The following is a 56,240-nucleotide window of genomic DNA, read 5'->3' on the forward strand; positions in this document are numbered from 1 at the left end:
GCCGTCACCGAGTACGCGCCCGGCGACGAGGTGATCGGCTACGTCCGCAAGGACGTCATCGAACGCGGCACCTACGCCGAGCTGGTCGCCGCCCCCGTCCGCACCCTGGCCCGCAAACCCGCCGCGCTCAGCTGGGCCGAGGCCGGCGGACTGCCCACCGCCGGCCTCACCGCCCAACAGGGCCTGGTCACCGCGCTCGGGCTGCGCCGCGGCGAGACCGTGCTGATCCACGCCGCGGCCGGCGGCGTCGGCTCCGTCGCCGTCCAGGTCGCCACCGCCCTCGGCGCCCGCGTCATCGGCACCGCGGGCCCGCACAACCACACCTACCTGCGCGGCCTCGGCGTCGAACCCGTCGAGTACGGGCCCGGCCTCGCCGACCGGGTCCGCGACCTCGCCCCCGACGGGGTGGACGCCGTCCTCGACCTGGTCGGCGGCGACGCCGTCGAGGCCTCGCTCCCGCTGCTGCGCGACCCCGCCCGGATCGCCTCCGCCGTCGACTTCCGGGTCACCGCCCACGGTGGCCGCTACCTGTGGACCCACCCCGACCCCGAGGACCTCGCCGCCGTCGCCCGGCTCGCCGACGAGGGACTGCTCACCGTCCCGGTCGCCTCCACCTTCCCGCTCAGCCAGGCCGCCTCCGCCCAGGCCCTCAACGCCGAGGGCCGCACCCGCGGCAAGATCGTCCTGCTGGTGGACTGAACGGAGCCCGGCCGTCCGCGACAATGGGCCCCGCAGAGTCGTTTCTCCTCCGACTCGCCACCCTCACCCGCACCACCCCGTGGAGCCTTTGCCATGAGCGAGCGCAGCGAGCGAATCGTTGAGAGGTGCGCATGTGCGAAGCGCCTGCCGAGCGAAGCGAGGCGGGTCGCATGAGCACCCACCGGCCGCCGGACCTCGGCGGGACGGCGCTCGACGACACCGACCGGCTGCTGCTCGAACACCTCAGCCGCGACGGCCGCGCCTCGTACGCCGAGATCGGACTGCTCGCCAACCTCTCCGCCACCGCCGTCCGCCGCCGCATCGACCGGCTGCGGGCGCGCGGAGTGGTCCGCGGCTTCACCGTCGTCCTCGACCCCGCGCTGCTCGGTTGGCGCACCGAGGCCTTCGTCGAGGTCTACTGCCGCGCCCGCACCTCGCCCGAGGAACTCCTCGCCTCGCTGCGCCAGTTCCCCGAGGTCGCCGCCGCCTGGACGGTCACCGGCGACCCCGACGCCCTGGTCCACCTGCGGGCCTCCGACACCCGCCACCTGGAAGCCGTCATCGAGCGCATCCGCAAGGAACCCGGCGTCCAGCGCAGCCGGAGCTCCGTCGTCCTCTCCCAGCTCATCTGACGCAGGAAAGCTGCGCCGCACCCCCCGAACACGCATGAAAGGGGCCCCAACCGGCCGTGTTCCGACGCGCGGCCCACCGCCCCCGCTGCCTACGCTGATCATGACCCCACCCTCACCCCCACCGCAGCGAGGACCCCGTGTACGCAGCGCCCGACCGCATGCACCAGCCCGACAACCAGCTGGTCGACCTCGTCTTCGACTACATGCGCGAGCGCCTGCAGTACAACCCCGTCCCGCTCGACCACCCCGGCGACGGCGCGCACCTGCGCGAATCCCTGGCCGGGCTGCTGAACGAGCAGGGCAACAACCCCGCCGACGTGCTCAAGCTCTACGACCACGAGCTCTCCCGCGCCGTGATCTCCGCCGACAGCCCGCGCTACCTCTCCTTCATCCCCTGCGCGCCCACCAAGGCCGCCCTGCTCTTCGACATGGTGGTCTCCTGCGCCTCCCTGCAGGGCATCTCCTGGCTGGAGGCGGCCGGCGCCATCGCCGCCGAGAACCAGGTGCTGCGCCTGATAGCGGACCGGGCCGGCCTCCCCGCCAGCGCCGGCGGCACCTTCGTCTCCGGCGGCTCCGCGGGCAACCTCTCCGCGCTCGTCGTCGCCCGCGACACCGCCCGCCGCAAGCTCGGCGTCGGGCCCGAGGCCCGGCTGCGGATCGCCGTCGCCGACCAGGTGCACTCCTCGGTCAAGAACACCTTCAACATCATCGGCGTCGAGGCCTTCGTGGTCCCCACCGTCGACCGCCGCTTCACCGGCCAGGCCCTGCGCGCCGCCCTCGCCGCCGACCCGAACCCCGAGACCGTGATCGCGGTGGTCGGCACCGCCGGCACCACCAACGAGGGCATCATCGACGACCTGGCGGGCCTCTCCGAGGTCACCCGGGAACGCGGCCTGTGGTTCCACGTGGACGGCGCGTACGGCGGTGCCGGGCTCTTCGCCCCCTCGGTGCGCGAGCGCTACAACGGCATCGAGCACGCCGACTCCTTCGTCGTCGACCCGCACAAGTGGCTCTTCGCGCCGTTCGACTGCGCCGCGCTGCTCTACCGCAACCCGCAGCTCGCCCGCGCCGTGCACACCCAGGACGCCTCCTACCTGGACGTCCTGCACACCGAGGGCGACGAGTGGAACCCCACCGACTACGCCTACCACCTCACCCGCCGGGCCCGCGGCCTCCCGCTCTGGTTCTCCCTCGCGGTGCACGGCACCCAGGCCTACACCGACGCCATCGAGACCGGCCTCAAGCTCGCCCAGGACACCGCCCAGGTGATCCGCGACAGCGAGCACCTCGAACTGCTCCACGACCCGCAGCTCTCCGCCGTCTGCTTCCGCCGCAAGGGCTGGACCCACGAGGACTACTACCGCTGGTCCCAGCAGCTCCTCGCCGACCAGATCGGTTTCGTCACCCCCACCGGCTGGGACGGCGAGACGGTCGCCCGCTTCGCCTTCCTGCACCCGGGCACCACGATGGAGATGGTCGAGGAGATCCTGGCCACGATGCGCTAGTCAGAGGTACCCGCCGTCCGGAATGTACGGCGCCGGCGGGCGCATGCCCTTCACGGCCACGTAGCCGCGGGTGCGCAGCGTCAGACCCAGTTCCAGGCCGACGTCGACGGCCCACTCCTGTTCTGCGGTGAGGTTGTCGACGGCGGCCTCGGTGCCTTCCGGGACGCGGGCGAGGGCCTCGCGCAGGAGGCGGACGGCGAGGCGCTTGGAGGTGGCGGCGAGGAGCCGGACGGTGCCGCCGTCGCGGTAGCAGTAGCCGGTGCCGGCCAGGGTGTCCGCGATCAGGAGTTCCTCGTGGTGGGCGAGCATGAAGCCGTGGTCGGGGCCGTGGGCGGCCCCGCGCACCCGGCGGTCCACCGAGTCCAGCAGGTGGCGGTGGGTCGCGTTGCCCGCGTGCACCGGGATGTCGCCCGGGTCGAGCAGCCCGGCCCGGTCCACCGGACCGGTGAGCGTCATCGCGGGGTGCAGCGTGAACCCGGCCAGCCGGTAGCGGCGGGCCGCCGCGGGGGACGGCGAGGCGCACAGCATCCCGCGCAGGCAGCCCCGGCCGTACTCCATCGAGCGCTCCAGCAGGAGCCGTCCGACGCCCTTGCCCTGGGCGGAGGGCGCCACCACCAGCAGCGACAGCGCCCAGAGGCCCTCGCGGCGCAGCGCCAGCGCCGCGCCGACCGGTTCGCCGTCCTGCTCGGCGACCCAGCAGCCCTCGGGGTCGGTGCGGGCCAGGTGGCGGGCCTTGGCGATGCCGCGGACGGTGCGGCGCCGGTCGGCCTCGGTGACGGGCGCGTCGGCCGGGCGGCCGGCCAGGTCGCCGAAGGCGGCCCGGCTGATCCGCTCGACCGCCTCGGCGTCGGCGGGGGTGTCCTGGAGCCGGCGAATGAGCACGGTCACATCCTGCTGCGATCCGGGAGCGGGCGGTAGCGGTTTGCCGAACTGGGCGATGACCTGCTCCGCCCGGTGTGCGAGCATGGACGCGTGGGGGAGTGGGCGACGAAAACGTCCCCCGAACGCACCACCTACCGGAAATGAATCCGGGAGGCCGCTGGTTGGCACTGGCGGATCACAGTCGTCACAGACCGGGAGTAAGCATGACCGTCCAGGACGAGACCACCGTCGAGAGTGGCATTCTCCTCACCGATGCCGCCGCGGCCAAGGTCAAGGGCCTGCTGGAGCAGGAGGGCCGCGACGACCTGTCGCTGCGTGTCGCCGTGCAGCCCGGCGGCTGCTCGGGCCTGCGCTACCAGCTGTTCTTCGACGAGCGTTCGCTGGACGGCGACGTCGTGAAGGACTTCAACGGTGTGAAGGTCGTCACCGACCGGATGAGCGCCCCGTACCTGGGCGGCGCCACCGTCGACTTCGTCGACACCATCGAGAAGCAGGGCTTCACCATCGACAACCCGAACGCCACGGGCTCCTGCGCCTGCGGCGACTCGTTCAGCTAAGCCGGTCGCACCACCGGCACGCCGAGGGCGGCTCCCCCGTGGGGGAGCCGCCCTCGCGGCGTTCTCAGCGCGGGCCGCCCACCGCGTCGGTGGCCGGCGGCAGCTGCTCGCCGGTGGCCAGGTCGACCACCCCGCCGCTGGTGACCGGCTTGCTGAGCGTCGCGGTGACCTGCTGGCCCTTGATGATCTGCGGGCAGGCCTGGCCGCGCGGCGCGGTCTCGGTGATCACCACCCGGACCTTCAGCACCGGCGGAGTGTCCTCCTCCACCTTCAGCCCGTACTTGTCGCACACCCCGGCGAAGAAGAACACCGTCAGCCGGGTCGGGCTCTCCAGCCGGTACCCGGTCGCGGGGATCTTCACCGGCGTCGGCGTCGGCTCACCCACCGCGATCCCCGGGCTGGTCGGCTGCGCGGGCGAACCCGAGGGCTGCGGGGTCGGGCTCGCGGACGGGGTCGACGGGGCCGAGGAGGCGGGCGCGCTCGGCGACCCGGACGCGCTCGGCGAGGCCGCGGTACCCGAGGGCGCGCCGCTCGACGCGGCGCTCGGCCCGGAACCGCCGCACGCGGTCAGCAGCCCGGCGGCGAGGGCCGCTCCGGCGAGCGCGGCGGCCAGCCGGCGGGTGCGCGGGGCCTTGGTGGAGACGGCTGCGGTCCTGTCGTCCATGATCTGCGTTCCTCCCGAGGGTCACGCGGCTCCGCCGTGCCGGCGGTACCGCGCGGATTTGACGTGCCCCGGAGGAAACCGGTTCCGGTCTAACTGTCGTACTCCGACATCCCCGCCACCACGCGCCGGGCCGCCACCGGGACCCAGACGCTCGACGCGACCTTCGGCAGCGCGGCCTTCGGGCCGGGCGCGGCGGTCGGCCAGAACCGGACCAACCGGCGCGAGGAGCTGAGCAGCTCGGCCATCGACTCGGCACCGGAGTCGTCGGGGCTGCCCGGAATCCATCCGGGGGAGTGACTCGTCACCATCGGTACACCACTCCGATCGCCGTGCCGCGGCCACACTGCCGCGGACCTGGGCGGGGGTCGCGTCCGACCCCCGCGCTTGCGACCCTAGGACGGTCGGGGCCCGAGCGACAGGGCTACTCAGGGGTAGTACCTGTTCGGTCCGTACCGGCCGCGCACCCTCCGCGCTGTACCGTAGGTGAGTTGTTGTCCCCGCTCCGGCCACCGCCGGGCCGCCCGAGGAGACCCCCGTGCGCATCGCCGTCGCCGGCTCGATCGCCACCGACCACCTGGCCACCTTCCCCGGTCGCTTCTCCGACCAGTTGATGCCCGAGCAGCTGCACACCGTGTCGCTGTCGTTCCTGGTCGACACCCTGGACATCCGCCGCGGTGGAGTCGGCCCCAACATCGCCTTCGGCATGGGCCTCCTGGGCCTGCGCCCGGTCCTGGTCGGCGCGGCCGGCGGCGACTTCGCCGAGTACCGCAGCTGGCTCGACCGGCACGGCGTCGACACCCACTCGGTGCACATCTCCGAGACCCGCCACACCGCCCGCTTCATGTGCACCACGGACCAGGACCACAACCAGATCGCCTCCTTCTACACCGGGGCGATGGCCGAGGCCCGCAACATCGAGCTCAAGCCGATCGCCGACCGGGTCGGCGGGCTGGACCTGGTGCTGATCGGGGCCGACGACCCGGCCGCGATGGTCCGCCACACCCAGGAGTGCCGGACCCGCGGCTACGCCTTCGCGGCCGACCCCTCGCAGCAGCTCGCCCGCCTCGAGGGCGAGGAGATCCGGGAGATCGTCGACGGCGCCGCGTACCTCTTCACCAACGAGTACGAGGCCGCGCTGATCGAGTCCAAGACCGGCTGGTCCCCGGCGGAGATCCTGGACCGCGTCGGCACCCGGGTCACCACGCTCGGTGCGAAGGGTGTCCGCATCCAGCGCCGCGGCGAGCCCGACATCGTGGTCGGCTGCCCCGCGGAGGAGCGCAAGGCCGACCCCACCGGCGTCGGCGACGGCTTCCGCGCGGGCTTCCTGGCCGGCCTCTCCTGGAACCTCGGCCTGGAGCGCGCCGCGCAGATCGGCTGCATGCTCGCCACCCTGGTCATCGAGACCGTCGGCACCCAGGAGTACGAGCTCCGCGGCGGCCACTTCCTGGACCGCTTCGAGACCGCCTACGGCGTCGAGGCGGCGGACGAGATCCGCACCAAGCTCAGCCGCTGAGTATTCAGGGGCTCGGGGAACTGCGAGGCGAGTGACCCCCGCCGTTCCCCGGGCCCCTGCTTCGCTTTCACTTCTCCACGAGGTAGGAGACGCCGTTCGCGATCGGGGTCTCGCCGAGGTAGGTGTGGCCACACATCTCGCACCAGGCGGGGATGTCGAGGCGAGCGGCCTCGTCGTCGGAGAGGACGGCGATGCGGGCGCCCGGGGGGAGGTCCTTGATGTGCTTGGCGAGTTCGATGACGGGGATCGGGCAGCGCTTGCCGAGGGTGTCGAGGACCCGGGTGTCGGTGGGGGCGGGGAGGTCGAGGCCGAGGGGGGCGCGGACGGTGGCGACGATGTCGGGGAGGACGGCGAGGAAGCCGTCGACCTCGGCGGGGGTGGTGCCGGGCGGGAGCGAGACCCGGACGTTGCCCTCGGTGAGGACGCCCATCGCGGCCAGCACGTGACTGGGGGTCAGCGTGCTGGACGTGCAGGAGGAGCCGGAGTTGACGGCGAAGCCGGCCTTGTCGAGTTCGCCGAGCAGGACCTCGCCGTCGACGTAGAGGCAGGAGAAGGTGACCAGGTGGGGCAGCCGCTCCACCGGGTGGCCGAGCACCTCGGTCTCGGCGACGAGTCGCGGGACGCGCTCGCGGATCAGGTCCACCAGCGCGGTGAGCCTGGCGTTCTCGGCGTCGGCCTCGGCGCGGACGGCGCGCAGCGACGCGGCGGCGGCGATGATCGCGGGGAGGTTGGGGTAGCCGGGGACCCGGCCGCGCTCGCGGTCGTCGGCGGGGAGCGGGGAGGCGTACCGGACGCCCTTGCGGACGGCGAGGACGCCGACGCCGGCGGGGCCGCCCCACTTGTGGGCGCTGGCGGTGAGGACTGACCAGCCGTCGGGGACCGGGAGGCGGCCGGCGCTCTGGGCGGCGTCGACCAGGAGCGGCACCTCGCCGCAGAGCGCGGCGGTCTCGGTGACCGGTTGGAGGGTGCCGACCTCGTGGTTGGCGGACTGCAGCACGGCGAGGGCGGTGTCGGGGCGCAGCGCGGCGGCGAACTCTCCTGCGGTGACCCGGCCGTGGCGGTCGACGGGGACGGCGGTGGCGGTGTTGCCGTCGGCGGTCCAGTGCTCGGCGGTGTGCAGCACGCTGGAGTGTTCGACGGCGGAGTGGACGAGGTGGGCGCCGCGGCGGCGGTTGCCGCGCAGGGTGCCGAGGATGCCCAACTGGACGGCCTGGGTGCCGGATGCGGTGAAGACGATCTCGTCGGCGCGGGCGCCGAGGACCTCGGCGGTGGTCTCCCGGGCGGCGTCGAGCAGCATCCGGGCCTGCCGGCCGGAGCGGTAGAGCCGGGCCGGGTCGGCCCAGCCCTCGTCGAGGGCGGCGAGCATCGCCTGCCGGGCGACGGGGTGCAGCGGGGTGGTGGAGGCGGCGTCGAAGTAGGGCACGAAGCCACCGTAGACGACGCCCCTTACGGGGTGATTCCTCCCGGCCGGTGCGGCGTCCGACGGTCCGTCACCCGCGTGTCGCAGTGCGGTCGCCCGAGCGGCTGTGGGAGGCTCGGACGTCCGCCATGACCTGCGACTCCGTCCGCTCTCCGACCGCCCGGTGGAGGCGGTTCACCCCTCGGGGGCTGATCGGGTAGCCGGGCGGCGCGTTAGCGGGGGCTGCCCGTGAGTGCCGCATAAGGATGGAGTAGCGTTTGGCCCGCATAAGCATTCAAACCGTGCCCGTGGCCGGGCCGTCGGGGAAGACCGCAACGGACTCCCTCTGATGGTGCGTTCGCGGGCGAGACTTCGGGAAGGCGCTACGTGAGTCCCAACGGCTCCGACCGCTCGCCGCGGCGCACGATGCGGCGGAAGCTGCCTCAGGCGCTGGCACTGGGCCTCGTCATCGCGACCGCCACCGGCTGCTCGGCCAACGACCTGCCCAGGCTTGGCCTGCCCACACCCGTCACCAAGGAAGGCCCGCTGGTCCTTCACATGTGGCAGGGCTCGTGGATCGCCGCCCTGGTGGTCGGTGCATTGATGTGGGGTCTGATCCTCTGGAGCGTGATCTTCCACCGGCGCAGCCGCACCAAGGTGGAGATCCCCGCTCAGACCCGGTACAACGTGCCCATCGAGGCCCTGTACACCGCGGTCCCCCTCGTCATCGTCTCGGTGCTGTTCTACTTCGTCGCGCGCGACGAGGCCACCCTGACGAAGACCACTGCGCATCCCCAGCACACCATCAACGTGGTGGGTTTCCAGTGGAGTTGGGCGTTCAACTACGAGAACGGTGAGGTCCCGGACCCGGCGAGCACCACCGCCGCGTACGAGGTCGGAACTCCCGCGGAGCCGCCGACCCTGTACCTGCCGATCAACGAGTCGGTGCAGTTCCGGCTGACCTCCAAGGACGTCATCCACGACTTCTGGCCGATCAACTTCCTGATGAAGCAGGACGTCGTCCCGGGCGTGGTCAACAAGTTCCAGGTCACCCCGACGTCGTTCGGCACCTTCCGTGGCAAGTGCGCAGAGCTGTGCGGCACCGACCACTCGCGAATGCTGTTCAACGTGAAGGTCGTCACGCACGACGAGTACGAGCAGCACCTGAAGGAACTGCGGGCCAAGGGCCAGTCCGGAGCGGTGCCCTCCGGCATCATTCCCACGGGAAGTGAAGAGAAGTGACCATCCTCAACGAGCCCGCCGCGGCCGGTGGGGGAGCCGGGGCAGTCACCTCGGGGACCCAGCGGACCCGCAAGCCGGGCAACGCGATCATCAAGTGGCTCACCACCACGGACCACAAGACGATCGGCACGATGTACCTGGCGACCTCGTTCGCCTTCTTCCTGATCGGCGGCGTCCTCGCCCTGGTCATGCGTGCCGAGCTGGCCCGGCCGGGCACCCAGATCCTGTCGAACGAGCAGTTCAACCAGGCGTTCACCATGCATGGCACGATCATGCTGCTGATGTTCGCCACGCCGCTGTTCGCGGGCTTCGCCAACTGGATCATGCCGCTCCAGATCGGCGCCCCCGACGTCGCCTTCCCGCGACTGAACATGTTCGCCTACTGGCTCTACCTGTTCGGCTCGATCATCGCGGTGGCCGGCTTCCTCACCCCGCAGGGCGCCGCCGACTTCGGCTGGTTCGCCTACTCGCCGCTGTCGGACGCGGTCCGCTCGCCGGGCATCGGCGCCGACATGTGGATCATGGGTCTGGCCTTCTCCGGCTTCGGCACCATCCTCGGTGCGGTCAACTTCATCACCACGATCATCTGCATGCGCGCGCCCGGCATGACGATGTTCCGGATGTCGATCTTCGTCTGGAACGTCCTGCTGACCGCCGTGCTGGTCCTGCTGGCCTTCCCGGTGCTGGCCGCCGCGCTGTTCGCCCTGGAGGCGGACCGCAAGTTCGGGGCGCACGTCTTCGACCCGGCCAACGGTGGTGCCATGTTGTGGCAGCACCTGTTCTGGTTCTTCGGTCACCCCGAGGTCTACATCATCGCGCTGCCGTTCTTCGGCATCGTCTCGGAGATCATCCCGGTCTTCAGCCGCAAGCCGATGTTCGGCTACTCCGGCCTGATCGCCGCGACCATCGCGATCGCGGGCCTCTCGGTGACGGTGTGGGCGCACCACATGTACGTCACCGGACAGGTGCTGCTGCCGTTCTTCTCCTTCATGACCTTCCTGATCGCGGTCCCGACCGGTGTGAAGTTCTTCAACTGGGTCGGCACCATGTGGAAGGGCTCGCTGAGCTTCGAGACCCCGATGCTCTGGACGATCGGCTTCCTGGTCACCTTCCTCTTCGGTGGTCTGACGGGTGTTCTGCTCGCCTCCCCGCCGATCGACTTCCACGTCTCGGACTCGTACTTCGTCGTCGCCCACTTCCACTACGTGGTCTTCGGCACCGTCGTCTTCGCGATGTTCGCCGGCTTCCACTTCTGGTGGCCGAAGATGACCGGCAAGATGCTGGACGAGCGCCTCGGCAAGATCACCTTCTGGACGCTCTTCGTCGGCTTCCACGGCACCTTCCTGGTGCAGCACTGGCTGGGCGCCGAGGGCATGCCGCGTCGTTACGCGGACTACCTGGCCTCGGACGGCTTCACCACGCTGAACACCGTGTCGACGATCAGCTCGTTCCTGCTCGGCCTGTCGATCCTGCCGTTCCTCTACAACGTCTGGAAGACCGCCAAGTACGGCGAGAAGGTCGAGGTCGACGACCCGTGGGGTTACGGCCGCTCGCTGGAGTGGGCGACCTCCTGCCCGCCGCCGCGGCACAACTTCCTCACCCTGCCGCGGATCCGTTCGGAGTCCCCGGCGTTCGACCTGCACCACCCGGAGATCGCGGCGCTGGACTACCTGGAGAACCACGGTGAGCCGGCGAAGCACTTCGAAGGTGTGACTCCCGCGCAGTACGACCGTCCGTCGCTGGGCAACGGCAAGAAGGAGGGTGACGCCTGATGAAGGAACAGGGAAAGATCTTCGCCGGTCTGGCCGTGTTCGTGCTGGCGATCGCCATCACCTACTTCGTCTGGACCACCAAGTCGGACCACGGCCTGGAGGCCGCGGGCACCACCGCGCTGTTCCTGGCCTTCGCGCTGTGCGCCTTCATCGGCTTCTACCTGGCGTTCACCGCCAAGCGGGTCGACACCGGCGCCGGTGACAACCCCGAGGCCGAGGTCTCGGACGACGCCGGCGAGGTGGGCTTCTTCGCCCCGACCAGCTGGCAGCCGCTCTCCCTGGCGATCGGTGGCGCGCTGGCCTTCCTGGGCGTCATCTTCGGCTGGTGGCTGCTGTTCTGGTCGATCCCGATCATCCTGGTCGGCCTCTTCGGCTGGGTCTTCGAGTTCTACCGCGGCGAGAACCAGAACCAGTAGTTCCGCTCCGCGCAATCCGAGCGACGGGCCGGGCACCCCTCCGGGGGGTGTCCGGCCCTCGTCGTTCCCCCGCGCGGGGTAGCACGGAGTGCCGCCCGGGTGACCCCTTCCTACGCTCTGAGGCAGGTTCAAACCCCTGGGAGGTTCCGTTGAAGGGCTCTCGGATAGTTGGAAGCACCCGCACCGCGCTGGCCGCCCTGCTGGTCATCACCCCGGCCGCGGCCTGTTCCACCGGCAGCGGGTCGAGGTCGGGGAAGGCGGCGGTCCACCCGATCGACGTCGCCCCGCTGATCCACACCTCGGCCGGCACCGGCAAGGCCGACCCGGCGCAGCCGTACACCGTCAGCACCGACGGCACCTCGACCATCGGCGAGGTCACCGTGACCGGCCCGGACGGGCAGCCGGTGGCCGGCGAGCTGACCGCCGACAAGCAGCACTGGAAGACCACCGCCCCCCTGCGGGCCGGCGCCGCGTACACCGTGAAGGTCGCCGCCGCGGACGGGAAGGGCGGGCAGGGCCAGGAGGACACCACGTTCACCACCGCCGACCCGCAGCACGTCATCACCGCTCAGCTCGGCCCGGACTCCTCCGGCAGCGGCGTCTACGGCGTCGGCCAGCCGCTCACCGTCGAGCTCTCCGATCCGGTCTCCGACCCGGCCGCCCGGCAGCAGATCGAGCGCGGCCTGACCGTCACCTCGCAGCCCGCCGTCACCGGCGCCTGGTACTGGGTCGACGACAAGAACCTGCACTTCCGCCCGCAGGACTACTGGCCCGCCAACACCACCGTGAAGCTCGCCTACGACCTGCCCGGCATCCGGATATCCGACGGCGTGTACGGCGGCGCGACCCAGTCGCTCGCGCTGCGGACCGGCGACCGGGTGGAGGCGCTGGTCGACGCCGGGACCCACGAGCTGACGTACAAACGCAACGGCGCGGTGGTGAAGACCATCCCGGTGACCACCGGCAAGCCCGGGTTCTCCACCCGCAACGGCATCAAGGTGGTGCTCGGCCAGGAGCCGGACGTCCGGATGAGCGGCGAGACGATAGGCATCCCGGAGGGCAGCAGCGAGTCCTACGACCTGGACGTGAAGTGGGCGACCCGGGTCACCTGGAGCGGCGAGTACGTGCACGCGGCGCCCTGGTCGACCTGGGCGCAGGGCAAGGAGAACGTCAGCCACGGCTGCACCGGCATGAGCACCGACGACGCGAAGTGGTTCTTCGACAACACCCGGGTCGGTGACCTGGTGCAGGTGGTGAACAGCCAGGGCCACGAGATGGAGCCGTTCGGCAACGGGTTCGGCGACTGGAACGTCTCGTGGGACGACTGGGTGAAGCACGGCGCGATAGGCAAGCCGGTGAGCACGGCGGTGCCGGTGGCCCCGGCGAGTGTGAACCCGGGTCCGTCGGCGCAGGCCGCCCAGCAGCGGTAGCCGGCCCACCGTCAGGTCCGCCCGGGGAGCGTGGTGCTCCCCGGGCGGACCTCTGTCGTCTACCGGGACGCGGTGGTGCGGGCGAGCGCGAGGTAGCTGCCCGCGGCGACCAGGACGCCGGCCGGGAGGGACAGGTCGACGTCGGCGAGCGCGTGGGCCAGCGGGCCGGTGTAGAGCTCGGTGCGCAGGCAGAGCGCCGAGGCGAGGGTGCCGGCGGCCAGGGCGGCGGCGCCGGGCCAGCTGACGCCGCCGGTGTACCAGTACGGGGAGGCGGGGGTCTCGTCGGTGAGGGCCCGGCCCTGGTACCGGTTGCGGCGGAGCAGGATGTCGGTGGCGTAGACGGCCATCACGGGGCCGGTGAGGGCGACCATGAGTTCGAGCATGTTGTTGACGGTGTCGAGGAAGTTCGAGATCAGCAGCGCGTAGAGGGTGAGCGCGACGCCGAGGGTGCCGTCCAGGGCGACGCTGCGGGAGCGGCGGATGCGCAAGCCGATGGCCTGCAGGGCGAGGCCGGAGCTGTAGGCGGTCATGGCGTTGTTGCAGACGCCGCCGAGCACGATGGCGAGCAGGAAGAGCGGCTGGAACCAGCCGGGGAGGACGGCGGTGAGGGCGGACTGGGGGTCCGTCATGTCCAGGGTGGTGGCGGCCAGGGTGCCGAGGGCGGTGAACAGGACGCTGGGGACGAAGCCGCCGAGCGCGGTCCAGCCGGCGACGGCGCGGGGCGAGGCGGTGCGCGGGAGGTAGCGGGAGAAGTCGGCGCTGTTGCTGTACGAGAGCGGCGCGGAGGCGATCAGGGCGATGCCCCCGGCCAGCGCGGCGAGCAGGTCGGTGCCGTGCAGCGGTTCGGCGGGGCGGTAGTGCCAGTCGGTGTGGCCGGCCAGGACGTACCCGGTGAGGGCCAGGAAGACCGCGAGGAGGGCGACGGTGAAGGGCCCGTAGAGCCGGACGATGGTGGCGTGGCCGTACACGCTGATGGCGAGGGTGGCGGCGGCGACCAGGACGATGATCGCGACCTTGAGCGGGGTGCCCGGGGTGAGTTCGGCGCGCTCGGCGAGGGCGAAGGCGGCGAGCGAGGCGGCGGCCCAGTTCAGGGCCAGGTAGCAGACCGAGACGAACCAGCCGCCGAGGGCCACGTTCACGCGGTTGCCGCGGACGCCGAACATCGCCCGCATGATCACCTCGCTGGGCGCGCCGGCTGCGGGGCCGCTGACCGCGAGCAGGCCGACGCCGGCCCAGAGCAGGTTGCCGGCCAGGATGACGACGAGGGACTGCCACAGGTCGAGGCCGATCAGCACCAGGGTGCCGCCGACCACCAGGTTGAGGTAGCTGACGTTCGGGGCGGCCCAGACGGCGAAGAGCTCGCGGGCGCGGCCGTGGCGCTCGGAGTCGGGGATGTGGTCGATGCCGTGGGCCTCGACCCGGCCGGCCCGGTCGGCGGGCGGTGGGGGAGTGGGGAGCTCCGTACGGGGGTCTGGAATCGTGGATTCCATGGAGTCCTCCGAAGTTTCGAGTGCGGGAGCCGGTGCGGGAGCGGGCGGAGCGGGATCCGGCTTGTCTATTGGTCGCACATCCAATAGCGTGCCGGGCATGTCGTCAAGCGTCCCGCCGAAACGGGTCCGCAAGAACCCCGAGGCCAGAAGGGCGGAGATCGTGGCCGCAGCGGCCGCGATCGCGCTGGCCGAAGGGCTGGAGTGCATCACGATGCGGCGGGTCGCCGAGGAGCTGGACGTCCGGCCCGGGCTGATCAGTCACTACTTCCCGGTGGCGGAGGAGCTGGTCGCCGAGGCGTTCGGCACCGCGGCGACCGGCGAGCTCGCCGAGCTGCTGCCCGCTTCCGAGACGGGACTGCCCGCGGTGGAGCGGCTCGCCCGCTTCCTCGGCCGGACCGCCGGACCGCGCTACGACGAGCTGAGCCGGCTGTGGCTGAACGCCCGTCACCTGCGCCGGTTCCGGCCGGCCCTGCACGAGCGGCTCGGCCGGCAGGAGGCGGCGTGGCGGGACAGCCTGACCGCGCTGCTGCGCGACGGTGTGCAGTCCGGGGAGTTCCGCACCCCGGACCCGCAGGTCACCGCGATGCAGGTGCTGGTCGTCCTGGACGGCCTCGGCGTGCACTCCGGCCCCGACCGGGCCGGTCGGCCCGCCGCGGTGCTCGGGATGGCGCACGCCACCGCGGAACGCGAACTCGGCCTGCCCGCCGGGACGCTCGGCACCCCACCGGAACCCACCCCCTAGGAGCCCCCGTGCACCCCGACCTCGTCCTGCTCAACGCCCGGCTGCTCGACCCGGGCACCGGGGCCTTCCTGCCGTTCGGCGCGCTCGCCGCGAGCGGCGGACGGATCACCCGGCTCGGCGAGGAACGGGAACTGCGCGCCCTGGCCGGGCCCGGGACCACCGTGGTCGACCTGCGCGGCGCGGTGGTCACCCCCGGCCTGACGGACGGTCACCTGCACCCGGTCTCCGGCGCCGAGCGGACCACCGGCGTCGACCTCTCGGCCTGCGCCGACCTCGCCGAGGTGCGGGCCGTACTGGCCGCCGCGGTAAGGGAGTTGACGCCCGGCCAGTGGCTGCGCGGGTGGGGACTCGACCCGAACGCCTTCGGCGGGCAGCCGGTCGCCGCGGACAGCCTGGCGCCGGTGCTGGACGGGGTGCCGACCGCGATCGACCTGTTCGACGCGCACTCCATGCTGGTCAGCCACCGGGCGCTGGAGCTGGCCGGGATCGACGGGCCGCGACGCTTCGCGCAGGGCTCCGCCGAGGTGGTGTGCGACGCCGCCGGGCGGCCGACCGGACTGCTGCTGGAGGACGCGGCCTGCGAACTCGTCGAGGCGGTCGCGCCGAAGGTCGGCTTCGCCGAGCTGTGCGCGCAGAGCGAGGCGGTGCTGCGGCGGATGGCCGCGGCCGGCCTGACCGGCGGACACGCGATGGACGCCAACGGCGAGAGCCTGGCGGTGTACGCGGCCCTGGAGGAGCGCGGCGAGCTGCCGCTGCGGCTGCGGATCGCCCCCTGGTGCCAGCCCGGGACCGACGACGAGGCGCTGGCGGAGCTGATCCGGCGTCAGGGCGAGGGCGGCCGGAACTGGCGGGTCACCGGGGTGAAGCTGTTCATGGACGGCACCATCGACAACGGCACCGCCTGGCTGGAGCACCCGGACTGCCACGGCGAGTCGACCGGCGCGTTCTGGCCCGACCCGGCCGCGTACAGCCGGGTCGTCGCGGAGCTGCACCGGGGGAAGGTGCCGACCGCCACCCACGCGATCGGCGACGCGGCGGTCCGGCACGCGCTGGACGCGGTGGAGCAGGCGGCCGCCGCGCACGGCGCCGGGGTGCGGCACCGGATCGAGCACATCGAGACGGTGCCCGACGACACGGTCGGCCGGTTCGCGGCGCTCGGCGTCACCGCCTCCATGCAGCCCACCCACTGCACCGAGTACACCCGGGCCGACCACACCGACAACTGGTCGCGGCGGCTCGGCGAGGAGCGCGCCAACCGGGCGTTCCGCTGCCGGGACCTGTGGGAGGCCGGGGCGCGGGTGGTGCTCGGGTCGGACTGGCCGATCGCGCCGTTCGCCCCTCTCGGCGTGATGGCCGGCGCCCGGCACCGGCGGCCCAGCCGCCACCTCGACCAGCCGCCGCACCTGCCCGAGCAGGCCCTCACCCCGCTCCAGGCACTCCAGGGCTACACCGTCAACCCGGCCTGGACGGCGGGCGAGGAGGACCGGGCGGGGCGGATCGCGCTCGGCTACCGGGCGGACCTGACGGCCTTCGCGGAGGACCCGCTGGCGGTGGGGGACACCTCGCTGGCGGAGCTGCCGGTGGTGCTGACGGTGTCGGGCGGACGGATCACGCACCGGACCGCGGACTGAGCCGTCACGGGCGCAGCCGCCAGAGCTTGAGCGGGCTCTCGACGGTGCCGGTGTAGCACCGGCCGCCCGGCGGCGGTGCGTGCCAGGTGGACGACGCCCATGCCGCCCTCGCCGAGCCGCCCCAGTACCTCGTAGGGCCCCACCCGCTCCGGGTCCCCCGCCTCCGACTCGTGCATCGCCACCCTCTCCGATTCCACCCAAGAGGGGTGTTCTAGGGAGAGAGTTGACGACCCGTAAGCCGATCAGTCGCGGGTGGCGTCCAGGGCGGTGACGACGGCGGCCAGGGCGTCGTCGCGGCTGAGGCCGAGGCGGGTGACCAGGGCGGCGTACTCGGCGGCCGCGGTGGCGGCGAGGCGGTGCGAGGTGTCGCCGGTGGGGGCGATGGTGGTGCCGGCCCGGCCGCGGGTCTCGACCACGCCGTCGGCCTCCAGCTCGCGGTAGGCCCGGGCCACGGTGTTGGCGGCGAGGCCGAGCTGCTCGGCCAGGGCTCGGACGGTGGGGAGCTTCAGGCCGACCGGGAGCTCGCCCGCGCGGGCCTGGGCCGCGATCTGCGAGCGGACCTGCTCGTAGGGCGGGGTGGGGGACTGATGATCGATCACCACGTGCACCCGCACAAGATAACAGGGCGTCAGGTCGGCCCGCCGCACATGCCAGAACCCCCGCCGGCCGGGGCCGACGGGGGTTCTGACGTGGCGTGACAGCTACACGGGATCAGTGGTGGCCGTGGCCGCTGGTGATCTCCTGGTACTCCTCGGTGGTGGGCTTGGCGATCTGGTTGCCCTCGCCGTAGAAGCCCTCCGACAGCTTGACCCGGGCCTTGGTGACCACGCCGGCCTTGCGGGCGACGCCGTTCTCGTCCGTCTCGGCGGGCAGCTCCAGCGGCTGGGGCTGCTCGTGGGCGGTGAGCGAGTGCAGGTCCTTCTGGTTCAGCGGGGTGTGGACCTCGATGAACTCGCCGTGCGGCAGGCGCTTGATGATGCCCGACTCGCGGCCGTGCAGCACCTTGTCCTTGTCACGGCGCTGCAGGCCGAGGCACCAGCGCTTGGTGACGAAGAAGGTCAGCACCGGCACCACGAAGAAGCCGACCCGCACCAGGTAGGTGATCGAGTTGATCGACAGGTGCAGGTGGGTGGCGAACAGGTCGTTGCCACCGCCGACCAGCAGGATCAGGTACAGCGAGATCCAGGCCGCGCCGAGACCGGTGCGGACCGGGGCGTTGCGCGGGCGGTCCAGGATGTGGTGCTCGCGCTTGTCGCCGGTCACCCAGGACTCGATGAACGGGTAGACCGCGATCGCGGCCAGCACCATCGGGAAGATCGCCAGCGGGACCATCACGCCGAGGTTCAGCGTGTGACCGCCCCAGACCGAGATCTCCCAGCCCGGCATGATGCGGATCAGGCCCTCGGAGAAGCCCATGTACCAGTCGGGCTGGGCGTCGGTCGACACCTGGTCCGGACGGTACGGGCCGTACGCCCAGATCGGGTTGATCGTCGCGATCGCCGACATGGCCGCGATGATGCCGAACACCAGGAAGAAGAAGCCACCGGCCTTGGCCATGTAGACCGGCATCAGCGGCATGCCGACGACGTTCTTCTCGGTCTTGCCCGGGCCCGCCCACTGGGTGTGCTTGTGGTAGAAGACCAGGATCAGGTGCGCCACCAGCAGGCCCAGCATGATGCCCGGGATGAGCAGCACGTGGATGGTGAAGAACCGCGGCACGATGTCCATGCCGGGGAACTCGCCGCCGAACAGGAACATCTGGATGTAGGTGCCGACGATCGGCACCGCCAGGATCGCGCCCTCCATGAAGCGGATACCGGTGCCCGACAGCAGGTCGTCCGGCAGCGAGTAGCCGAAGAAGCCGTCGAACATGCCCAGGACCAGCAGCAGGAAGCCGAAGACCCAGTTGATCTCACGGGGCTTGCGGAACGCGCCGGTGAAGAAGACGCGCATCATGTGCACGAGCATCGCGGCGACGAACACCAGCGCGGCCCAGTGGTGGATCTGACGGATCAGCAGACCGCCGCGGACCTCGAAGCTGATGTCCATCGTCGAGGCGTACGCCTCCGACATCCGGATGCCGTTCAGCGGGAGGTACGAGCCGTGGTACACGACCTCGGCCATGCTCGGCTTGAAGAACAGCGTCAGGTACACACCCGTGAGGATGATGATGATGAAGCTGTAGAGGCAGATCTCGCCGAGCATGAAGGACCAGTGGTCCGGGAAGATCTTGCGCAGGTTCGACTTGGCGAGGGTGTAGATGCCCAGCCGGCCGTCGACCCAGTCAGCAGCCGACTCGGCCTTGTTGGCGGGCTTGGCTCGGGTGCTGGCCGGCTTGGAGGCACCGGTGGTGCCGCTGGCGGAACTCATCGCGGACGCTCCCAGTAGCTCGGGCCGACGGGCTCCGCGAAGTCGCCGGTGGCGACCAGGAAGCCCTGCTCATCGGTGGTGATCTTCAGCTGCGGCAGCGGGTGGCCGGCCGGGCCGAAGATGACGCGAGCGCCGTCCGCCAGGTCGAAGGTCGACTGGTGGCAGGGGCAGAGCGCGTGGTGGGTCTGCTGCTCGTACAGCGAGATCGGGCAGCCGACGTGGGTGCAGATCTTCGAGTAGGCGAGGATGCCCTCGAAGCCCAGCTGCGCGGAGTTCGCGTCCTTGATGTCCTCCGGCGCGATCCGGACGACCATCAGGGCGTCCTTGGCGATCTGCTGCTGGAAGGTCTCGTCCGACTCCTCCAGGCCTTCCGGCTTGGCGAAGGTCAGCGAGCCCTGGACGATGTCCTCGGGCTTCATCGGCTGGTTGGTGTTCATGTTCACCAGCGCGATCGGCTTGGCCGGCGTGGCCAGCACCCAACCGGTGTGCAGGAGCTTCTTCTCCGGCAGCGGACCGAGGTCGCGCAGCAGCACCACACCGGACAGCGGCACCAGGGCCATCGAGCCGATCAGGGTGTTGCGGATCATCTTGCGGCGGCCGAAGCCGGACTCCGCGGCACCCGTCTTGAACTGCTCGATGACGTCGGCGCGGAGCTCGTCGTCCGCCTCGATCGCGTGGCGCTCGGCCGGCAGCTCGTGGTCCGACATCAGGGTGCGGGCCCAGTGGACCGCGCCCGCGCCGATGCAGAACAGCGCCACGCCGAGGGTCATGCCCAGGGCGAAGTTGAGCGCGCTGACGTGGCCCAGCGGGAAGATGTAGACGAGCTTGTCGGCGTCGATCGAGGCGTAGGACGCGATGAAGCCGATGGTCGCCAGCATCGAGACCACGAACAGCAGCGAGACCTGACGCTCGGCCCGCTTGGCGGCCCGCTCGTCGATGTCGGTCCGACGCGGCTCGTGGGCCGGCAGGCCCGGGTCGGCGAACGGGTCGTCGTGCGCGGCGACCTCGGTGCCGTGGGAGGCGGCGTGCGCCTCCGGCAGGTTCTCTGACATGTCGTGGCTCATGACTTCTTGGCCTTGGTGGTGTGGGCGGCGACCCAGATCGCGATCACGATGAGAGTGCCGAGACCGAAGATCCAGCCGAACAGGCCCTCGGTCACCGGACCGAGGCTGCCCAGGGCGAGACCACCCGGGTTGGGCTCATCGTTCGTGTGGCGGACGAACGCCACGATCTGGCGCTTCTGCTCCTCCGGCATGGTGGTGTCGGGGAACGACGGCATGTTCTGCGGGCCGGTCTGCATGGCCTCGTAGATGTGCTTGGCGTCCACGCCCTCCAGCGAGGGGGCGTACTTGCCGTTGGTCAGTGCGCCGCCCTTGCCCGCGAAGTTGTGGCACTGGGAGCAGTTGGTGCGGAACAGCTCGCCGCCCTTCGCGACCTGCTCGGCGTTGGTCGCCGGGTCGGTGGAGGGCTCGTACTGCTTGCTGTCCGGGGCGACCGGGCCGGGACCGAGCGAGGCCACGAAGGCCGCCAGCTGGTCGATCTCGGTCTGGGTGTAGATGTTCTTCTTGCTCGGGACCTGCGCGCCAGGCTGCTGGGCCGGCATGCGGCCGGTCCCGACCTGGAAGTCGACAGCCGCGGAGCCGACGCCGACCAGCGACGGACCGTCAGAACTGCCCTGGCCGTTCAGCCCGTGGCAGGAGGAGCAGCCGACGGCGAAGAGCTTCTTGCCCTCGTCGATGGCCAGGGACTGCGAAGAGCTGTCGGCCTGCGCCTTGTCGGCGGGCGCGAAAGCGGCGTACAGCCCCCCGGTGGCCGCCAGGGCGAGAAGTAGAACGACGACCGCCGCCAGTGGGTGGCGCCGTCGTGCGGAGAGCTTTTTCACGGATTAACCCCGGTGTCAGGATCTGGTCGGCAGCAGCCTGCCCCCGACTCCCAGGCGTCGACGTGACGCCGGGTCAGGGGCGGGGCGGCTGTTACTTGATCAGGTAGATGGTCGCGAACAGGCCGATCCACACGACGTCGACGAAGTGCCAGTAGTACGACACCACGATCGCCGCGGTGGCCTGCTCGTGGGTGAAGCGCCGCGCCGCGTAGGTCCGGCCGAGGACCAGCAGGAAGGCGATCAGACCACCCGTCACGTGGAGTCCGTGGAAGCCGGTGGTCAGGTAGAACACCGTGCCGTACGGGTCGGAGGACAGCGACAGGCCGTCCTTCTTGACCAGCTCGGTGTACTCGTAGATCTGGCCGCCGATGAAGATGGCGCCCATCACGAAGGTGATCGAGAACCACGAGCGGAGCTTCTTCACGTCACCGCGCTCGGCGGCGAACACGCCGAGCTGGCAGGTGAGCGAGGAGAGCACCAGGATCGTGGTGTTGACCGAGGAGAACGGCACGTTGAGGGCATGGGCCTTCTCGTGCCAGAACTCGGCGCCCTTGACCGAGCGGAGGGTGAAGTACATCGCGAACAGGGCCGCGAAGAACATCAGCTCCGAGCTCAGCCAGACGATGGTTCCGACGCTGACCAGGTTCGGCCTGTTGACCGCACCGTGCGCGTGTCCGGTTTCTGTTGCTGTTGCTGTCGCCACGACGGACATTATGTCGGTCCCTTATTCCGTCTTCACGCCGGGGGGTCTCCCTCGGAGTGTCCGGTGCGTGCGGTATGCCCGTGTCGCGTCGCGCCCGTTTTCTGACGGTTGTTCGGATCAGGTGACCCGGGTAGGCCGCGAGGGTGAGCTCCGGGCGCGGCGCCTTGAGCGAGATCGCGCCGGGGTCTCTTCAGGAGGGGTGCGCGGGAGTAGCATCCGGAGTGGACGTGGCCCGGGTCACACTGGGCCGTTCGGCCGGGGACACATATAAGAGGACGAGCACCAGGGAGCAGGGGCCATGGCGCAGCATTCCGACGAGACGCTCACCGTTCTCGTCTACAGCGACGACCGCAACACGCGCGAGCAGGTGACCCTCGCGCTCGGCCGCCGGCCCGCCGCGGACCTCCCCGCGGTCGAGTACCTCGAGTGCGCCACCGCCGCCGCGGTGCTGCGGGCCCTGGAGAAGGGCGGCATCGACCTGTGCGTGCTGGACGGCGAGGCCGTCCCGATCGGCGGGCTCGGTCTCACCCGCCAGTTGAAGGACGAGATCTACGGCTGCCCGCCGGTGCTGGTGGTGATCGGCCGCCCGCAGGACTCCTGGCTCGCCGCGTGGAGCCGCGCCGACGCGGCGGTCTCCCACCCGGTGGACCCGGTCGCGCTGGTCGACGCGTCGGCCACCCTGCTGCGGGCCCGGCTCGCGCGGCGGACCCCGGCCGGGCGCTGACCGTCCCCACCGGGGCGTCTCAACTGGAGAGAAGGGGACGGCAACCCAGGGCGGCCGTCCCCGCTCCCTCGATAGGCTGACTCCATCCCTTCCGGCCGCCCGCGGGCCGCCGGTACACGAGATGAGAGCTGGAGACGGCCATGGTGAACGTGCACTCTGCGAACGGCGGTAGCGACCCCGCGCAGGTGGTCCGCACCTGGCCCGACCTGCTGACCTCGCTGCTGAAGGGCGACGACCTCACCCAGGCCGACACCGCCTGGGCGATGGACCGCATCATGAGCGGCGAGGCCACCCCGGTCCAGGTCGCGGGCTTCACCATCGCGCTGCGCGCCAAGGGCGAGACCGTCGAGGAGATCTCCGGTCTGGTCGAGACGATGTACGCGCACGCCGAGCCGCTCGAGATCCCCGGCCCCGCGGTCGACATCGTCGGCACCGGCGGCGACCGGGCGAAGACCGTCAACATCTCCACCATGTCGGCGATCGTGGCGGCCGCGGCCGGCGCGAAGGTGGTCAAGCACGGGAACCGGGCCGCGTCCTCGGCCTCCGGCTCCTCCGACGTGCTGGGCCGGCTCGGCATCAACCTGGACCTGGCGCCGGCCCGGGTCGCGGAGGTCGCCGAGGAGGTCGGGCTGACCTTCTGCTTCGCGGCGAAGTTCCACCCCTCGATGCGGCACACCGCGCAGGCGCGCGGCGAGTTGGCGGTGCCGACGGTCTTCAACATCCTCGGCCCGCTGACCAACCCGGCCAAGGTCACCTCGCACGCCATCGGGTGCTTCGACACCCGGCTGGCCGGCCTGATCGCCGGGGTGCTGGCGCGGCGCGGCGCGACGGCGCTGGTGTTCCGCGGCGACGACGGCCTGGACGAGCTGACCATCACCACCACCTCGCACGTGTGGATCGTGCGCGACGGCGAGGTGACGGAGACTCAGTTCGACCCGCGGGACGTGGGCATCGAGCTGGTGGGCATCGAGGCGCTGCGCGGGGCCGACGCCGAGTTCAACGCGGCGGTCGCCCGCCGGGTGCTGGCGGGCGAACGCGGGCCGGTCCGGGACGCGGTGCTGCTCAACACGGCGTCCGCGCTGGTGGCGTTGGAGCTGGGGGATGCGCCGCTGGCCGAGCAGCTGGCGGCGGGGATGGAGCGAGCCGCGGCCGCGATCGATTCGGGGGCGGCGGCGGAGCTGCTGAAGCGGTGGGCCGAGGCGACACAGTAGGGAGGACATGCAGGGGCTCGGGGAACTGCGAGAAGCGGAAGGCGCCCACCAGCAAGGTCGCGATGTGGGCGGGGAGTTGCACGTGGGAGCGCGACCTGGCGGTAGGTGCATGGCCGCTCGCGCAGTTCCCCGCGCCCCTGACGGGGCACAGGTTGTCCGAGGGGTGGACGGGGCTTGAGACGATCGAGGCCTCGTGTAGGCTGACCGCAGGTCATGAGTGGCAGCGACAAGCCCCAGCTTGCTGTCCGGCAACCCTCCGTCCGTGGCGGGGTGCCCTGGGTGAGGACCGGGCCGTGCGGCGATCAGTCCGTGCGGCAAGCGCGGACCACCGGTCGATGCACCCCGGGGTCCTCACCCCGTGGAGGAGTGCATCCATGTCCGTGACCACCGAGATCTGTGCGCCGCTGGCCGTGCTGGGGCATGACGTCGAGGTTCCGCTGGCGTCGGGGGCGAAGGTCACCTACGCGGCGCTGGACTACGCGGCGAGCGCGCCGGCCCTGCAGCGGGTCTGGGACGACGTGGCGGCGTACGCGCCGTACTACGGTTCGGTGCACCGCGGGGCCGGGTACCTGTCGCAGCTGTCGACCGACCTGTTCGAGCAGAGCCGGCGGACGGTGGCGGAGTTCCTGGAGCTGCGGGACGGCGACCAGGTGGTGTTCACCCGGGCGACCACCGACTCGCTGAACCTGCTGGCGGGCGCGGTGCCGGCCGGGACCGAGGTGTTCGCGTTCGAGACGGAGCACCACGCCTCGCTGCTGCCCTGGCGGCGGGAGGGCCTGACGGTGCGTTACCTGCGGGCGCCGCGCTCGCACGCGGAGGCGGTGGCGGCGCTGGAGGAGGCGCTGCTGGGCGCGGCGGACGGGCCGAAGCTGTTCTGCGTGACCGGGGCGTCGAACGTCACCGGCGAGCTGTGGCCGGTGCGCGAGCTGACCGAGGTCGCCCACCGGTACGGCGCCCGGGTGGTGCTGGACGCGGCCCAGCTGGCGCCGCACCACCGGCTCTCGGTGCGGGAGTTGGACGTCGACTGGGTGGCGTTCTCCGGGCACAAGCTGTACGCGCCGTTCGGCGCCGGCGTGCTGGCGGGCCGCTCCGACTGGCTGGACGCGGCGGAGCCGTACCTGGCCGGCGGCGGGGCGAGCCGGACGGTGGCGCGGGAGCTGGACGGCTCGGTGGCGGTCGAGTGGCACACCGGCCCGGCGCGGCACGAGGCGGGCTCGCCGAACGTGATCGGGGCGTACGCGGTGGCCTCGGCCTGCCGGGCGCTGACCGAGGCGGGGTTCGACGCGCTGGAGGCCCGCGAGCGGGCGCTGGTGGCGAAGCTGACGGCGGGTCTGGCCGCGATCCCCGAGGTGCGGGTGCTCAGCCTGTTCGGCGCCGAGGCGGACCGGGTCGGCGTGGTGTCCTTCGTGGTGCAGGGCTGGAACAGCTCGCACTTCTCGGCGGCGCTCTCCGCCGAGTACGGGATCGGGGTGCGGGACGGGCTGTTCTGCGCGCACCCGCTGGTGCGCACCCTGCTCGGGGGCGAGGAGGCCGCGCCGAGCGAGTGCGGCGCGCCGGAGCCCTCGCTGCCGGGGGAGCGCAGCCTGAACGCGATCCGGGTGAGCTTCGGCGCGGGCACCCCGGAGGAGCACCTGGAGCGGTTCCTGACGGCCGTTCGGGAGCTGGTCACCGACGGCGCGAAGTGGAGCTACCGCAACGAGGGCGGGCGCTGCGTGGCGGCCGCGGAGATCGACCGGGGCCGCCAGCGCTGAGCCCGCCCGGGGAGGCGGCCGCTACTCGTCCAGGCCGAGCGAGAAGGCCGCCTCCAGGTCGTGCTGGGAGTAGGTGCGGAAGGCGATGTGGGTCTCGGTGTCGATCACGCCGGGGATCTTGTTCAGACGGCCGGGGATCACCTCGGCCAGGTCCTCGTGGCCGCGTACCCGGACCATGGCGATCAGGTTGTAGGTGCCGGTCACGGAGTAGACCTCGGTGACGCCCTCGATGGCGGCGATCGCCTCGGCGATTTCGGGGATCCGGTCGACGCTGGTGTTGATGAGGACGATCGCGGTGATCACTGAGCAACTCCTGTTCGAGAAGGTGCGCCCAGGGTATCCCCCGCCGGACGGGCGGCCCAGGCGAACAGCCAGCCGGTGGCGAATCCGATCACGTGGACCAGGTAGGCGACCCCGGTGCCGCCGGAACTGACGGACCACCACTGCAGGGCGAACCACAGGCCGAGCACCAGCCAGGCGGGGAAGCGCAGCGGCAGGAAGAGCAGGATCGGCACCAGGGTGGTCACCCGGGCCTTCGGATAGAGCCGCAGGTACGCGCCGAGCACCCCGGCGATCGCGCCGGAGGCGCCGACCAGCGCGCGCATGGCGTCGGGGGTGTGCGCCTCGGCCACCGCGTAGCCGTAGGTCGCCAGGTAGCCGATGGCGAGGTAGCCGACCAGGAAGCGCAGCCGGCCGAGCCGGGCCTCCACCGCGGGGCCGAAGACGAAGAGGAAGAGCAGGTTGCCGACCAGGTGCAGCCAGCCGGCGTGCACGAACAGCGAGGTCAGCACCGAGAGTTCGGGGACCTTTCCGTGGGTCGGCGGCAGCGCGCAGCCGGGGGCGGCGGGGGAGAGGGTGGCGAGTTGAGCGGCCGTCAGCGGGTGGCCGCCGAGCAGCTCGGCCGGGACGGCGCCCCAGCGGTGCTCGTAGCGCTGCTCGGCGCAGAGCCGGGCGTCGCCGCTGCCGTACAGCGGGTTCAGCCCGGACGGGCCCAGGACCAGGACCAGCGCGGACACCGCGAGCAGCAGGTAGGTGACGGCCGGGGCGCGGGCGGTCCGCGCGGCCGCCGGCGAACCGGCCCGGGCGAGGGCGGGGAGCACCATGCCGGTCAGCATTCCTCGGGGGCGCGGCGGTGACACCGGGCGCTGCTCCGGCCGGGTGAGCGTCCGCGCAGTGGACCGGGGGGCCGGGGGCACCGGGCCAGGCAATAGGCTGGAGGCCCGGACCATGGGACCAGCCGAGAGGGACCACTGATGACCATTGCCGCGCCGACCGCCGAGACCCGCTGGCGCTGCACGCTGTGTGGCAACCTGACCCGCTTCGACGTGACCCGCTCGTCCCGGGTGATCGACTTCCTGCACTTCGACCTGTCCGGTGAGTCGAAGGTCGAGGAGACCGAGGTGCTCGCCGAGACCATCGAGTCGGTGCGCTGCCGCTGGTGCAACGCCGTCGACCAGGTCGAGCTGGTGGCCCGTCCCGGCGCCGACGACGCCGCGGCCGACGGCGGCCAGCAGGGCTGACGCCACCCCACCGCCCCGCCCTCCCGTCCGCACTCCGGACGGGGGCGCGGGGCGGACTCGTCGGTGGGGTGCTGTCGGTGCGGCACGGTAGACGGGACAATTACAGGAAGCGGTGGTTCACGGCGGCGCGGCAGACGGCCGGGCCGGGCCGCCCGGACCAGGATCGGAGCCGAGGACAGTGGTGGAGGCAGCGAACGCGCCCACGGGCACGGACGGGATCGCGTCCATTCCTGAGCCCGGACCGGTCGAGGAGCCGGACGGTGCGGCCGAGGCCCTCGCGGAGCAGCCCGGCGAGGATGCCGCCGAGGCCCTCGCGGAGCAGCCCGGCGAGGACGCCGCCGAGGTGACCGGCCGGGCGCTGCCCGAGGGCGTGCGCCGACGGGTGGTCGGGATCGCCTCCGACGCGCTGGGCGGCATCCCCGCCGCCGAACTGCCCGCCTCGCTGCGCCCGTACGCCAAGTTCACGCCGGCCCGGCGGGCCAAGTACGCGGCGACCGCGCTGGCCGCCGCGCTGGAGTCGGAGCCGGCCTTCCGGATCCGGATAGCCGAGCGCCTGCGGCTGGGCCAGCCGGACCTGGTGCGCGCGCTGGAGGCGGGCACCGTGCCGGCCGCGGCCGACCCGATGGACGTCGCCGCGGCGGCCTACCTGCTGCGCCCGACCGGCTGGACCCGGCTGGTGCACGAGGCCGGCGAGGAGGCCGAGCGGGCCGACGCGGAGGGCGCGGCGGCCGAGGCGGCCAGGCTGGCCGAACGGCTGCAGGAGGAGCTGGCGGAGGCCAGGTCGACGGCCCGCGGCGAGCTGGAGCGGGTCCGCACCGAGGCCGAGGGGGTGCGGCGGGAGGCCGACTCGCTGCGCAAGAAGGTCCGCTCGCTGGAGGCCGACACCCGCCGGGCCCAGGCCGAGAGCCGCCGCCTGGCAGGGGAGTTGGAGGCGGCGAAGGCCGCCGCCGCGGCCGAGCGCAGCGCCGCCGAGAGCGAGGCGCGCCGGCTGCGCCACCGGGTCTCCGAGCTGGAGACGGCGGTGGAGACCGGTCGCCGCACCGCCCGCGAGGGCCGCAGCGTCGAGGACATGCGGCTGCGCCTGCTGCTGGACACCGTGCTGCAGTCCGCGCAGGGCCTGCAGCGCGAACTGGCCCTGCCGGTCACCGCGCTGCGCCCGGCGGACCTGGTGGAGGCGGTGGAGCCGGGCTCGGCCTCGCCGAACGACGTGGCCCGGCGCGGCCTGGCCGAGGACGATCCGGCGCTGCTGGACCAGCTGCTGGCGATCCCGCAGGTCCACCTGGTGGTGGACGGCTACAACGTGACCAAGACCGGCTACCCGCAACTGCCGCTGGAGCAGCAGCGGCTGCGGCTGCTGGGCGGGCTGGCGATGCTCGCGCAGCGCACCCAGGCCGAGGTCACCTGCGTCTTCGACGGCCAGGACCTGGACGTCCCGGTGATCATGGCGCCGCCGCGCGGCGTGCGGGTGCGGTTCAGCCGCACCGGGGAGACCGCGGACGAGCTGATCCGCCGACTGGTCCGGGCCGAGCCGCAGGGCCGTCCGGTGGTGGTGGTCTCGGCCGACAAGGAGGTCGCGGACGGGGTGCGGAAGGCGGGCGCCCGCCCGGTCTCCTCGACGCTGCTGCTCAACCGGTTGTCCCGGACCTGACCTCGGCTGACGGCCGATCAGGCGGCCCCGCGAGGTTGCCGGAGTGTGTCGGTGTGGTGAAAGCGTCCGGGGAGGCCGGTTCGCGGGCACCTGGGAGTGGACGCGAAGGCTTGGACTTCACTAGGGTCTGGCGTCAAACCTATATTCCGGACTATCACTCCTAGGGGTGAGTCCAGCAGGAAGAAGGAGCACCTCCCTTGGCCTCCCACCGCCGTCCCAAGCAGCCGAGCCGCGCACGGGTCTCCGTGCTCACCGCTGCCGCCGCGACCGCGGTCGCCCTGTCGGCCCAGGTGAGCGCGCACGCCGCGCCCGCGTCGCCGAGCAAGGACGAGGTCAAGGCGCAGGTCGACAAGCTGCTCGAGGAGCAGGAGCAGGCGGCCGAGAAGTTCAACGGTGCCAAGGAGCGCTCCGACCAGCTGCGCAAGCAGGCCGACCAGCTGCAGGACCAGGTGGCCCGCAGCCAGGAGCAGATGACCGAACTGGCCTCCGGGCTGGCCGCGGTGGCGGGCGACCAGTACCGCCAGGGCGGGGTGGACCCGTCGATGCAGCTGATGCTCTCCGCCAACCCGGACACCTACCTCGCGCAGGCGTCCTCCTTCGACCAGGCCGCCAGCACCCAGGCGGAGACCCTGAAGTCGCTGAAGGACCAGCAGCGCCGGCTGGACCAGCAGAAGCAGGAAGCCGCCCAGGTGCTGGCCGAACTGGACAGCCAGACCAAGGCGTTGAACGACGCCAAGGCGGACGTCCAGGACAAGCTCCAGCAGGCGCAGAAGCTGCTCAGCAAGCTCAGCGCCGCGGACCGCGCCTCGATCCTGGAGGGCACCGGCGGCTCCGCCTCCCGCAGCGCCTCCCGGGTCGACATCTCCAGCCTCCCGCCGGCCAGCGGCTACGCCGCGGTCGCGGTGAAGGCCGCGCTCGGCAAGCAGGGCGCGCCGTACGTCTGGGGCGCGACCGGTCCGAGCAGCTTCGACTGCTCCGGCCTGATGCAGTGGGCCTACGCGCAGGCCGGCGTCTCGATCCCGCGCACCTCGCAGTCGCAGGCCACCGCGGGCGTCAACGTCGGCCGTGACTGGCACAACGCCCAGCCCGGCGACCTGGTCATCTACTACGGCGACCAGCACCACGTCGGCATGTACATCGGCAACGGCCTGGTGCTGCACGCGCCGCACACCGGCGACGTGGTGAAGACCATGGCGGTCGACACCCTGCCGATCAACACCATCCGCCGGATCTGACGATCCGACGAACCGGACATAAGCCCACAGAGGGCGACAACTGACGCACCGTGACACGCCCGGACGGGTCGAGATCTCCCTGTGATCCGCGACACGTCCGGGCGTGTCATTTCTCGACCATATGGTGAAAATCAATAAGCTCTACGTTACAGGCTGATCACGGTCGGTCAGATTCGTAATCGAATTCGACGCAGAATCAGATTTTCTTCTGACAAGGATTTGAACGGATCACGGATCGGTTACTAGGGTCATGCCTCGACCACCGCAATGTCGATCGCCCATGGGGGGCGACGGCGGAGGTCGCCGCCGAGTCCGTGACACAGCGGGCGGGCCGTCACCACGAGGCCTGCCGACGGGGATGCCCCTGCGGGGGTGCTGTCGAACGGAGCCGGGGAACCACGTTCCCCCGGGGTGAATCGGTGTCAGGTCGGCCGTAGCAGCGGCCGGTGAGGCACCGTAGGGCTTCTTCCGGCCCGAACCCGTCAGCTCACCCGGTAGGCGGTGTGTGAGGAAGAAGGAGTCCGCCTTCGTGGCGTCCCATCGTCGTCCCAAGCCCGCAGGCCGTGCCCGGGTCTCGATTCTCACTGCCGCCGCCGCCACCGCCGTGGCGCTCTCCACCCAGGGCGGTGCGCACGCCGGCCCGGCGCCGACCAAGGACCAGGTCAAGCAGCAGGTCGACCAGCTCAACGAGCAGGCCGAGGTGAAGACCGAGGCGTACAACGCCGCGGTGGTCAAGCAGCAGGACCTGCAGAAGCAGGTCGGCCAGCTGCAGGACCAGGTGGCGCGCCAGCAGGACCGGGTGACCACCGTTCAGGACAGCCTGGCCGGCATCGCCGCCGAGCAGTACCGCACCGGCGGCGTCTCGCAGACCATGCAGCTGATGCTCTCCAGCAGCCCGGACGCCTTCCTCGGGCAGGCCGGCGCGCTGGACCAGGTCGGCTCCACCCAGGCCGGGCTGCTGAAGTCCTTCAAGACCGAGCAGGCCGCGCTCGACCAGCAGCGCGACGAGGCCCAGCGCAAGCTCACCGAACTGGACGTCACCGCCAAGGCCCTGAAGGCCGACAAGGAGGACATCCAGGCGAAGCTGGCCAAGGCCACCGACCTGCTCAACTCGCTCACCCAGAAGGAGCGCGACGAGCTGGCCGCCGCCGAGGCGAAGGCCGCCGCGGACTCCCGCGCCCAGGCCGACACCGCCCAGCGCGCCTCCCGCGACGAGTCCCGCCCGGACCTCGGCGCCGTGAAGGCCACCTCCGGCTACGCCGGGGCCGCGCTCGCCGCCGCCACGTCCAAGCTCGGCAGCTGGTACTCCTACGGCGCGGCCGGTCCGACCACCTTCGACTGCTCCGGCCTGATGCAGTGGGCCTACGCGCAGGCCGGCGTCTCGATCCCGCGCACCTCGCAGGCCCAGGCCGGCGCCGGCACCCGGATCGGGTCGGACATCTCCAAGGCCCAGCCGGGCGACCTGATCATCTACTACGGCGACATGCACCACGTCGGCATGTACGTGGGCAACGGGCAGGTCCTGCACGCCCCGCACACCGGTGCGCAGGTCCGCTACGAGTCGGCCACCGCGATGCCGATCAACACCATCGTGCGGGTCTGACCCAGGGTCAGCGCGAACGGCCCGACACCCCCGACCTGGGGTGTCGGGCCTTCGTCGTCCCGATGTCCGATTCGCGGTCAAATATTCGAAGGTGTCAGGGTTTGGACTGGATCGATCCGACTCGCTAACCTCTGCCCCCGAGCCCCCGAGCGGACGGCCGCCCCGCCGGGCGGCGGCGGAGGCGGCCGCAGGAACGGAGTCCTCGCGCATGTCGGTGCACCGTCGCCCCCCACTGCCGGGCGTCCAGCGGTTGGCCCGCGCCCTGGCGCTCACCGCCGCCGCCGCGGGCGCGCTCGGCGTCACGGTCGCCGCCGCCGGCGCGGCGCCGCTCAGCCCGGCCGAGCCGCTGGGCCGCAAGGAGGTCAAGGCGCAGGTCGACCAGCTGTACGACGAGGCCGAGCAGGCCTCCGAGAAGTTCAACGCCGCCCAGGAGCAGCAGCGGAAGCTGCAGGCCGAGGCGGCCTCGCTGCAGGACCAGGTGGCCGCCGGGCAGGACGAGCTCAACCGGCTGACCGGCAACCTGGCCGCGGTCGCCGCCGCCCAGTACCGCGCGCAGGGCGTCGACCCCACCCTGCGGCTGATGCTCGACCGCGACCCGGCCGGCTACCTGGACGGCGCCCGCTCGCTCGACCAGGCCACCTCCCGGCAGAACGACACCCTGCGGGAGGTCGCCGACCGGCAGCGCCGGCTCGACCAGCGCCGCCAGGAGGCGACCGCCAAGCTCGCCGAGCTGGAGAACGTCCGGCAGTCGCTGGCCGCCGCCAAGGAGGACGTCAAGGCGCGGCTCGGCCGGGCCCAGCACCTGCTGAACGGCCTCGGCGCCACCGAGCGCGCCCGGCTGATCACCGACGACGCCCGGGAGGCCGAGCAGCGCGCCACCCGCGGCGCCGACCGGGTCGACCTCGGCGACCAGCCGCCCTCCTCGGACCGCGCCGCGGTCGCGCTGGCCGCCGCGATCGCCAAGATCGGCTCCCCCTACGTGTACGGATCGACCGGCCCGCGCACGTTCGACTGCTCCGGTCTGATGTACTGGTCGTGGCGGCAGGCCGGAGTGACCCTGCCGCGCACCTCGCAGGAGCAGGCCTCGGCCGGCCGGCGGGTGAGCCTCGCCGAAGCCCGGCCCGGAGACCTGGTGATCTTCTACAAGGACATGCACCACGTCGGCATGTACGCCGGCGGCGGTGTCGTCGTGCACGCCCCGTACCCCGGGGCCCGGGTCCGCTACGAGAGCGTCAACGCGATGCCGGTCAGCTCGGTGGTGCGGGTCTGAGCCCGGACGAGCCCCTGGTCACCGACCTGCCCCGGGTGTCCGGGCGGCAGGTCGGTGCTCCGCTGTCCCGTCGCGCCGCCCTGCTGCTGGCCGCCGCCGGGGCGGTCCAGCTCTCGCTGCCCCGGGCGGTCGCCCCGCCCCGCCGGGCGCCGCTGGCAGCGCCCGCCGCGCCCGACACCCGCGGCGACGTCGAGCGGCTGCTCGCGCTGCGGGCGCTCGCCGTCCGGCAGGGCGACGCCGCCCGGCTGCTGGCGCTCGGCGCCCCCGAGGCCGAGGAGTCCGACCGGGACCTGCTGGAGCGCACCGCCGAGCTGCGCTTCGCCGAGTACACCCTGAAGCTCGGCTCGTTCACCGAGCCGCCGGCGGGCGCCGACCGGATCACCGTCGCCGCGGAGCTCGGCTACCGGCTGGACGGTGTCGACGACTACCCGGCGCTGCTGGAGCGGCAACTGGAGCTGACCCGCGCCGAGGACGGCTGGCAGGTGGTCCGGGAGACCCCGACCGGAGCGGTGGCGCCCTGGGACCTCGGCGCGGTGCGCGCGGTGTCCGGGCGGCGCAGCCTGGTGCTCGGGCTCGGCGAGACCGCCGAGCTGGGCGCGCTGGCCGAGCTCGCCGACCAGGCGGTGCCCGCCGTGGCTGCCGTCTGGGGCGACTGGAAGCCCGGCCGGCTGCTGCTCGAACTCCCGCTCACCGAGCAGCAGTTCGCCCGGCGGATGGACGTCGCCGCGGACAGCTACCAGGGCATAGCCGCGGTCACCCTGGCGGTCAGCGGCGCCCCGGCGCACACCCCGGCCGACCGGATCCTGGTCAACCCGGAGGCGTACCGGCAGCTCAGCGACCTCGGCCGCCGGGTGGTGGTCACCCATGAGGCCACCCACGTCGCCACCCGGGCCGACACCAAGCCGTGGACTCCGCTGTGGCTCTCCGAGGGCGTCGCCGACTACACCGGCTACCGCGGCACCGGCCGCACCGCCCGGCAGATCGCCCCCGAACTCGCCAAGGAGGTCACCGCCGGTCGGCTGCCCACCGCGCTGCCCGCCGACGAGGCCTTCACCGCCGGCGCCGCCGGGATCGGCCAGGCCTACGAACTCTCCTGGCTGGCCTGCGACCTGATTGCCCGTCAGTGGGGCCAGGACCGGCTGGTGGCGTTCTACCGGTCGGTCGGCGCGCTCGGCGCCGGGCAGCTGGACCGTGCGATGCGCACCGAACTCGGCGTCGGCGTGGAGGAGTTCACCAAGCGGTGGATCAGCGAGACGGCGAAGCTGCGGAGTTGAGCGCCGCCTGGAGGCCCGCGGCGTCCAGGAAGGCCGTGTGGGTGCCCGCCGTGGTGCAGGCGAAGGCCCCGGCCAGCGCGCCGGCCCGCATGCACTCCTCGACCGGGCGGCCGGCCAGGTGCCGGCTGAGGAAGCCGGAGACGAAGGCGTCGCCCGCGCCGTTGCTGTCCACGATCGGCGCCCCCGGGTCCAGGGCCGGGAAGTGGCGCGGCAGTTCGTCCTCCCGGGTGAGCAGGAAGCTGCCCGCCGCACCGGCCGTGGCCACCACCAGCTCGGCCCGGCCCTGCGCCAGGACCGTGCGCATCACCGCCTCCGGGCGGCCGCCGACGGCCGCCGCGGAGAGGAAGACCAGGTCCGAGCCGAAGGCGTAGGCCCGGTGGTGCTCCTGCTGTCCGTCCCAGGTGTGCAGGTCGGTGGAGCTGCTGCGGCCCAGGCGGTGGATCTCCGGGTACATCTCCCGGTTGACGTTGGTGATCGACAGGTGGACGTGCCGGGTGCGCTCCAGCAGCGGCAGCCAGAACTCCCGCGGCAGCCGGGCGTCCGCGGGGTGGCGGCCGTCGTAGAAGGAGAACCGCAGGCCGTCCCGGTCGACCAGGTTGACGCTGCGCGGGGTGCCGGCCGGGGCCGGGAGGTGGCTGAAGTCCAGCCCCCGGCGGGCGTACTCGGCGAGGATCAGCTCGCCCTGCGGGTCGGCGCCGAGGAAGTCGGCGAACTTGGTGCGCAGACCCAGCGCGTGGCAGCCGAGTGCGACGCCGTTCCCGGTGTGCGCCGGGTAGTCGACGACCGGGGGCACGCCGACGGAGTCGCGGTCGGCGGGCACCTCGAGCCGGTCCACCCGGACGATGGTGTCCACGCCGACGCCGCCGACGATCAGGATGTCGTAGTCGATCACCCGGTGATGGTGGCAGCGCACGGCAGTTGCTGCAAGAGGTTTCAGAAAGTTCCAGTCGGGGGTCGTGCCGGCTCCCGACGGACCGTCAGGTGCGGTCGGCCGGGGTCAGGTCGTCCAGCAGGTCCTGCTCGTAGGCGATGCCCGGGCGGACCGGGTAGTGCGGGGCGACCTGGTCGGCGGGCAGGACCACGGTGGTGACGGCCTCCGGGCGGCGGGTGGAGCGCCACAGGCCGCGCGCCGACACGATGGTGGTGGCCAGCAGCAGCAGGTTGCGGGCGGTCAGCACCAGCACGCCCAGCAGCTCGCTGCGGTTGACCGCGCCGAACATCACCGGGAACTCCAGCGTGGTCAGCACCGTGGTGACCAGCACCATCACGGCCGCCGGGCGCTGGCTGGTGCCGCGCGCGGTCAGGCAGACGGCGGCCAGGCCGATGATCCAGATCATGTACTGCGGGCTGATCACCCGGCTGGTCACGGTGAAGATCAGCAGCGCGCAGAGCGCCGCGTCGTAGGTGGTCGCGGTGGTCCAGCGGGCCGCCCGCAGCCGCCACACCAGCAGCCAGCCGAAACCGGCGACGGTCAGCGCCACCATCACCTTGGAGACCACTGGCACCCACGGCCCGAGGAACTCCACCGAGCCGTAGTTCATCGTCACCGTGCCGTGCCAGGCGCCGGCCAGCTTGGCGAAGTGCAGCGGCAGCGCGCCCAGCGACTCGATCTCGATGCCGCGCTCGGACTGGAACTTCAGGAACTCGAAGGCCCCGTTCATCCCCGCCGTCAGCAGGAAGCCCAGCGAGGCCGCGAACGCCGCCGCCGCCGTCCACGAGCGGCGGGTGCGCCGTCCGCGCGGGGTGCCGATCAGCGCCAGCAGCGGCCAGATCTTCACCAGCCCGCCGAGGCCCAGCAGCACGCCGCCGAGGGCCGGCCGGCGCAGCAGGGCCAGCAGGCCGACGATCGCCAGCGCGGTCACGATGATGTCGTAGCGGCAGTACACCGTCGGCCCGAGCAGCGGCACGCCCGCCACCCAGTACCAGGCGCCGTGGTAGCTGCGGCCCCGGCGGGTGCCGGCGCGCATCAGCAGGGCCATCGCCGTCGCGTCGACCACGCCGCAGATCACGAAGAACGACACCAGGTACGACCAGGGCAGCAGCCCCGGCAGCAGGATCACCAGCGCCGCGCCCGGCGGGTACTGCCAGGTCACGTCGTCCAGCGGGAAGGTGCCGGTGCGCAGCACCTCGTACCAGCCGTGGTAGATCACCGAGACGTCCGCCGTCACGTCGGTGCTGGCGATCCGCAGCACCCCGGCGAGCATCAGCACGATCAGCGTGCGGGAGACCAGCCAGCCGCCCGCCAGCGTCCACAGCGGCCCGCGGGCCGGCGCGGTGCCGGGGGCGGTGGACAGCGCCAGGTACTCGGTACTGCCGGACCGTCCGGCCTGGGCTGACTCCACTACGCTCCTTCGGTCGTCGCGTACACCGGGACACCACCTAGGACCCGCCGGGAACCGGTTCGGTTGCGGCGGCGTCCATGAGAACTTCGAGCCTTCCAGAACGGCGGCCCTCCCGGGCGCGTTCCCGGCGAACGGGCACGGTGACCTATCGTACGGACCACTCACAGGTACTCCGAGCACCACCCCGACCGAGCGAGCCGCGGCATGCACAAGACCCTGATCGTCACCAACGACTTCCCGCCCAGGCCGGGCGGCATCCAGGCGTTCGTCCACAACATGGCCGTCCGCCAGCCCGCCGGGTCCGTCGTGGTGTACGCCTCCACCTGGCGGGACGGCAGAGAGGTCGCGAAGTTCGACGCCGAGCAGCCGTTCCCGGTCATCCGCGACCGCACCAGGATGATGGTGCCCACCCGCCGGGTGACCCGCCGGGCCGCCGAGATCCTCCGGGCGGAGGGCTGCACCTCGGTCTGGTTCGGCGCCGCCGCGCCGCTCGGCCTGATGGCCCCCGCGCTGCGGAAGGCGGGCGCCCGGCGGCTGTTGGGGATGACGCACGGGCACGAGGCCGCGTGGGCGCAGCTGCCGGGCTCGGCGCAGCTGCTGCGGCGGATCGGCGCGGGCACCGACGTCCTCACCTACCTGGGGGAGTACACGCGCTCCCGGATCGCCCGGGCGGTGGGGCCGGAGGCCGCCGCGCGGATGGTGCAACTGCCGCCCGGTGTCGACGAGTCGACGTTCCGTCCGGACTCCGGCGGGGACGCCGTGCGGGCCCGGCTCGGGCTGACCGACCGGCCCGTCGTGGTGTGCGTGTCGCGGCTGGTGCCGCGCAAGGGGCAGGACACGCTGATCACCGCGATGCCGCGGGTGCTGGCCGCGGTGCCGGACGCGGTGCTGCTGGTGGTGGGAGGCGGGCCCTACCGGGCCGAGCTGGAGAAGCTGGTCGACTCGGTGGGCGTGCGGTCCTCGGTCGTCTTCACCGGCGCCGTGCCGTGGGAGGAACTGCCCGCGCACTACGGGGCCGGCGACGTCTTCGCGATGCCCTGCCGCACGCGCCGGGGCGGCCTCGACGTGGAGGGTCTCGGCATCGTCTACCTGGAGGCCTCGGCGACCGGGCTCCCGGTGGTGGCCGGCGACTCCGGCGGGGCGCCGGACGCGGTGCGCGAGGGCGAGACCGGCTACGTGGTGCCCGGCAAGGGGGGAGTGGAGGTGCTGGCCGAGCGGCTGGTGCGACTGCTCGGGGACGAGGGGCTGCGCCGCGAGCTCGGCGAGGCGGGGCGGCGCTGGGTCCACGACAGCTGGCGCTGGGGCATGCTGGCGCAGCGGCTGACGGGGCTGTTGGCTGCGGAGTGACAAAGCAGGGGCTCGGGGACCTGCGAGCAGCGGAAGGCACCCGGCAGCAAGATCGCGCTGCGGGTGGTCAGTTGCACCGTGGCGCGATCTTGCGGCAGCGGAGTGGTTGCGCGCGCAGTTCCGCCGCCAGCCCCAAGGGGGGCCGGGAGGTACCCCCAGCGCCCCTGACGGGGCACGAGGTCGGGGCGCAGGTTACCGCGCCCCTGGCGGGGCGTCAGCGGGTGTAGAGGGCCTCGACGTCCGCTGCGAAGTCCTTGAGGACCACGTTGCGCTTGAGCTTCAGGGACGGGGTGAGGTGGCCGCTGGCTTCGGTGAAGGCGGTGGTGAGGAGGCGGAACTTCTTGACCGCTTCGGCGTGCGAGACCGCCTGGTTGCCGTCGTCGACGGCGGCCTGGATGGCGGCGAGCAGGTCCGGGTCCTCGCGGAGGTCGGCGACGGTGGCGTCGGCGGGCTTGCCGTTGAGGGACTTCCAGCGCGGGAAGAACTCGTCGTCGACGGTGACCAGGCAGGCGATGAAGGGCTTGCGGTCGCCGACCACCATGACCTCGCCGATGATCGCGTGGGCGCGGATGCGGTCCTCGATCACCGCGGGGGCGACGTTCTTGCCGCCGGCGGTGACGATGATCTCCTTCTTGCGGCCGGTGATGGTGAGGTAGCCCTCGTCGTCGAGGGTGCCGATGTCACCGGTGGCGAACCAGCCGTCCTGGAGGGCCTCGGCGGTCGCGGCGGGGTTGTTCCAGTAGCCGGTGAAGATCTGCGGGCCCTTCAGCAGGACCTCGCCGTCCTCGGCGATGCGGATCGCGGAGCCGGGCAGCGGCTGGCCGACGGTGCCGATCTTGGGCTTGTCGTCCGGGTTGAAGGCGGTGGCGGCGCAGGACTCGGTGAGGCCGTAGCCCTCCAGGACGCGGAAGCCGATGCCGCGGTAGAAGTGGCCGAGCCGCTCGCCGAGCGGGGCGCCGCCGGAGATGGCGGCGTTGCAGCGGCCGCCGAGCGCGTTGCGGAGCTTGACGTAGACCAGCTTGTCGAAGACCGCGTGCCGCAGGCGCAGGCCGAGCGAGGGGCCGCCGGCGTCGAGGGCGCGGCTGTAGGCGATCGCGGTGTCCGCGGCGCGGTCGAAGATCTTGCCCTTGCCCTCGGCCTGGGCCTTGGCGCGGGCGGTGTTGAAGACCTTCTCGAAGACCCGGGGGACACCGAGGATCAGGGTCGGCCGGAAGGAGCCGAGTTCCTCGGTGACGTTCTTGATGTCGGAGACGTGGCCGAGCTTGACCGGGGCGATGGCGGCGGCGATCTCGGCGATCCGGCCCAGCACGTGGGCCAGCGGCAGGAAGAGCAGCACGGAGGACTCGCCGGTGCGGAACAGCTCGGGCATCCGGGCGCAGACGTTGCCGAGCTCGGAGAGGAAGTTGCCGTGGGTGAGCTGACAGCCCTTCGGGCGGCCGGTGGTGCCGGAGGTGTAGACGATGGTGGCGATCGAGTCGGGGCGGGCCAGGCGGCGGCGCTCCTCGATCACGGCGTCGGGGACGTCCTGCCCGGCCAGGGCGAGCGCGGCGATCGCGCCGTCCTCGATCTGCCAGGTGTGCCGGAGTTCCGGCAGGGCGTCGCGGACCTCGGCGACCACGGCGGCGTGCTGGGCGGTCTCGGTGATCACGGCGAGCGCGCCGGAGTCGCCGAGGATCCACTGCACCTGCTCGGCGGAGGAGGTCTCGTACACCGGGACGGTGATCGCGCCGGCGGTCCAGATCGCGAAGTCCAGCAGGGTCCACTCGTAGCGGGTGCGGGACATCACGGCGACCCGGTCGCCGGGGGCGATGCCGGTGGCGATCAGGCCCTTGGCGGCGGCGTGCACCTCGACGAGGAACTGGGCGGCGGTGAGGTCCTGCCAGTGCCCGTCCGTCTTGCGGCTGAGCACAGCGACGCCCGGGTGCCGCTCCGCGTTCTGGTGGACCAGGTCGGCGAGGTTGCCGTCACTCGGGACCTGGTAGCGGGCCGGAAGGCTGAACTCCTCGAGCAAGACTGCTCCTCGTCTGCGACGCTGCGGGACGTCAGGACGTTACTGCTCGGTAGACGAATTCGGCCAGGGGGGTCGGCCTCGTTGTTCCAAGCGTCACACCGCAGGTCGGGGTGTGGATGATCGGAACGAACCCTACGGCAGTCGTCAGGTGACCCGCCGGTAGGCGGACCGGGCGGGAAGCGCACCCGCCCGCCCGCGATAGCCTCTGCTGGGCGTACAGCAGCACGGGAGATCGCGGAGGCCGCAATGGCGGAGCACACCAGGTCGAGCATTGTCATCGACGCCACCCCGGCCGAGGTCATGGCGGTCATCGCCGACTTCGCCGCCTACCCGGAGTGGACCGGCGAGGTGAAGGAGATCGAGGTGCTGGCCAGCGGCCCCGACGGCCGCGCCACCGAGGTCCGGCTGCTGCTGGACGCCGGCGCGATCCGCGACGAGCACGCCCTCGCCTACACCTGGGACGGCGACCGCGAGGTCAGCTGGACCCTGGTCCGCAGCCAGATGCTGCGCTCGCTGGACGGCTCCTACACCCTCGCCCCCGCGGGCAAGGCCACCGAGGTGACCTACCAGCTGGCCGTGGACGTGAAGATCCCGATGCTCGGCATGATCAAGCGCAAGGCGGAGAAGGTCATCATCGACCGGGCACTGGCCGGGCTGAAGAAGCGCGTCGAGGGCTGACCGGGCGCGTGGCCACTCGTACCGTCCTGGTCAGCGGCCCGGACGCGGCCCGCATCGCGGCCGCCACCGCACTGCAGCACGCCCGGCAGGGCCGCGACACCCTGCTGCTGGCCGCCGACGACCCGCACCGCGCCGTCGACGCGCTGCTCGACGCCCGCCTCACGCCCCGACCCGTCCGGTACGACGCGCACCTGACGGTGGCCCGGATCGACGAGCAGGCCGCCTTCAGCGCCGCCCTCGACGGCTACCGCGACAAGCTCGCCCCCGCGCTCGACCTGATCGGCGCCGAACCGCTCGACCCCGAGGAGCTCGGCCCGCTGCCCGGCACCCGCGCCCTCGCCCTGCTGCGCGCGCTGCCCCGGGCCGCCGCCGAGGTGCTGGTGGTCGCCGCCCCGCCGCCCGCCGAACTGATCGCCACCCTCGCGCTGCCCGAGCAGCTCGACCGCTACCTGACCCGGCTGCTGCCCGAGCAGCGGCAGGCCGCCCGGGCGCTGCGCCCGCTGCTGGCCGCGGTGGCCGGGATGTCGATGCCCACCGACCGGCTGTTCGAGGCCCGGGCCGCCGCGGCGGGCGCCATCGCCGAGGCCCGCGCCGCGATCACCGCGCCCGGCACCACCGTCCGGCTGGTGCAGGACGCCGCCCGTCCCGACCCCGGCGGCCTGGCCCGGATCCGGGCCGGCCTCGCGCTGCACGGCCTGGCCCTGGACGCGGTGGTCGCGCACGGCGCGCTGCCCGCCGCCGCGGTGGACTCCCCGGACGACTGGCTGGCCCGCACCGCCCACCGGCAGCGCGAGCAACTCGCAGCGCTTGCCGGGCAGTTGGACGTCCCGCTGCTGACCACCCGGCAGCCCGACAGCACCCTGGAGACGCTCGCCGAGCAGCTCTACGCGGCCGGCCACCCCGCCACGCCCGCCCCCGCCGATCCCTGGGTGGAGGACCGGCTGGCCGAGGACGGCCTGCTGCTGTGGCACCTGCCGCTGCCCGGCGCCGACCGTGAGGAACTCGAACTGCTGCGCCGCGGCGACGAGTTGGTGGTCGGTGTGGGCGCCTACCGGCGGGTCCTGGCACTCCCGTCGGCGCTCCGCCGTTGCACCGTCGGCGGGGCGGGACTGGCCGCCGGGGTGCTGTCGGTGCGGTTCGCGCCGGACCCGGCGTTGTGGCCGCGCGGGCTCTGAGTCGCGCGGGAGACACGAGAGAGGGAGTGCGTGGTGGGTGCTGAGGAGCCGGGTGCGGGCGGAGATTTCGCGCCGCTGGTCGACGAGGTGCGGAAGTTCGCGACCGCACTCGGAGTGAAAGCGGTGGAGGTCGGCGGAAAGCTCCGCGAGTCCAACCCGGAGGTGTACGGACACCTCGCCGCGGCCGGCGGCGAGCTGCTGGCCGCCTACCGCGCGGCGGTCGCCGGGCACGAACGCCGCTGGTCGGCGCCCCAACACGCCGAGACCGAGCGGGTGGACCTGGACGAGCCCGCCGAGGCGTCCGACAACTAGTTAAGCCGCGACGTGGGCTTCGTGACGTTATGATCTCAGGCAATCACGGAATGGCGTCGTCAATATGACTTGTGAAGGCAGTCTGGGCGGTCTCTCCCGGATTGTCTTCGAATAATGTATGCCGGACTGTGTACGTGGGCACCCCTCAGCCGGTACCGTTCCGCTGAGCGGGAACGAGTGAATAGCTGAGGGACACATGGCTCTGACCATCGGCGTGGACGTCGGCGGTACCAAGATCGCAGCAGGTGTGGTCGACGAGGCCGGCGAGATTCTGGCCCGGACCCGGGTGCCCACCCCGGCCGACCCCCAGTGGGCGGTCGACGCCATCGCCCAGGGCGTACGAGAACTGAAGGAGCAGTACCCCGATGTCGCCGCCGTCGGCGTCGGTGCCCCCGGCTTCATCAGCCGGGACCGCTCCACCGTGATCTTCGCGCCCAACATCGACTGGGAGAACGAGCCCCTCAAGCAGCGCGTCGAGGAACTCACCGGCCTGCCGACGGTCGTCGAGAACGACGCCAACTGCGCGGCGTGGGCGGAGTTCCGGTTCGGTGCCGCGGCCGACTACGAGGACATGGTCCTGATCACCGTCGGGACCGGCATCGGCGGCGGCATCGTGCTGGACGGCCGGCTGCACCGCGGTCGCTTCGGCGTGGCCGGCGAGATCGGCCACCTCAACATGGTCCCCGACGGCCTGGAGTGCGGCTGCGGCGGCCACGGCTGCTGGGAGCAGTACGGCTCCGGGCGGGCGCTGCGCCGCTACGGCCGGGAGAAGGCCGCGGCCGACCCGATCGCCGGCAAGCGGATGCTGGAGCTCAACGACGGCGTCGCCGAGACCATCCGCGGCATCCACATCACCGAGGCCGCGGAGGAGGGCGACCCGCTGGCCCTCTCCTGCTACGCCGAGCTCGCCGACTGGCTCGGCCGCGGCATGGCCGACCTCGCCGCGCTGTTCGACCCGGGCGTCTTCGTCCTCGGCGGCGGCGTCTCCGACTCCGGCAGCCTGCTGCTCGACCCGGTGGCCGCCGCGTTCGAGACCTACCTGACCGGCGGCCCGCAGCGACCCCGCGCCAACGTGGTGCTGGCGTCGATGGGTTCGGCGGCGGGGATCGCGGGGGCGGCGGACCTGGCCCGCACCTGACGCATCGTCATGTGGATCCGCCCGGGGAGGGGAGTGCTCTCGTCGGGCGGATCTTGCTGTGCGCGGGCGGTTCCTCGCGCCCCTGTGGTTGCTGCCCTGCGGCGGCTTGTACGTCCCTGTTACTGTCTGTCAGGTGACGGACACTGGGATTGCGTTGGCGTCGTCCGGGGTGGAACCGGACGGGGCGCGGCGGGTGCGGGTGCTGAGCTACAACGTGCGGTCGTTGCGCGACGACCGGGCGGCGGTGGCTCGGGTGATTCGGGCCTGTGAGCCCGACGTGGTCTGTGTGCAGGAGTCGCCGCGGTACTGGAAGCCGGAGAAGTCGGCGGCCTGGCTCGCGCACGAGACCGGGATGGTGATCCTGGCCGGCGGCGGGCGGGTGGCGGCCGGGCCGCTGCTGCTCGGGCGGCTGCGGGTCGACGTGCTGGAACTGCGCGACGTGCTGCTGCCGAAGACCCGGGGCCTGCACGCCCGCGGCTTCGCCGGCGCGCTGCTGCGGATCGGCGGCGGCCGGCCGTTCTCGGTGACCAGCTGCCACCTGAGCCTCGACCCGGACGAGCGGCTGCGCCAGTTCGCCCTGTTGCGGCGTCAACTGCGGCCCGGCGAGCCGGGGGTGATCGCGGGCGACTTCAACGAGCACCCGGAGGACCCGGGTTGGCGGGCGCTGGCGGCCGAGCTGACGGACGCCCACGCGAAGGCACCGTGGGGCGGCACCGAGACCTCGGTGCCGGGCGACCCGTTCCAGCGGATCGACGGGGTGTTCACCACCCCGGACGTCGAGGTGCTCGGCTGCGGCGTGCCGTACCCGCTGCCGGGGGTGTCGGAGGCGGACCTGCGGGCGGCCACCGACCACCTGCCGGTGCTGGCGGCGCTGCGCATCCCGGCCGCGTAGCGGCACCGCCGGGGCGGCGCCGGTCAGACGACCGCGCCGCCCTGCGGGTCGTCGGGCTCGTCCTCGTCGCGGTCCTTCATCCGGGCGACCAGGGTGCCGAAGCCGCCGAGGAAGGCGAGCACGCCGACCCAGGCCGGCCAGCCGGAGACCTCGCGCCAGACCAGCGCGTCGAACAGCAGCAGCGCCGGGCCGCCGAGCACGGCCAGCCAGGCGAACTTGGCGGTGGTGTCGGCGGGCGGCAGCGGCGGGGGCTCCGGCGGGACGAAGTGGCCCTCGTCCTCGTCCTCGGCGACGGAGTAACTGCGCGGGCCGTCCTCGGGGCGCGGGATCGGGCGGGGGGCGAAGCCGGCCAGCGAGTTGAGGCCGGGGTCGGCGCGGCGCTCCGGACGCTCGGGCTGGGTGCGGACGTTCTCCGCCTCCGGCCAGGCCGGGTCGGTCAGGTCGACCGGCTCGTCGAACTGGGCGACCAGCGCGGCGAAGATCTCGTCCTGTTCGGCCTGGCTGCCCGCGGCGGGACGGCGCGGCGAAGGATCGGGCGCGGGCTGGGCGGTGGGCTCGCCGGACGCCGCGGCGTCGCGGGGCAGGTCCTCGTCGTCGTTCGCCTTGCTCGTCTCGTTCACAACCGGCCTTTCAGCCCGAGTGGTTCCCGGCATCGACCGCCGCTGCCGGGGCCAGCCGCCGGACGAAGTCGAGGCTCGCCCCGAAGATCAGACCGGCGTCGTGGTCCAGCGTGGCCACGTGGAAGCTGCGGTCGAGCAGCAGCTCCGTCACATCGGTCGAGGATATCCGGGCGAGCACCAGTGCCGAGTTGCGCGGCGAGACCACGTGGTCCTGCGGGCTGTGCAACAGCAGAACCGGCTGGGCCACCTTCGGCATTCCCGCCTGAACGGTCTTCCACAGCCGGGCCAGTGACCAGGCGGCGTGCAGCGGGACCTTGTCGTAGCCGACCTCGGTGACGCCCGGCAGCGCGATGTCGCCGGCCACCCCGGGCAGGGTCGGCAGCAGGTGCCGGAGCACCGGAAGAAGTACCGTCCCGGGGTTGTCGGAACGCACCGAGGGGTTGACGAGCACCAGTCCGGAGATCCGCTCGCCGAGTTCGGCGGCCAGCCGCAGGGTCAGCGCGCACCCCATCGACAGCGCGCAGACGAACACCTGCTCGCACTCGGCGGCCAGCTCCTCGAAGGCCGCCTCGGCGGTGGCGTACCAGTCCTCCCAGCGGGTCTGCTGCAGGTCCTGCCAGCGGGTGCCGTGGCCGGGGAGCAGCGGGACGGAGACGGTCAGGCCCGCCTCGGAGAGGTGTTCCGCCCAGGGGCGCATGGACTGCGGGGAACCGGTGAAACCGTGGATCAGCAGCACACCGACCGGCCCGCCCTGGCGGCGGAACGGCTCGGCTCCCGGCAGCAGCGGCATCGACGGTCTCCTGGAGGTTCGGGGTGAGGGTGGCTCGATGGTCCCACGGGGGCGAAGCGCCGTACAGAGGCCCGCTCCGGGCGGCCCGCCGGTGCACGGGCGGCAATGCCGGGGCATTAGGATCGACCGGTCCGCACAACAGGAGGCCCCGGTTGTTCTACCGACTGATGAAGATGATCGTCGCACCGCTGCTGCGGATCTTCTTCCGGCCCTGGATGGAGGGCGAGGACAACATCCCGGACGAAGGTCCGGCCATCCTCGCCAGCAACCACCTGTCCTTCTCGGACTCCTTCTTCCTTCCCGCGCTGCTCAAGCGGCGGGTCACCTTCATCGCGAAGGCCGAGTACTTCACCACCCCGGGCATCAAGGGCCGGCTCACCGCCGCGTTCTTCAAGGGCGTCGGCCAGCTGCCGGTGGACCGCTCCGGGGCGCGCGGCGCCGGCGAGGCGGCGATCCGCAGCGGCATCGCGGTGATCGAGCGCGGCGAGCTGTTCGGCGTCTACCCGGAGGGCACCCGCTCGCCCGACGGCAAGCTGTACCGCGGCAAGGTCGGCGGCCTGGCCCGGGTCGCGCTGGCCACCGGCGCGCCAGTGATCCCGGTCGCGATGATCGACACCGAGAAGGTGCAGCCCCCCGGCCAGGTGGTCCCCAACTTCGGCGTCCGCCCCGGCATCCGGATCGGCCGCCCGCTCGACTTCTCCCGCTACCAGGGCATGGAGAACGACCGCTTCATCCTGCGTTCGGTGACGGACGAGGTGATGTACGAGATCATGCGGCTGTCCGGCCAGGAGTACGTGGACATCTACGCGACCGCCGCCAAGCGCCAGCTCGCCGACGAGAAGAAGGCCGAGAACGCCGAGCGCAAGGCCCAGCAGAAGGCGGAGAAGGCCGCGGAGCAGGCCGAGAAGGCCGCCGCCGCCGAGGCCGAGAAGGCCGCCGCCGAAGCCGAGAAGGCCGCGGAGGCGGAGAAGGACGGCGGCACCGAGAAGGACACCGGGGCCTGATCGGCCGTCAGGGGGGCGTGGTGAACGAGCACAGACCCGTCGCCGCGCCCGGCGGCCGCGTGACGCGGCGGCCGGGGGTGGCCTCGGCGGTGGCGGCCGGCGGGATGTCCGTCGAACTGCCGATGTGGCGCGCCATGGGGTACTTCCGGGTGCTGGCGCTCGGCTACGCGGTGCTTCGCTACTTCGCGTCCTTCCACGACTTCCTGCACCCGGTCTCCGGCTGGATCTACCTCGGCGCCCTGACCCTGTGGACGCTGGCCAGCACCCGGGCCTTCGCCGGACCGCAGCGCTGCACCTGGCCGGTGCTCGGCACCGACCTGCTGTTCGCGGTCTTCGGCATCGTGATGAGCGGCCTCATCGACACCCCCGCCCGGATCCACGGCGGCGCGCCCACGCTGCCCACCATCTGGGCCGCCGGCACGGTGCTCGGCTACGCGGGCAAGGGCGGCTGGCGGCCCGCCGCCTTCGCCGGCCTGGTGATCGGCGCGGCCAACATCTTCGGCCACGGCGGGATCACCCCCGACAACCTGCACAACATCGTGCTGCTGCTGGTGGCCGGCTGCGCGATCGGCTACGTGATCGAACTCGCCCGCGCCAGCGAGGCGGTGCTCACCCGCGCGCTGCAGGTGGAGGCCGCGACGCGGGAGCGCGAACGACTCTCCCGGGACATCCACGACGGGGTGCTGCAGGTGCTCGCCCTGGTCCACCGCCAGCAGGGCGACGGCGCCGAGCTCGGCCGGCTCGCCGGGGAGCAGGAACGGGCGCTGCGCGCCCTGATGACGGGGGCTCAGCTGCCCGAACAGGCCGAGCCCGGCGAGGAGCAGGACCTGCGCCCGCTGATCTCCCGGCACGCGGGCGAGCGGGTCACCGTGGCCGCGCCCGGCACCCCGGTGCTGCTGCCCGCGGCGGTCGCGGCCGAGCTCGCCGCCGCGGTGGCCGCCGCCCTCGACAACGTCCGCCGGCACGCGGGGGAGTCGGCGCGGGCCTGGATCCTGGTCGAGGACGAGCCGGAGGCGGTCACCGTCTCGGTCCGTGACGACGGCCCCGGTCTGGCGCCCGGCCGGCTGGCCGAGGCGCAGCGCGACGGGCGGCTCGGCGTCTCCCAGTCGATCCGCGGCCGGATGCTGGACCTCGGCGGCAGCGCCGAGCTGTACTCGGTGCCCGGCGAGGGCGTCGAGGTGGAACTGCGGTGGCCGAGGAGGGGTACGGATGGCTGACCAGCCGGTGCGGGTGATGGTGGTGGACGACCACCCGATGTGGCGCGAGGGCGTCGCCCGGGACCTCGCCGAGGCGGGGTTCGCGGTGGTCGCGACCGCCGGCGACGGCGAGGAGGCGGTCCGCCGGGCCCGGGCCAGTGCCCCGCAGGTGGTGGTGCTCGACCTCAACCTGCCCGCGCTGCCCGGCGTCGAGGTGTGCCGCCGGGTGGTGGCCGGCGACCCGGCGGTGCGGGTGCTGGTGCTCTCCGCGAGCGGCGAGCACGCCGACGTGCTGGAGGCGGTGAAGTCCGGCGCGACCGGCTACCTGGTGAAGTCCGCCGGCCGCGAGGAGCTGATCGACGCGGTGCGCCGCACCGCCGTCGGCGACCCGGTCTTCACCCCCGGCCTGGCCGGCCTGGTCCTCGGCGAGTTCCGCCGCCTGGCCACCGAACCGCCCGCCCCCGCGGCTCCCGCGGCACCGCAGCTCACCCCGCGCGAGACCGAGGTGCTGCGGCTGGTCGCCAAGGGGCTGTCGTACCGTCAGATCGCCGACCGGCTGGTGCTCTCGCACCGCACCGTGCAGAACCACGTCCAGAACACCCTCGGCAAGCTGCAGTTGCACAACCGGGTCGAGCTGGTCCGGTACGCCATCGAGCAGGGGCTGGACGAGGAACTGGGCTGAGCCCGGGGCCGCGCCGGCCCCGGGCCCGACCGGTCAGCCGCGGACGGCCGCCGCAGTGCGCAGCAGGTCCGCGACGATCTGCACGCCCTCCCGGGTCAGCACCGACTCGGGGTGGAACTGCAGGGCGGCGAAGCCCGGGCCGCGCAGGGCGTGGACGTCCCCGGTGTGCGGGTCGCGGGCCACCTCGACGCCCTCGGCGGCCAGCCGCCCGGCGGCGTCGTCGTCGCAGCGGGCGGTGAAGGTGTTGTAGAAGCCGACGGTCCGGCGGGCGCCGAACAGGTCGACGGTCTCCTGGGCACCCTGGTACGGGACGGCCTTGCGGGCCAACGGCAGACCGAGCTGCGCGGAGAGCAGCTGGTGGCTGAGGCAGACCGCGAGCAGCGGGGCGGTCCGCTCGCCGGTGCGGACGGCGGCCAGGGCGTCGGCGACGATCGGGCGCAGGACCGCCATCTTGGGGTCGGCCGGGTCGGCGGGGTCGCCGGGTCCGGGGCCGAGGACCAGCGGGCCGCGGTGCGCGGCGACCCGCTCGCGCAGCGCCGGGGTGTCGTAGCGCAGCACCGTGACGGTGTGGCCGAGCGAGCGCAGCAGGTGGGCCAGCATCGAGGTGAAGGTGTCCTCGCCGTCGACCACCAGGGTGTCCGACCCCGGCTGCGGGGCGGCGGGCTGCTGCATCCGCAGCCAGAACGGGGCGAGGCCGGCCCGGCGCGCGTCCAGGGCCGCCTGAACCCGGTGGTCGTCGGCCAACCGGGGCCGGGCGTCGGCGAGTTGGCCGCTGCGGGCCGGGCGGGCGCCGATCGCGGAGAGCACCCCGGCGGCCTTGGCGTGGGTCTCGGCGACCTCGGAGTGCGGGTCGGAGTGCCGCACCAGGGTGGCGCCGACCCGGACCACCAGGGCCCCGGTCGCCGGGTCGACGTCGGCGGCCCGGATGCAGATCGGCGAGTCCAACTGCTGCCCGCCGCTGGCGGAGCGGCCGATCAGGGCGAGCGCCCCGGAGTAGTAGCCGCGCCCGCCGCGCTCGTACCGGTCGATCACCCGGGTGGCGTTCTGCACCGGGCTGCCGGTGACGGTGGCGGCGAACATCGTCTCCTTCAGCACCTCGCGGACGTCCATCGAGGTGCGCCCGCGCAGCTCGTACTCGGTGTGCGCGAGGTGCGACATCTCCTTCAGCCGCGGCCCGAGGACCTGCCCGCCGAGGTCGCCGACGGTGCACATCATCTTGAGCTCCTCGTCGACCACCATGGTGAGCTCCTCCAGCTCCTTGGGGTCGCGCAGGAACTCCAGCAGCGACTCGGCGGTGGGCCCGCCGGCCGGGTAGCGGTAGGTGCCGGAGATCGGGTTCATCACCACGGTGCCGCCGGACTGCCGGACGTGGACCTCCGGGGAGGCGCCGACCAGCACCCGGTCGCCGGTGTGCACCAGGAAGGTCCAGTACGCGCCGCGCTCCTGCTCCAGCAGCCGGCGGAACAGGGTCAGCGCGGTGGCGGGCGAGAAGTCCTCCAGGGTGGCGTGGAAGTCGCGCCGGATCACGAAGTTGGCGCCCTCGCCGCGCCCGATCTCGTCGTCGATCACCCGCCGGACGATCCCGGCGTACTCCTCGTCGTCGATGTCGAACTCCCCGCCGCGCAGCGCCACCGGCGCGTCGGGCAGCGCCTTCAGCACGTCGGCCAGCGGCAGCGCGTACTGCTCGTCGACCCGCAGCGCCCGCAGCGGGGTGCCGTCCTGGCGGGCGTCGAAGCCGCGCTCGCGGATCTGCGCGTAGGGGACCAGCGCCAGCAGGTCGTGCCGGGGGCCGTCGGCGGGGACGCCGAGGCGTACCGGGAGGTCGGCCAGGGTGTCGTGGTCGCCGACCTCGCCGAGCAGCAGCTCGACGGTGTCCGGGGCGAGCCGCGGGGCGCGGCGGTGCAGCAGGGCGAACGCGGGGGCGCCGGGGGCGGTGAGCCGGGCGAGCAGGCCGGCGGCGGTGGTGGTCACGGCTGCGGGTGGTCCTTCCGGGAGTGGGCTGCGGGGGTATCCGCCGGTTCCGGGAGGGCCGTGACACTCGACACAGACGTCGACGGCCGCCCCGAAGGGCGGCCGTCGTGTCGTCTCAGGGACGCGCGATCCGTGGGCCGCCCAACGGGCTGGCCCACCACCAGGAGAAGGTGTGCGGCGCGGTCACGGACCAGACGATAGCCGATGCCCGGGGGCCGCGGGGTGATGTCCACGACCCGTCTCACCCAGCGGGCGGATGCCCCAATTCGCTTGTGACACCCCGTAGCCTTGGGTGCGTGACCGTGACTAACCACTCCTGGCAGTCCCTGCCCGCGGCGCAGCAGCCTGAATGGCCGGACCAAGAGGCTCTGCGCAACACCCTTGCGGAGCTCGCCTCGTATCCGCCCCTCGTCTTCGCCGGCGAGTGTGACCAGCTGCGCGCCCGGCTCGGCGCCGTCGCGCGTGGTGAGGCGTTCCTGCTGCAGGGCGGCGACTGCGCCGAGGCGTTCGACGCCGTCTCGGCCGACCAGATCCGCAACAAGCTGAAGACCCTGCTCCAGATGGCCGCCGTGCTCACGTACGCGGCGTCCGTCCCGGTGGTCAAGGTCGGCCGGATCGCCGGCCAGTACTCCAAGCCGCGTTCGAAGAACGTCGAGACCCGCGACGGCGTGACCCTGCCGGTCTACCGCGGCGACTCGGTGAACGGCTTCGAGTTCACCCCCGAGGCCCGGATCCCGAACCCCGAGCGCCTCAAGCGGATGTACAACGCCTCCGCGGCCACCCTGAACCTGGTGCGCGCCTTCACCACCGGCGGTTACGCCGACCTGCGCCAGGTGCACGCCTGGAACCAGGACTTCGTGCGCAACTCCCCGGCGGGGCAGCGCTACGAGCAGCTGGCCCGGGAGATCGACCAGGCGCTGGCCTTCATGAACGCCTGCGGGGTGGCCCCCGAGGAGTTCAAGACGGTCGAGTTCTTCTCCTCGCACGAGGCGCTGATCCTCGACTACGAGACGGCGCTGACCCGCACCGACTCGCGCACCGGTGAGCTGTACGACGTCTCCGGCCACATGGTGTGGATCGGCGAGCGCACCCGTCAGCTCGACCACGCGCACATCGAGTTCGCGGCCAAGATCCGCAACCCGATCGGCGTGAAGCTCGGCCCGACCACCACGGTCGACGACGCGCTCACCCTGATCGACCGGCTCGACCCGGACCGCGAGCCCGGCCGGCTCACCTTCATCACCCGGATGGGCGCGGGCAAGATCCGTGACCACCTGCCCACCCTGGTGGAGAAGGTCACCGCCTCCGGCGCGCAGGTCGTGTGGATCACCGACCCGATGCACGGCAACACCTTCGAGGCGTCGAGCGGCCACAAGACCCGCAAGTTCGACGACGTCCTGGACGAGGTCAAGGGCTTCTTCGAGGTCCACCGCGCGCTCGGCACCCACCCGGGCGGCATCCACGTGGAGCTCACCGGCGACGACGTCACCGAGTGCGTCGGCGGCGGCGACGAGGTGCTGGTCGACGACCTGCACCAGCGCTACGAGACCGCCTGCGACCCGCGCCTCAACCGCAGCCAGTCGCTGGACCTGGCGTTCCTGGTCGCCGAGATGTACCGCGGCCAGTAACCGGCCGGCAGTGTGACGAAGGCCCCTCCGCATTCGGGACATCCGAGTCGGAGGGGCCTTTTTCGTACCCGGACCACCAGGTAAGGTAAGGCTCAGTAAACCGCACGAGCTGGAAGGGGCCGCGCATGTACGTGTGCATGTGCCATGCGGTCACCGAGGACCAGGTGAAGCAGGCGATCGACGCCGGGGCGACCACGCCGCGCCAGATAGCCGGCGGCTGCAAGGCCGGCACCGACTGCGGCTCCTGCGTGCGCCGCATCCAGGCGCTGCTCGGTGAGCACGGTGCCCGCCCCTGCCCGACCGCCCGGCTCGCCCAGCGGATCGGTCTGGCCGAGCCCACCGCCCCGCAGGCCGCGTAGCCCGGTAGCGGTCAGCTGCTCTCCGGCTGCTCGATGAGCTGCGCGATGTAGAGCGCGTCGCCGAGCTTCTCCAGCAGTTCGAGCTGGGTGTCGAGGTAGTCGATGTGGTGTTCCTCGTCGGCCAGGATGTCCTCGAAGATGTTCGCCGAGGTGACGTCGTTCTTGGCGCGCATCACCACGATCCCGCGCTTGAGCCGGTCGATCGCCTCGACCTCGATCTGCCGGTCCGCCTCGAACATCTCCTTGACGGTCTGTCCGATCCGGACGTGGAACAGCCGCTGGTAGTTCGGCAGCCCGTCCAGGAACAGGATCCGGTCGGTCAGCACCTCGGCGTGCTTCATCTCGTCGAAGGACTCGTGCCGGGTGTACTTCGCGAGCTTCGTCCAGCCGAAGTTCTCCTGCATCTTCGCGTGCAGGAAGTACTGGTTGATGGCGGTGAGCTCGGCCGTCAGCTGCTCGTTGAGGAACTCGATGACCTCGGGATCGCCCTGCATGGCCTGCCTTCCTGTACGGCGAATTCCGGTGGGTGCCCGGTTGCCCCGCATCGTGGCACCTGAACGGGTGTACTTCCAGTAAGTTCACGCTTACCGCGGGTATTTCCGGACCGCATTTCCGTGCGTGTGCACCGCTCTGACCTGCTGGTATGGGGAATTGATTGAGCCGTTCGGGGGTATCTCACCCGAACGCGCGCGCGGATTTGCGGCGCGCTGCCCCCCTCCCGACGGAGACATTTCCCGGGGGCGTGCGGCGGGGGCGCGCGTGGGAAGGCGCCCGCCGTCTGTCACCATGGAGGCATGGGTCAGCACCAACCGGAACAACCGCCGCCGTCTGACCCGAGGCTCCCCCCGGGGCAGAAGCCGCAACGCGGCTGGCCGGTGCTGCACTACGGTCCGGTGCCCCGGTTCAAGCCGCAGAGCTGGGACTTCCAGGTCTTCGGGGCCACTGCCGACGCGGAGAAGACCAGCTGGGACTTCGCCGCCTTCCACGCGCTGCCCCGGGTCACCGTCCGCGGCGACTTCCACTGCGTCACCAAGTTCTCCATGCTCGGCAACGAGTGGGGCGGCGTCGCCGGCAAGACCGTGCTGGACCTGGTCCCGCCCGACCCCTCGGTCACCCACGTGATGGTCTGGGCCGAGTACGGCTACAGCGCCAACCTGCGGCTCGCCGACTTCGCCGACCCGGGCACCGTCTTCGCCACCCACCACAACGGCGAGCCGCTCACCCTGGAGCACGGCTTCCCGGTCCGCCTGGTGGTCCCGCACCTGTACGCCTGGAAGGGCCCCAAGTGGGTCCGCGCGGTCGAGTACATGCGGGCCGACCGGCGCGGCTTCTGGGAGGAGCGCGGCTACCACAACCTGGCCGACCCGTGGCAGCAGCAGCGCTACTCGTACCAGGAGCAGGACGGCGACGGCCCGCTGCGCTGACGCCGCGTCAGCGGGTCGCGGCGGTGCGGGTCAGAACAGGCTGACGGTGACCGTCACGACCGAGCCCTGCGGGCGCGGGGTGCCCGCCGCCGGGGACTGGCCGGTCACCTTGCCGAGCGGGAGCAGCCCGCCGAGCTTGGCCTGGAAGCCGGCCGCCTCCAGTGCCTTCGACGCGTCGTCCCAGGACAGCCCGCCGACGTCCGGCACCGGCGTCATGCCCTTCGAAACCGTCAGCGCCACCGGCGCGTTGGGGGCCAGCCGGGTGCCGGGGACCGGGTCGGCGCCGATCACCGAGCCCTTCGGCACGGTGTCGCTGAACTGCTCGCGGACGGTGCCCGCCGACAGCTTCGCGTCGGTCAGCGCCCGGGTGGCGTCGACCAGTGGACGGCCCGTCAGCTCCGGCACCGCCACCCGCTCGGGGCCGCGCGAGACCACCACCCGCACCGGGTCGCTCTTGCGGATCCGGGTCCCGTTCCCCGGCTCGGTGGCGATCACCTGCCCGGCCTGCACCGACTCGCTGAACTGCTGCACGAAGGTCCCGTGCAGGCCCTGCCCGTCCAGCGTCGCCGTCGCCTGCTCCTGGCTCTGCCCGAGCACGCTCGGCACCGTCGCGTACACCGCGCTGGACAGCGTGAAGGTGATCCCGGTGACCAGCAGCGCCACGGCCACGCCCACCGCCGCCCACACCAGCGGCTTGCGGCTGCGCCGGCGGCGCGACGGGCGGGCCGGCGGTTCGTCGTGCACCGGGCGGACCGGCGGCAGCAGCTGCGGCGGCACCTCCAGCACGCTGGTGCGCTCCAGGCCGTCGGGCGGCACGGCGCCGATCACCGCGGTGACCTCGCCCGGGTTGTACCGGGGCGTCGGGCGGGTGGAGGCCGGCGGCTCGGCGTTCAGCTGCGCCGGGCCGAGCGCGCGGCGGGCCCGCTGCAGCGCGGCCAGCAGCTCCACGGCGTCCCACGGCCGGCGCTGCGGGTCGCGGGCGGTGGCGGCGGCCACTATCGCGTCCAGCTCCGGGCCGACCGCCGGGGCGGTCCGGGACGGCGGCGGGACGTCCTCGTGCAGGTGGCGGTACAGCACCTCGCCGGCGTTCAGGCCGGTGTGGGGCTTCGCGCCGGTCAGCATCTCGTACAGCAGGATGCCCGCCGCGTAGACGTCGACCCGCTGGTCCGGCGCCACCTCACGGCTGATCAGCTCCGGCGCCAGGTAGGAGACGGTGCCCAGCAGCTGGTTCGGTTCGGTGGACGGCGCGGCGTCCTGGCCGGTGAGGATCCGGACCAGGCCGAAGTCGGCGACCTTGACCAGGCCGGTGTCGGTGATCAGCACGTTCTCCGGCTTGACGTCCCGGTGCACCAGGTCGGCGCGGTGGGCCGCGCCGAGCGCCGCCAGCACGGGCTCCAGGATGTCGAGCGCCGCGCGGACGGAGAGCGCGCCGCGGTCGCGCAGCACGTCGCGCAGGTTGCGGCCGGGGACGTACTCCAGCGCCATGAACACGGCCCGGGCGTCCGCGCCCTGGTCGAGCACGTTCACCACGTTGGGGTGGGCGAGCCGGGCGACCGCCTTGGCCTCGCGGATGAACCGCGCGGTGAAGGCGGCGTCGCCGACCAGCGACGGCTGCATCACCTTCAGCGCCACGGTCCGGTCCAGCCGGGTGTCGGTCCCGCGGTACACCGTGGACATCCCGCCGACGGCGACCAGCTGCTCGACCCGGTACCGTCCGTCGAGCAGCGCCCCGATCAGGGGGTCGTTGAGGGGCATGTCCACCCGAGGAGTGTAGGGGGAGGAGGGCGACGAAGGGTGCACATCGCCCGCCCCCGGGTTCGGTGGCAGACCCTAGAACGCGGGCCGCTCCCGGGTGTCCAGGTCCGCCAGGCCCGCCGTCGGGGAGGACGCCTCGGCGTGGTAGCGGCGCGGGATGCGGCCGGCGCGGTGGGCCAGCCGGCCGGCCTCGACCGCGCGGCGCATGGCGTCGGCCATCAGGACCGGGTCCTGGGCGCGGGTGACGGCGGAGGCCAGCATCACGGCGGAGCAGCCGAGTTCCATGGCCAGGGCGGCGTCGGAGGCGGTGCCGGCGCCGGCGTCGAGGATCACCGGGACGCCCGCGGACTCGGTGATCAGCTGGAAGTTGTGCGGGTTGCGGATGCCGAGGCCGGAGCCGATCGGCGAGCCCAGCGGCATGATCGCCGCACAGCCGACGTCCTCCAGCTTCCGGGCCAGCACCGGGTCGTCGTTGGTGTACGGCAGGACGGTGAAGCCGTCGTCGACCAGCGTCTCGGCGGCGTCCAGCAGTTCGATCGGGTCGGGCAGCAGGGTCCGCTCGTCGGCGATCACCTCCAGCTTCACCCAGTCGGTGCCGAGCGCCTCGCGGGCCAGTCGGGCGGTCAGCACGGCCTCGCCGGCGGTGTAGCAGCCCGCGGTGTTCGGCAGCACCCGGATCCCGTTGCGGGCCAGCACCTCCAGGACCGAGCCCTGGGTCGCGGTGTCGACCCGGCGCATCGCCACGGTGGTCAGCTCGGTGCCGGAGACCTTCAGGGCCTGTTCCAGGACGTCCAGGCTGGGGGCGCCGCCGGTGCCCATGATCAGGCGGGAGGTGAAGGTGGTGTCGGCGATGGTGAGGAGGTCGTCGGCCATCGGTCAGCCTCCCTGGACGGCGGTGAGGATCTCGACCCGGTCGCCGTCGCGCAGCGCCGTGGCGGACCACGAACTGCGGGGCACCACGGCCTCGTTGACGGCGGCGGCGACGCCGGTGTTGGCGGCCGAGAGTTCGGCGACCACCGTGTCGAGGGTGACGGCGGCGGGCAGGGTGCGCGGGGCGCCGTTGACGGTCAGGGCGATCTGGTTCATGCGGAGACCTTGGTCGTGAAGCGGTCGGGGGCGAAGTCGGCGGCCAGCGCGGGGACTTCACCGGT

54 protein-coding genes, 1 pseudogene and 2 riboswitches (2 of these 57 running past the window's edge) are annotated in these 56,240 nt (G+C 72.5%); of the genes and pseudogenes, 32 read left to right on the forward strand and 23 right to left on the reverse strand.

Annotation, left to right across the window (positions count from 1 at the left end; translation table 11 throughout):
• The 3 genes from AB0K51_RS02540 to AB0K51_RS02550 all read left to right on the forward strand — a co-directional run.
• Positions 1-699, forward strand: the 3' portion of a protein-coding gene (locus AB0K51_RS02540) for an NADP-dependent oxidoreductase (RefSeq protein WP_363449654.1). The gene continues 228 nt to the left of window position 1, outside the view; 699 of the gene's 927 nt are visible here — the last part of the coding sequence; its start codon lies beyond the left edge, outside the window; the stop codon is at positions 697-699.
• Positions 700-869: 170 nt separating this feature from the next.
• The gene (locus AB0K51_RS02545; protein WP_363449656.1) at positions 870-1,331 is read left to right on the forward strand and encodes an Lrp/AsnC family transcriptional regulator; all 462 of its coding nucleotides are present in this window, start codon (positions 870-872) and stop codon (positions 1,329-1,331) included.
• A gap of 137 nt (positions 1,332-1,468) precedes the next feature.
• The gene (locus AB0K51_RS02550) at positions 1,469-2,836 is read left to right on the forward strand and encodes a pyridoxal-dependent decarboxylase (RefSeq protein WP_363449658.1); all 1,368 of its coding nucleotides are present in this window, start codon (positions 1,469-1,471) and stop codon (positions 2,834-2,836) included.
• Here AB0K51_RS02550 and AB0K51_RS02555 read toward each other — a convergent pair whose 3' ends face one another.
• Positions 2,837-3,718: a GNAT family N-acetyltransferase gene (locus AB0K51_RS02555; protein WP_363449660.1), complete on the reverse strand. Its 882-nt coding sequence runs from the start codon at positions 3,716-3,718 to the stop codon at positions 2,837-2,839.
• 203 nt (positions 3,719-3,921) lie between these two features.
• Between AB0K51_RS02555 and erpA the strand changes: the two genes are divergently transcribed.
• Positions 3,922-4,275 (forward strand): iron-sulfur cluster insertion protein ErpA, encoded by a 354-nt coding sequence (gene erpA, locus AB0K51_RS02560; RefSeq protein ID WP_033219641.1) that lies wholly within the window; start codon positions 3,922-3,924, stop codon positions 4,273-4,275.
• Positions 4,276-4,339: 64 nt separating this feature from the next.
• On the opposite strand, the gene AB0K51_RS02565 is transcribed toward erpA, so the two are convergent.
• Both AB0K51_RS02565 and AB0K51_RS02570 read right to left on the reverse strand, forming a co-directional pair.
• Complete coding sequence (locus tag AB0K51_RS02565) at positions 4,340-4,939, reverse strand: hypothetical protein (RefSeq protein ID WP_363449662.1); 600 nt, start codon at positions 4,937-4,939, stop codon at positions 4,340-4,342.
• An 89-nt stretch (positions 4,940-5,028) separates the two neighbouring features.
• Positions 5,029-5,247, reverse strand: a complete 219-nt coding sequence (locus AB0K51_RS02570; RefSeq protein ID WP_363449664.1) for a hypothetical protein — start codon at positions 5,245-5,247, stop codon at positions 5,029-5,031.
• A 227-nt stretch (positions 5,248-5,474) separates the two neighbouring features.
• Here AB0K51_RS02570 and AB0K51_RS02575 point away from each other — a divergent pair, with 227 nt between their 5' ends.
• Positions 5,475-6,452, forward strand: coding sequence for a carbohydrate kinase family protein (locus AB0K51_RS02575; protein WP_363449666.1), 978 nt, complete (start codon positions 5,475-5,477; stop codon positions 6,450-6,452).
• Between the two features lie 67 nt (positions 6,453-6,519).
• Here the strand turns inward: AB0K51_RS02575 and AB0K51_RS02580 are convergent, their stop codons facing one another.
• The gene (locus AB0K51_RS02580; protein ID WP_363449668.1) at positions 6,520-7,875 is read right to left on the reverse strand and encodes an aminotransferase class V-fold PLP-dependent enzyme; all 1,356 of its coding nucleotides are present in this window, start codon (positions 7,873-7,875) and stop codon (positions 6,520-6,522) included.
• A 363-nt stretch (positions 7,876-8,238) separates the two neighbouring features.
• On the opposite strand from AB0K51_RS02580, the gene coxB reads away from it, so the two are divergent.
• From coxB to AB0K51_RS02600, 4 genes are all read left to right on the forward strand, one after another.
• Positions 8,239-9,093, forward strand: coding sequence for a cytochrome c oxidase subunit II (gene coxB, locus AB0K51_RS02585; protein WP_363449670.1), 855 nt, complete (start codon positions 8,239-8,241; stop codon positions 9,091-9,093).
• Between the two features lie 86 nt (positions 9,094-9,179).
• On the forward strand, positions 9,180-10,865 hold the full coding sequence (gene ctaD / locus AB0K51_RS02590) for a cytochrome c oxidase subunit I (RefSeq protein ID WP_363449828.1): 1,686 nt from the start codon (positions 9,180-9,182) through the stop codon (positions 10,863-10,865).
• The gene (locus AB0K51_RS02595; protein ID WP_363449672.1) at positions 10,865-11,281 is read left to right on the forward strand and encodes a cytochrome c oxidase subunit 4; all 417 of its coding nucleotides are present in this window, start codon (positions 10,865-10,867) and stop codon (positions 11,279-11,281) included. Before ctaD ends, AB0K51_RS02595 begins: the two co-directional genes overlap by 1 nt.
• 149 nt (positions 11,282-11,430) lie before the next feature.
• Positions 11,431-12,711 (forward strand): Ig-like domain-containing protein, encoded by a 1,281-nt coding sequence (locus AB0K51_RS02600; protein WP_363449674.1) that lies wholly within the window; start codon positions 11,431-11,433, stop codon positions 12,709-12,711.
• Between the two features lie 59 nt (positions 12,712-12,770).
• Here AB0K51_RS02600 and AB0K51_RS02605 read toward each other — a convergent pair whose 3' ends face one another.
• A complete protein-coding gene (locus AB0K51_RS02605; protein WP_363449676.1) occupies positions 12,771-14,201 on the reverse strand; it encodes a cytosine permease in 1,431 nt (476 codons plus the stop codon).
• Between the two features lie 97 nt (positions 14,202-14,298).
• Here AB0K51_RS02605 and AB0K51_RS02610 point away from each other — a divergent pair, with 97 nt between their 5' ends.
• The gene (locus AB0K51_RS02610; RefSeq protein WP_363449678.1) at positions 14,299-14,943 is read left to right on the forward strand and encodes a TetR family transcriptional regulator C-terminal domain-containing protein; all 645 of its coding nucleotides are present in this window, start codon (positions 14,299-14,301) and stop codon (positions 14,941-14,943) included.
• Between the two features lie 8 nt (positions 14,944-14,951).
• Positions 14,952-16,574, forward strand: coding sequence for an amidohydrolase (locus tag AB0K51_RS02615; protein WP_363449680.1), 1,623 nt, complete (start codon positions 14,952-14,954; stop codon positions 16,572-16,574).
• Between the two features lie 242 nt (positions 16,575-16,816).
• Here the strand turns inward: AB0K51_RS02615 and AB0K51_RS02620 are convergent, their stop codons facing one another.
• The 5 genes from AB0K51_RS02620 to AB0K51_RS02640 form a co-directional block, all read right to left on the reverse strand.
• Positions 16,817-17,188: a GntR family transcriptional regulator gene (locus AB0K51_RS02620; protein ID WP_363449682.1), complete on the reverse strand. Its 372-nt coding sequence runs from the start codon at positions 17,186-17,188 to the stop codon at positions 16,817-16,819.
• A gap of 97 nt (positions 17,189-17,285) precedes the next feature.
• Complete coding sequence (locus AB0K51_RS02625; RefSeq protein ID WP_363449684.1) at positions 17,286-18,944, reverse strand: ubiquinol-cytochrome c reductase cytochrome b subunit; 1,659 nt, start codon at positions 18,942-18,944, stop codon at positions 17,286-17,288.
• Complete coding sequence (locus AB0K51_RS02630; protein WP_363449686.1) at positions 18,941-19,996, reverse strand: Rieske 2Fe-2S domain-containing protein; 1,056 nt, start codon at positions 19,994-19,996, stop codon at positions 18,941-18,943. Before AB0K51_RS02630 ends, AB0K51_RS02625 begins: the two co-directional genes overlap by 4 nt.
• Positions 19,997-20,004: 8 nt before the next feature.
• Positions 20,005-20,826 (reverse strand): c-type cytochrome, encoded by an 822-nt coding sequence (locus AB0K51_RS02635; RefSeq protein ID WP_363449688.1) that lies wholly within the window; start codon positions 20,824-20,826, stop codon positions 20,005-20,007.
• A 91-nt stretch (positions 20,827-20,917) separates the two neighbouring features.
• Entirely contained in the window at positions 20,918-21,538 is a 621-nt protein-coding gene (locus AB0K51_RS02640) for a heme-copper oxidase subunit III (RefSeq protein WP_363449690.1), read from the reverse strand.
• A gap of 289 nt (positions 21,539-21,827) precedes the next feature.
• On the opposite strand from AB0K51_RS02640, the gene AB0K51_RS02645 reads away from it, so the two are divergent.
• The 3 genes from AB0K51_RS02645 to AB0K51_RS02655 all read left to right on the forward strand — a co-directional run bounded on the left by AB0K51_RS02645 (position 21,828) and on the right by AB0K51_RS02655 (position 25,215).
• The gene (locus tag AB0K51_RS02645) at positions 21,828-22,253 is read left to right on the forward strand and encodes a hypothetical protein (protein WP_363449692.1); all 426 of its coding nucleotides are present in this window, start codon (positions 21,828-21,830) and stop codon (positions 22,251-22,253) included.
• 140 nt (positions 22,254-22,393) lie between these two features.
• Positions 22,394-23,464, forward strand: coding sequence for an anthranilate phosphoribosyltransferase (gene trpD, locus AB0K51_RS02650; RefSeq protein WP_363449694.1), 1,071 nt, complete (start codon positions 22,394-22,396; stop codon positions 23,462-23,464).
• A 209-nt stretch (positions 23,465-23,673) separates the two neighbouring features.
• A riboswitch (SAM riboswitch) is annotated at positions 23,674-23,791 on the forward strand.
• Positions 23,792-23,838: 47 nt separating this feature from the next.
• Entirely contained in the window at positions 23,839-25,215 is a 1,377-nt protein-coding gene (locus AB0K51_RS02655; RefSeq protein WP_363449696.1) for an aminotransferase class V-fold PLP-dependent enzyme, read from the forward strand.
• A gap of 21 nt (positions 25,216-25,236) precedes the next feature.
• Here the strand turns inward: AB0K51_RS02655 and AB0K51_RS02660 are convergent, their stop codons facing one another.
• Together AB0K51_RS02660 and AB0K51_RS02665 are read right to left on the reverse strand one after the other, a co-directional pair.
• Positions 25,237-25,518, reverse strand: coding sequence for an Lrp/AsnC ligand binding domain-containing protein (locus AB0K51_RS02660; protein WP_363449698.1), 282 nt, complete (start codon positions 25,516-25,518; stop codon positions 25,237-25,239).
• The gene (locus tag AB0K51_RS02665) at positions 25,515-26,318 is read right to left on the reverse strand and encodes a rhomboid family intramembrane serine protease (RefSeq protein ID WP_363449700.1); all 804 of its coding nucleotides are present in this window, start codon (positions 26,316-26,318) and stop codon (positions 25,515-25,517) included. Before AB0K51_RS02665 ends, AB0K51_RS02660 begins: the two co-directional genes overlap by 4 nt.
• Positions 26,319-26,468: 150 nt before the next feature.
• Between AB0K51_RS02665 and AB0K51_RS02670 the strand changes: the two genes are divergently transcribed.
• From AB0K51_RS02670 to AB0K51_RS02695, 6 genes are all read left to right on the forward strand, one after another.
• On the forward strand, positions 26,469-26,735 hold the full coding sequence (locus tag AB0K51_RS02670; protein WP_363449702.1) for a hypothetical protein: 267 nt from the start codon (positions 26,469-26,471) through the stop codon (positions 26,733-26,735).
• Between the two features lie 343 nt (positions 26,736-27,078).
• A complete protein-coding gene (locus AB0K51_RS02675) occupies positions 27,079-28,383 on the forward strand; it encodes an NYN domain-containing protein (RefSeq protein ID WP_363449830.1) in 1,305 nt (434 codons plus the stop codon).
• A gap of 197 nt (positions 28,384-28,580) precedes the next feature.
• A complete protein-coding gene (locus AB0K51_RS02680; RefSeq protein WP_363449704.1) occupies positions 28,581-29,618 on the forward strand; it encodes an NlpC/P60 family protein in 1,038 nt (345 codons plus the stop codon).
• A gap of 366 nt (positions 29,619-29,984) precedes the next feature.
• Positions 29,985-30,133: riboswitch (cyclic di-AMP (ydaO/yuaA leader) on the forward strand.
• 14 nt (positions 30,134-30,147) lie between these two features.
• Positions 30,148-31,221 carry an NlpC/P60 family protein gene (locus AB0K51_RS02685; protein ID WP_363449706.1) on the forward strand — a complete coding sequence of 358 codons (1,074 nt, stop codon included), beginning with the start codon at positions 30,148-30,150 and terminating at the stop codon, positions 31,219-31,221.
• Between the two features lie 208 nt (positions 31,222-31,429).
• The gene (locus tag AB0K51_RS02690) at positions 31,430-32,491 is read left to right on the forward strand and encodes an NlpC/P60 family protein (protein WP_363449708.1); all 1,062 of its coding nucleotides are present in this window, start codon (positions 31,430-31,432) and stop codon (positions 32,489-32,491) included.
• 35 nt (positions 32,492-32,526) lie between these two features.
• Positions 32,527-33,765 carry a hypothetical protein gene (locus AB0K51_RS02695; protein ID WP_363449710.1) on the forward strand — a complete coding sequence of 413 codons (1,239 nt, stop codon included), beginning with the start codon at positions 32,527-32,529 and terminating at the stop codon, positions 33,763-33,765.
• Here the strand turns inward: AB0K51_RS02695 and AB0K51_RS02700 are convergent.
• Positions 33,737-34,657, reverse strand: a complete 921-nt coding sequence (locus tag AB0K51_RS02700; RefSeq protein WP_363449712.1) for a PfkB family carbohydrate kinase — start codon at positions 34,655-34,657, stop codon at positions 33,737-33,739. The two genes, AB0K51_RS02695 and AB0K51_RS02700, sit on opposite strands and share 29 nt — an antisense overlap.
• A gap of 85 nt (positions 34,658-34,742) precedes the next feature.
• The gene (locus AB0K51_RS02705) at positions 34,743-36,107 is read right to left on the reverse strand and encodes a glycosyltransferase 87 family protein (protein ID WP_363449714.1); all 1,365 of its coding nucleotides are present in this window, start codon (positions 36,105-36,107) and stop codon (positions 34,743-34,745) included.
• Between the two features lie 204 nt (positions 36,108-36,311).
• Here AB0K51_RS02705 and AB0K51_RS02710 point away from each other — a divergent pair, with 204 nt between their 5' ends.
• Entirely contained in the window at positions 36,312-37,454 is a 1,143-nt protein-coding gene (locus AB0K51_RS02710; RefSeq protein ID WP_363449716.1) for a glycosyltransferase family 4 protein, read from the forward strand.
• 214 nt (positions 37,455-37,668) lie between these two features.
• On the opposite strand, the gene AB0K51_RS02715 is transcribed toward AB0K51_RS02710, so the two are convergent.
• A complete protein-coding gene (locus AB0K51_RS02715; RefSeq protein WP_363449718.1) occupies positions 37,669-39,465 on the reverse strand; it encodes an AMP-dependent synthetase/ligase in 1,797 nt (598 codons plus the stop codon).
• A 246-nt stretch (positions 39,466-39,711) separates the two neighbouring features.
• Between AB0K51_RS02715 and AB0K51_RS02720 the strand changes: the two genes are divergently transcribed.
• From AB0K51_RS02720 to AB0K51_RS02740, 5 genes and pseudogenes are all read left to right on the forward strand, one after another.
• Positions 39,712-40,143 (forward strand): SRPBCC family protein, encoded by a 432-nt coding sequence (locus AB0K51_RS02720; protein WP_363449719.1) that lies wholly within the window; start codon positions 39,712-39,714, stop codon positions 40,141-40,143.
• An 8-nt stretch (positions 40,144-40,151) separates the two neighbouring features.
• Positions 40,152-41,318, forward strand: coding sequence for an ArsA-related P-loop ATPase (locus AB0K51_RS02725; RefSeq protein WP_363449721.1), 1,167 nt, complete (start codon positions 40,152-40,154; stop codon positions 41,316-41,318).
• Between the two features lie 141 nt (positions 41,319-41,459).
• Positions 41,460-41,630 (forward strand): annotated as a pseudogene (locus AB0K51_RS02730) (DUF5304 family protein); the annotation flags it as partial.
• Positions 41,631-41,826: 196 nt separating this feature from the next.
• Complete coding sequence (locus AB0K51_RS02735) at positions 41,827-42,768, forward strand: ROK family glucokinase (protein WP_363449723.1); 942 nt, start codon at positions 41,827-41,829, stop codon at positions 42,766-42,768.
• A 133-nt stretch (positions 42,769-42,901) separates the two neighbouring features.
• Positions 42,902-43,660, forward strand: coding sequence for an endonuclease/exonuclease/phosphatase family protein (locus tag AB0K51_RS02740; protein ID WP_363449725.1), 759 nt, complete (start codon positions 42,902-42,904; stop codon positions 43,658-43,660).
• Positions 43,661-43,683: 23 nt separating this feature from the next.
• Here the strand turns inward: AB0K51_RS02740 and AB0K51_RS02745 are convergent, their stop codons facing one another.
• Positions 43,684-44,280: a hypothetical protein gene (locus AB0K51_RS02745; protein WP_363449727.1), complete on the reverse strand. Its 597-nt coding sequence runs from the start codon at positions 44,278-44,280 to the stop codon at positions 43,684-43,686.
• Positions 44,281-44,290: 10 nt separating this feature from the next.
• Positions 44,291-45,070: an alpha/beta fold hydrolase gene (locus tag AB0K51_RS02750; protein WP_363449729.1), complete on the reverse strand. Its 780-nt coding sequence runs from the start codon at positions 45,068-45,070 to the stop codon at positions 44,291-44,293.
• A 167-nt stretch (positions 45,071-45,237) separates the two neighbouring features.
• Between AB0K51_RS02750 and AB0K51_RS02755 the strand changes: the two genes are divergently transcribed.
• From AB0K51_RS02755 to AB0K51_RS02765, 3 genes are all read left to right on the forward strand, one after another.
• A complete protein-coding gene (locus AB0K51_RS02755; protein WP_363449832.1) occupies positions 45,238-46,074 on the forward strand; it encodes a lysophospholipid acyltransferase family protein in 837 nt (278 codons plus the stop codon).
• A 104-nt stretch (positions 46,075-46,178) separates the two neighbouring features.
• Entirely contained in the window at positions 46,179-47,291 is a 1,113-nt protein-coding gene (locus AB0K51_RS02760) for a DUF5931 domain-containing protein (RefSeq protein ID WP_363449834.1), read from the forward strand.
• The gene (locus tag AB0K51_RS02765) at positions 47,284-47,952 is read left to right on the forward strand and encodes a response regulator transcription factor (RefSeq protein ID WP_363449731.1); all 669 of its coding nucleotides are present in this window, start codon (positions 47,284-47,286) and stop codon (positions 47,950-47,952) included. The genes AB0K51_RS02760 and AB0K51_RS02765 overlap by 8 nt, the downstream gene beginning before the upstream one ends.
• 33 nt (positions 47,953-47,985) lie before the next feature.
• Here the strand turns inward: AB0K51_RS02765 and AB0K51_RS02770 are convergent, their stop codons facing one another.
• Positions 47,986-49,923: an anthranilate synthase family protein gene (locus tag AB0K51_RS02770; protein ID WP_363449733.1), complete on the reverse strand. Its 1,938-nt coding sequence runs from the start codon at positions 49,921-49,923 to the stop codon at positions 47,986-47,988.
• A 296-nt stretch (positions 49,924-50,219) separates the two neighbouring features.
• On the opposite strand from AB0K51_RS02770, the gene AB0K51_RS02775 reads away from it, so the two are divergent.
• Entirely contained in the window at positions 50,220-51,551 is a 1,332-nt protein-coding gene (locus AB0K51_RS02775) for a class II 3-deoxy-7-phosphoheptulonate synthase (RefSeq protein ID WP_363449735.1), read from the forward strand.
• 125 nt (positions 51,552-51,676) lie between these two features.
• Positions 51,677-51,910, forward strand: a complete 234-nt coding sequence (locus AB0K51_RS02780; protein WP_363449737.1) for a (2Fe-2S)-binding protein — start codon at positions 51,677-51,679, stop codon at positions 51,908-51,910.
• An 11-nt stretch (positions 51,911-51,921) separates the two neighbouring features.
• Here the strand turns inward: AB0K51_RS02780 and bfr are convergent, their stop codons facing one another.
• On the reverse strand, positions 51,922-52,404 hold the full coding sequence (bfr, locus tag AB0K51_RS02785; RefSeq protein ID WP_363449738.1) for a bacterioferritin: 483 nt from the start codon (positions 52,402-52,404) through the stop codon (positions 51,922-51,924).
• A 300-nt stretch (positions 52,405-52,704) separates the two neighbouring features.
• On the opposite strand from bfr, the gene AB0K51_RS02790 reads away from it, so the two are divergent.
• Positions 52,705-53,334 carry a sulfite oxidase-like oxidoreductase gene (locus AB0K51_RS02790; protein WP_363449740.1) on the forward strand — a complete coding sequence of 210 codons (630 nt, stop codon included), beginning with the start codon at positions 52,705-52,707 and terminating at the stop codon, positions 53,332-53,334.
• 30 nt (positions 53,335-53,364) lie between these two features.
• On the opposite strand, the gene pknB is transcribed toward AB0K51_RS02790, so the two are convergent.
• The 4 genes from pknB to thiO form a co-directional block, all read right to left on the reverse strand.
• A complete protein-coding gene (gene pknB / locus AB0K51_RS02795; RefSeq protein ID WP_363449836.1) occupies positions 53,365-55,089 on the reverse strand; it encodes a Stk1 family PASTA domain-containing Ser/Thr kinase in 1,725 nt (574 codons plus the stop codon).
• Between the two features lie 75 nt (positions 55,090-55,164).
• Positions 55,165-55,962, reverse strand: a complete 798-nt coding sequence (locus AB0K51_RS02800; RefSeq protein ID WP_363449742.1) for a thiazole synthase — start codon at positions 55,960-55,962, stop codon at positions 55,165-55,167.
• A gap of 3 nt (positions 55,963-55,965) precedes the next feature.
• Positions 55,966-56,175 carry a sulfur carrier protein ThiS gene (gene thiS / locus AB0K51_RS02805; protein ID WP_363449744.1) on the reverse strand — a complete coding sequence of 70 codons (210 nt, stop codon included), beginning with the start codon at positions 56,173-56,175 and terminating at the stop codon, positions 55,966-55,968.
• Positions 56,172-56,240, reverse strand: partial view of a glycine oxidase ThiO gene (gene thiO, locus AB0K51_RS02810; RefSeq protein ID WP_363449746.1) — the 3' end only. It continues 1,104 nt past the right edge of the window; 69 of the gene's 1,173 nt are visible here — the last part of the coding sequence; the start codon falls outside the window, past its right edge; its stop codon occupies positions 56,172-56,174. Before thiO ends, thiS begins: the two co-directional genes overlap by 4 nt.

The sequence above is a fragment of the Kitasatospora sp. NPDC049285 genome (assembly GCF_040678815.1).
Taxonomy (GTDB): Bacteria; Actinomycetota; Actinomycetes; order Streptomycetales; family Streptomycetaceae; genus Kitasatospora.

Excerpts from the sequence above, each read along its gene's own strand:
- AB0K51_RS02710 (WP_363449716.1), top strand. The coding sequence starts at position 36,312 with ATGCACAAGACCCTGATCGTCACCAACGACTTCCCGCCCAGGCCGGGC.
- AB0K51_RS02655 (WP_363449696.1), top strand. The coding sequence starts at position 23,839 with ATGTCCGTGACCACCGAGATCTGTGCGCCGCTGGCCGTGCTGGGGCAT.
- AB0K51_RS02565 (WP_363449662.1), bottom strand. The coding sequence starts at position 4,939 with ATGGACGACAGGACCGCAGCCGTCTCCACCAAGGCCCCGCGCACCCGC.
- AB0K51_RS02640 (WP_363449690.1), bottom strand. The coding sequence starts at position 21,538 with ATGTCCGTCGTGGCGACAGCAACAGCAACAGAAACCGGACACGCGCAC.
- AB0K51_RS02670 (WP_363449702.1), top strand. The coding sequence starts at position 26,469 with ATGACCATTGCCGCGCCGACCGCCGAGACCCGCTGGCGCTGCACGCTG.
- AB0K51_RS02765 (WP_363449731.1), top strand. The coding sequence starts at position 47,284 with ATGGCTGACCAGCCGGTGCGGGTGATGGTGGTGGACGACCACCCGATG.
- AB0K51_RS02735 (WP_363449723.1), top strand. The coding sequence starts at position 41,827 with ATGGCTCTGACCATCGGCGTGGACGTCGGCGGTACCAAGATCGCAGCA.
- AB0K51_RS02690 (WP_363449708.1), top strand. The coding sequence starts at position 31,430 with ATGTCGGTGCACCGTCGCCCCCCACTGCCGGGCGTCCAGCGGTTGGCC.
- bfr (WP_363449738.1), bottom strand. The coding sequence starts at position 52,404 with ATGCAGGGCGATCCCGAGGTCATCGAGTTCCTCAACGAGCAGCTGACG.
- AB0K51_RS02800 (WP_363449742.1), bottom strand. The coding sequence starts at position 55,962 with ATGGCCGACGACCTCCTCACCATCGCCGACACCACCTTCACCTCCCGC.
- AB0K51_RS02665 (WP_363449700.1), bottom strand. The coding sequence starts at position 26,318 with ATGGTGCTCCCCGCCCTCGCCCGGGCCGGTTCGCCGGCGGCCGCGCGG.
- erpA (WP_033219641.1), top strand. The coding sequence starts at position 3,922 with ATGACCGTCCAGGACGAGACCACCGTCGAGAGTGGCATTCTCCTCACC.
- thiS (WP_363449744.1), bottom strand. The coding sequence starts at position 56,175 with ATGAACCAGATCGCCCTGACCGTCAACGGCGCCCCGCGCACCCTGCCC.
- AB0K51_RS02790 (WP_363449740.1), top strand. The coding sequence starts at position 52,705 with ATGGGTCAGCACCAACCGGAACAACCGCCGCCGTCTGACCCGAGGCTC.
- pknB (WP_363449836.1), bottom strand. The coding sequence starts at position 55,089 with ATGCCCCTCAACGACCCCCTGATCGGGGCGCTGCTCGACGGACGGTAC.
- AB0K51_RS02630 (WP_363449686.1), bottom strand. The coding sequence starts at position 19,996 with ATGTCAGAGAACCTGCCGGAGGCGCACGCCGCCTCCCACGGCACCGAG.
- trpD (WP_363449694.1), top strand. The coding sequence starts at position 22,394 with ATGGTGAACGTGCACTCTGCGAACGGCGGTAGCGACCCCGCGCAGGTG.
- AB0K51_RS02780 (WP_363449737.1), top strand. The coding sequence starts at position 51,677 with ATGTACGTGTGCATGTGCCATGCGGTCACCGAGGACCAGGTGAAGCAG.
- AB0K51_RS02605 (WP_363449676.1), bottom strand. The coding sequence starts at position 14,201 with ATGGAATCCACGATTCCAGACCCCCGTACGGAGCTCCCCACTCCCCCA.
- AB0K51_RS02750 (WP_363449729.1), bottom strand. The coding sequence starts at position 45,070 with ATGCCGCTGCTGCCGGGAGCCGAGCCGTTCCGCCGCCAGGGCGGGCCG.
- AB0K51_RS02755 (WP_363449832.1), top strand. The coding sequence starts at position 45,238 with ATGAAGATGATCGTCGCACCGCTGCTGCGGATCTTCTTCCGGCCCTGG.
- AB0K51_RS02595 (WP_363449672.1), top strand. The coding sequence starts at position 10,865 with ATGAAGGAACAGGGAAAGATCTTCGCCGGTCTGGCCGTGTTCGTGCTG.
- AB0K51_RS02545 (WP_363449656.1), top strand. The coding sequence starts at position 870 with ATGAGCACCCACCGGCCGCCGGACCTCGGCGGGACGGCGCTCGACGAC.
- AB0K51_RS02625 (WP_363449684.1), bottom strand. The coding sequence starts at position 18,944 with ATGAGTTCCGCCAGCGGCACCACCGGTGCCTCCAAGCCGGCCAGCACC.
- AB0K51_RS02570 (WP_363449664.1), bottom strand. The coding sequence starts at position 5,247 with ATGGTGACGAGTCACTCCCCCGGATGGATTCCGGGCAGCCCCGACGAC.
- AB0K51_RS02760 (WP_363449834.1), top strand. The coding sequence starts at position 46,179 with ATGTCCGTCGAACTGCCGATGTGGCGCGCCATGGGGTACTTCCGGGTG.
- AB0K51_RS02720 (WP_363449719.1), top strand. The coding sequence starts at position 39,712 with ATGGCGGAGCACACCAGGTCGAGCATTGTCATCGACGCCACCCCGGCC.
- AB0K51_RS02645 (WP_363449692.1), top strand. The coding sequence starts at position 21,828 with ATGGCGCAGCATTCCGACGAGACGCTCACCGTTCTCGTCTACAGCGAC.
- AB0K51_RS02610 (WP_363449678.1), top strand. The coding sequence starts at position 14,299 with ATGTCGTCAAGCGTCCCGCCGAAACGGGTCCGCAAGAACCCCGAGGCC.